General features: G+C 63.6%; 49 protein-coding genes and 1 riboswitch (2 of these 50 running past the window's edge). Of the genes, 28 read left to right on the forward strand and 21 right to left on the reverse strand.

Going from position 1 to position 57,090, the window contains the following annotated elements; genetic code table 11:
• Positions 1-164 carry the 5' portion of a hypothetical protein gene (locus ACNKU3_RS03925; RefSeq protein ID WP_418258110.1) on the reverse strand. The gene continues 13 nt to the left of window position 1, outside the view, so the window shows 164 of its 177 coding nt (coding positions 1-164); the start codon lies at positions 162-164; its stop codon lies beyond the left edge, outside the window.
• Positions 165-276: 112 nt separating this feature from the next.
• Between ACNKU3_RS03925 and ACNKU3_RS03930 the strand changes: the two genes are divergently transcribed.
• Positions 277-1,290: a DUF1214 domain-containing protein gene (locus ACNKU3_RS03930; protein ID WP_418258111.1), complete on the forward strand. Its 1,014-nt coding sequence runs from the start codon at positions 277-279 to the stop codon at positions 1,288-1,290.
• A 116-nt stretch (positions 1,291-1,406) separates the two neighbouring features.
• Complete coding sequence (locus tag ACNKU3_RS03935; protein ID WP_418258112.1) at positions 1,407-2,174, forward strand: hypothetical protein; 768 nt, start codon at positions 1,407-1,409, stop codon at positions 2,172-2,174.
• 40 nt (positions 2,175-2,214) lie between these two features.
• Here the strand turns inward: ACNKU3_RS03935 and ACNKU3_RS03940 are convergent, their stop codons facing one another.
• Positions 2,215-2,427 (reverse strand): DUF3565 domain-containing protein, encoded by a 213-nt coding sequence (locus ACNKU3_RS03940; RefSeq protein ID WP_418258113.1) that lies wholly within the window; start codon positions 2,425-2,427, stop codon positions 2,215-2,217.
• A gap of 133 nt (positions 2,428-2,560) precedes the next feature.
• Here ACNKU3_RS03940 and ACNKU3_RS03945 point away from each other — a divergent pair, with 133 nt between their 5' ends.
• Together ACNKU3_RS03945 and ACNKU3_RS03950 are read left to right on the forward strand one after the other, a co-directional pair.
• Entirely contained in the window at positions 2,561-3,445 is an 885-nt protein-coding gene (locus ACNKU3_RS03945; protein ID WP_418258114.1) for a hypothetical protein, read from the forward strand.
• Between the two features lie 46 nt (positions 3,446-3,491).
• Positions 3,492-3,872, forward strand: coding sequence for a hypothetical protein (locus ACNKU3_RS03950; RefSeq protein ID WP_418258115.1), 381 nt, complete (start codon positions 3,492-3,494; stop codon positions 3,870-3,872).
• 28 nt (positions 3,873-3,900) lie between these two features.
• Here ACNKU3_RS03950 and ACNKU3_RS03955 read toward each other — a convergent pair whose 3' ends face one another.
• Positions 3,901-5,244, reverse strand: a complete 1,344-nt coding sequence (locus ACNKU3_RS03955; protein ID WP_418259017.1) for a class II fumarate hydratase — start codon at positions 5,242-5,244, stop codon at positions 3,901-3,903.
• A 127-nt stretch (positions 5,245-5,371) separates the two neighbouring features.
• Here ACNKU3_RS03955 and acnA point away from each other — a divergent pair, with 127 nt between their 5' ends.
• A complete protein-coding gene (gene acnA, locus ACNKU3_RS03960; protein WP_418258116.1) occupies positions 5,372-8,101 on the forward strand; it encodes an aconitate hydratase AcnA in 2,730 nt (909 codons plus the stop codon).
• 472 nt (positions 8,102-8,573) lie between these two features.
• On the opposite strand, the gene ACNKU3_RS03965 is transcribed toward acnA, so the two are convergent.
• Entirely contained in the window at positions 8,574-9,278 is a 705-nt protein-coding gene (locus tag ACNKU3_RS03965; RefSeq protein ID WP_418258117.1) for an anti-sigma factor family protein, read from the reverse strand.
• Positions 9,275-9,742, reverse strand: a complete 468-nt coding sequence (locus ACNKU3_RS03970) for an RNA polymerase sigma factor (protein ID WP_418258118.1) — start codon at positions 9,740-9,742, stop codon at positions 9,275-9,277. The genes ACNKU3_RS03965 and ACNKU3_RS03970 overlap by 4 nt, the downstream gene beginning before the upstream one ends.
• Before the next feature lie 194 nt (positions 9,743-9,936).
• Between ACNKU3_RS03970 and ACNKU3_RS03975 the strand changes: the two genes are divergently transcribed.
• Complete coding sequence (locus ACNKU3_RS03975; RefSeq protein ID WP_418258119.1) at positions 9,937-11,721, forward strand: S8 family serine peptidase; 1,785 nt, start codon at positions 9,937-9,939, stop codon at positions 11,719-11,721.
• A 59-nt stretch (positions 11,722-11,780) separates the two neighbouring features.
• Here the strand turns inward: ACNKU3_RS03975 and ACNKU3_RS03980 are convergent, their stop codons facing one another.
• Positions 11,781-12,629 (reverse strand): hypothetical protein, encoded by an 849-nt coding sequence (locus ACNKU3_RS03980; RefSeq protein ID WP_418258120.1) that lies wholly within the window; start codon positions 12,627-12,629, stop codon positions 11,781-11,783.
• A gap of 229 nt (positions 12,630-12,858) precedes the next feature.
• Here ACNKU3_RS03980 and ACNKU3_RS03985 point away from each other — a divergent pair, with 229 nt between their 5' ends.
• Positions 12,859-13,128 (forward strand): DUF3144 domain-containing protein, encoded by a 270-nt coding sequence (locus ACNKU3_RS03985; RefSeq protein WP_418258121.1) that lies wholly within the window; start codon positions 12,859-12,861, stop codon positions 13,126-13,128.
• A gap of 12 nt (positions 13,129-13,140) precedes the next feature.
• Here ACNKU3_RS03985 and ACNKU3_RS03990 read toward each other — a convergent pair whose 3' ends face one another.
• The 7 genes from ACNKU3_RS03990 to ACNKU3_RS04020 form a co-directional block, all read right to left on the reverse strand.
• Positions 13,141-14,601 (reverse strand): FMN-binding glutamate synthase family protein, encoded by a 1,461-nt coding sequence (locus tag ACNKU3_RS03990; protein ID WP_418259018.1) that lies wholly within the window; start codon positions 14,599-14,601, stop codon positions 13,141-13,143.
• A 121-nt stretch (positions 14,602-14,722) separates the two neighbouring features.
• Positions 14,723-15,805, reverse strand: a complete 1,083-nt coding sequence (locus ACNKU3_RS03995) for a phosphotransferase (protein ID WP_418258122.1) — start codon at positions 15,803-15,805, stop codon at positions 14,723-14,725.
• A gap of 34 nt (positions 15,806-15,839) precedes the next feature.
• The gene (locus ACNKU3_RS04000; RefSeq protein ID WP_418258123.1) at positions 15,840-16,679 is read right to left on the reverse strand and encodes an SDR family NAD(P)-dependent oxidoreductase; all 840 of its coding nucleotides are present in this window, start codon (positions 16,677-16,679) and stop codon (positions 15,840-15,842) included.
• Between the two features lie 180 nt (positions 16,680-16,859).
• Entirely contained in the window at positions 16,860-17,936 is a 1,077-nt protein-coding gene (locus ACNKU3_RS04005; protein ID WP_418258124.1) for an AraC family transcriptional regulator ligand-binding domain-containing protein, read from the reverse strand.
• 121 nt (positions 17,937-18,057) lie between these two features.
• Positions 18,058-18,882: a phytanoyl-CoA dioxygenase family protein gene (locus ACNKU3_RS04010; protein ID WP_418258125.1), complete on the reverse strand. Its 825-nt coding sequence runs from the start codon at positions 18,880-18,882 to the stop codon at positions 18,058-18,060.
• Between the two features lie 14 nt (positions 18,883-18,896).
• Positions 18,897-20,147 (reverse strand): aromatic ring-hydroxylating oxygenase subunit alpha, encoded by a 1,251-nt coding sequence (locus ACNKU3_RS04015; protein WP_418258126.1) that lies wholly within the window; start codon positions 20,145-20,147, stop codon positions 18,897-18,899.
• 16 nt (positions 20,148-20,163) lie between these two features.
• On the reverse strand, positions 20,164-20,517 hold the full coding sequence (locus tag ACNKU3_RS04020; RefSeq protein WP_418258127.1) for a hypothetical protein: 354 nt from the start codon (positions 20,515-20,517) through the stop codon (positions 20,164-20,166).
• Positions 20,518-21,084: 567 nt separating this feature from the next.
• Here ACNKU3_RS04020 and ACNKU3_RS04025 point away from each other — a divergent pair.
• Both ACNKU3_RS04025 and ACNKU3_RS04030 read left to right on the forward strand, forming a co-directional pair.
• On the forward strand, positions 21,085-22,395 hold the full coding sequence (locus ACNKU3_RS04025) for a cytochrome P450 (protein ID WP_418258128.1): 1,311 nt from the start codon (positions 21,085-21,087) through the stop codon (positions 22,393-22,395).
• A gap of 56 nt (positions 22,396-22,451) precedes the next feature.
• Positions 22,452-24,848: a TonB-dependent receptor gene (locus tag ACNKU3_RS04030; protein ID WP_418258129.1), complete on the forward strand. Its 2,397-nt coding sequence runs from the start codon at positions 22,452-22,454 to the stop codon at positions 24,846-24,848.
• Between the two features lie 73 nt (positions 24,849-24,921).
• Here ACNKU3_RS04030 and ACNKU3_RS04035 read toward each other — a convergent pair whose 3' ends face one another.
• The gene (locus ACNKU3_RS04035) at positions 24,922-26,139 is read right to left on the reverse strand and encodes a cytochrome P450 (protein WP_418258130.1); all 1,218 of its coding nucleotides are present in this window, start codon (positions 26,137-26,139) and stop codon (positions 24,922-24,924) included.
• Between the two features lie 211 nt (positions 26,140-26,350).
• Here ACNKU3_RS04035 and ACNKU3_RS04040 point away from each other — a divergent pair, with 211 nt between their 5' ends.
• Entirely contained in the window at positions 26,351-26,896 is a 546-nt protein-coding gene (locus tag ACNKU3_RS04040) for a nuclear transport factor 2 family protein (RefSeq protein WP_418258131.1), read from the forward strand.
• A gap of 13 nt (positions 26,897-26,909) precedes the next feature.
• Here ACNKU3_RS04040 and ACNKU3_RS04045 read toward each other — a convergent pair whose 3' ends face one another.
• The 4 genes from ACNKU3_RS04045 to ACNKU3_RS04060 form a co-directional block, all read right to left on the reverse strand.
• The gene (locus tag ACNKU3_RS04045; protein ID WP_418258132.1) at positions 26,910-29,180 is read right to left on the reverse strand and encodes a molybdopterin cofactor-binding domain-containing protein; all 2,271 of its coding nucleotides are present in this window, start codon (positions 29,178-29,180) and stop codon (positions 26,910-26,912) included.
• Positions 29,177-29,650 (reverse strand): (2Fe-2S)-binding protein, encoded by a 474-nt coding sequence (locus ACNKU3_RS04050; RefSeq protein WP_418258133.1) that lies wholly within the window; start codon positions 29,648-29,650, stop codon positions 29,177-29,179. Before ACNKU3_RS04050 ends, ACNKU3_RS04045 begins: the two co-directional genes overlap by 4 nt.
• A gap of 21 nt (positions 29,651-29,671) precedes the next feature.
• Positions 29,672-32,212 (reverse strand): PQQ-dependent dehydrogenase, methanol/ethanol family, encoded by a 2,541-nt coding sequence (locus ACNKU3_RS04055; protein ID WP_418258134.1) that lies wholly within the window; start codon positions 32,210-32,212, stop codon positions 29,672-29,674.
• 87 nt (positions 32,213-32,299) lie between these two features.
• Positions 32,300-33,592, reverse strand: a complete 1,293-nt coding sequence (locus ACNKU3_RS04060; protein WP_418258135.1) for an amidohydrolase family protein — start codon at positions 33,590-33,592, stop codon at positions 32,300-32,302.
• A gap of 174 nt (positions 33,593-33,766) precedes the next feature.
• Between ACNKU3_RS04060 and ACNKU3_RS04065 the strand changes: the two genes are divergently transcribed.
• The 8 genes from ACNKU3_RS04065 (at position 33,767) to ACNKU3_RS04100 (ending at position 43,060) form a co-directional block, all read left to right on the forward strand.
• Entirely contained in the window at positions 33,767-34,627 is an 861-nt protein-coding gene (locus ACNKU3_RS04065; protein ID WP_418258136.1) for an alpha/beta fold hydrolase, read from the forward strand.
• An 87-nt stretch (positions 34,628-34,714) separates the two neighbouring features.
• Complete coding sequence (locus tag ACNKU3_RS04070; protein ID WP_418258137.1) at positions 34,715-35,254, forward strand: VOC family protein; 540 nt, start codon at positions 34,715-34,717, stop codon at positions 35,252-35,254.
• Between the two features lie 54 nt (positions 35,255-35,308).
• The gene (locus ACNKU3_RS04075; RefSeq protein ID WP_418258138.1) at positions 35,309-36,925 is read left to right on the forward strand and encodes a class I adenylate-forming enzyme family protein; all 1,617 of its coding nucleotides are present in this window, start codon (positions 35,309-35,311) and stop codon (positions 36,923-36,925) included.
• A gap of 58 nt (positions 36,926-36,983) precedes the next feature.
• Positions 36,984-38,039: an enoyl-CoA hydratase/isomerase family protein gene (locus ACNKU3_RS04080; protein ID WP_418258139.1), complete on the forward strand. Its 1,056-nt coding sequence runs from the start codon at positions 36,984-36,986 to the stop codon at positions 38,037-38,039.
• A gap of 19 nt (positions 38,040-38,058) precedes the next feature.
• Positions 38,059-39,051 carry a YhdH/YhfP family quinone oxidoreductase gene (locus tag ACNKU3_RS04085; protein WP_418259019.1) on the forward strand — a complete coding sequence of 331 codons (993 nt, stop codon included), beginning with the start codon at positions 38,059-38,061 and terminating at the stop codon, positions 39,049-39,051.
• A 3-nt stretch (positions 39,052-39,054) separates the two neighbouring features.
• Positions 39,055-39,810: an SDR family NAD(P)-dependent oxidoreductase gene (locus ACNKU3_RS04090; protein ID WP_418258140.1), complete on the forward strand. Its 756-nt coding sequence runs from the start codon at positions 39,055-39,057 to the stop codon at positions 39,808-39,810.
• A 68-nt stretch (positions 39,811-39,878) separates the two neighbouring features.
• Positions 39,879-40,553: a TetR/AcrR family transcriptional regulator gene (locus ACNKU3_RS04095; RefSeq protein WP_418258141.1), complete on the forward strand. Its 675-nt coding sequence runs from the start codon at positions 39,879-39,881 to the stop codon at positions 40,551-40,553.
• Positions 40,554-40,663: 110 nt separating this feature from the next.
• Entirely contained in the window at positions 40,664-43,060 is a 2,397-nt protein-coding gene (locus ACNKU3_RS04100; RefSeq protein WP_418258142.1) for a sulfatase-like hydrolase/transferase, read from the forward strand.
• Between the two features lie 77 nt (positions 43,061-43,137).
• Here ACNKU3_RS04100 and ACNKU3_RS04105 read toward each other — a convergent pair whose 3' ends face one another.
• Positions 43,138-45,030 (reverse strand): S8 family serine peptidase, encoded by a 1,893-nt coding sequence (locus tag ACNKU3_RS04105; protein WP_418258143.1) that lies wholly within the window; start codon positions 45,028-45,030, stop codon positions 43,138-43,140.
• A gap of 102 nt (positions 45,031-45,132) precedes the next feature.
• Positions 45,133-45,348 carry a hypothetical protein gene (locus ACNKU3_RS04110; RefSeq protein ID WP_418258144.1) on the reverse strand — a complete coding sequence of 72 codons (216 nt, stop codon included), beginning with the start codon at positions 45,346-45,348 and terminating at the stop codon, positions 45,133-45,135.
• A gap of 94 nt (positions 45,349-45,442) precedes the next feature.
• Between ACNKU3_RS04110 and ACNKU3_RS04115 the strand changes: the two genes are divergently transcribed.
• Positions 45,443-47,860 (forward strand): hypothetical protein, encoded by a 2,418-nt coding sequence (locus ACNKU3_RS04115; RefSeq protein WP_418258145.1) that lies wholly within the window; start codon positions 45,443-45,445, stop codon positions 47,858-47,860.
• Between the two features lie 38 nt (positions 47,861-47,898).
• Entirely contained in the window at positions 47,899-48,813 is a 915-nt protein-coding gene (locus ACNKU3_RS04120) for a hypothetical protein (RefSeq protein ID WP_418258146.1), read from the forward strand.
• 51 nt (positions 48,814-48,864) lie between these two features.
• Here ACNKU3_RS04120 and ACNKU3_RS04125 read toward each other — a convergent pair whose 3' ends face one another.
• Complete coding sequence (locus tag ACNKU3_RS04125; RefSeq protein ID WP_418258147.1) at positions 48,865-49,008, reverse strand: hypothetical protein; 144 nt, start codon at positions 49,006-49,008, stop codon at positions 48,865-48,867.
• 194 nt (positions 49,009-49,202) lie between these two features.
• Positions 49,203-49,297: riboswitch (TPP riboswitch) on the forward strand.
• 100 nt (positions 49,298-49,397) lie between these two features.
• Here ACNKU3_RS04125 and thiC point away from each other — a divergent pair.
• The 8 genes from thiC to ACNKU3_RS04165 all read left to right on the forward strand — a co-directional run.
• Entirely contained in the window at positions 49,398-51,350 is a 1,953-nt protein-coding gene (thiC, locus tag ACNKU3_RS04130) for a phosphomethylpyrimidine synthase ThiC (protein WP_418258148.1), read from the forward strand.
• Positions 51,347-52,456 carry an FAD-dependent oxidoreductase gene (locus ACNKU3_RS04135; protein ID WP_418258149.1) on the forward strand — a complete coding sequence of 370 codons (1,110 nt, stop codon included), beginning with the start codon at positions 51,347-51,349 and terminating at the stop codon, positions 52,454-52,456. The genes thiC and ACNKU3_RS04135 overlap by 4 nt, the downstream gene beginning before the upstream one ends.
• Entirely contained in the window at positions 52,453-53,238 is a 786-nt protein-coding gene (locus ACNKU3_RS04140; RefSeq protein ID WP_418258150.1) for a thiazole synthase, read from the forward strand. The genes ACNKU3_RS04135 and ACNKU3_RS04140 overlap by 4 nt, the downstream gene beginning before the upstream one ends.
• Positions 53,239-53,246: 8 nt before the next feature.
• A complete protein-coding gene (thiE, locus tag ACNKU3_RS04145) occupies positions 53,247-54,755 on the forward strand; it encodes a thiamine phosphate synthase (protein ID WP_418258151.1) in 1,509 nt (502 codons plus the stop codon).
• Positions 54,756-54,774: 19 nt separating this feature from the next.
• Entirely contained in the window at positions 54,775-54,972 is a 198-nt protein-coding gene (gene thiS / locus ACNKU3_RS04150) for a sulfur carrier protein ThiS (protein ID WP_418258152.1), read from the forward strand.
• Between the two features lie 6 nt (positions 54,973-54,978).
• Positions 54,979-55,965, forward strand: coding sequence for a ThiF family adenylyltransferase (locus ACNKU3_RS04155; protein WP_418258153.1), 987 nt, complete (start codon positions 54,979-54,981; stop codon positions 55,963-55,965).
• 134 nt (positions 55,966-56,099) lie between these two features.
• A complete protein-coding gene (locus ACNKU3_RS04160; RefSeq protein WP_418258154.1) occupies positions 56,100-56,492 on the forward strand; it encodes a hypothetical protein in 393 nt (130 codons plus the stop codon).
• 32 nt (positions 56,493-56,524) lie between these two features.
• A protein-coding gene (locus tag ACNKU3_RS04165; protein WP_418258155.1) for a PQQ-dependent sugar dehydrogenase crosses the window boundary here: on the forward strand, positions 56,525-57,090 show its 5' portion. Its footprint extends 619 nt past the window's final position; the window shows 566 of its 1,185 coding nt (coding positions 1-566); the start codon lies at positions 56,525-56,527; the stop codon falls past the right edge of the window.

The raw sequence follows: 57,090 nt of genomic DNA on the forward strand, positions 1-57,090 counted from the left end.
CCGGCTTTCTCCAGCGAGGTGGAAGCGGTGGCAGCCAGCTCAAACATTTTGACCCCATCCAGTTGACCGCTATCGTTTTTGTGCGGATGAATCAATTGTGTGGAGGACATTAATTGATCGATATCAAGAGAAGGCGAAAACCAGGAAAAATAATTTACCGGCATGGACTATGCTGTTTTCTCCAACTTCCCGTTTTTGATGGCTTGTCTGGCATGTGGTGATAACGGGCCTTTGGCAATTATCGTTTGATCGAGCATTTAATGGGAAGCCAAAACTATGAAGAATATTTTTCTTGCTCTGACCGCGGTGCTCTCTCTGCTGCCATTTTCCACCCATGCCCAGACTGTCCCTGTCACTATGGAGAATTACGTCCGTGCAGAGAGTGATTTTCAATTCAAGGAGTACGCTGCCAAAGCGGGCGGGGTAGGTAAAATGCTCCATTTGCGAGAGGTCTACCCGGTAGAAAACCAGACCACGATCCGGGGAAATCGCGACACTCTGTATTCAATGGGTGTGTTTGACCTTATTTCTCCGGTCACCATTACCAAGCCGGATTCCGGAAAGCGTTTCCAGTCCTTGCTGGTTATTGACCAGGACAACTACAACCCGGTCCTGAAGAATGGCCCGGGTGAAGTCACGCTGACCCTGGATAATGTCGGAACCCGATACGCGATAGTCCTGTTTCGAACTTTTGTGAATCCCGACAGTTCGGAAGACATGCAGGCAGCCCACGACCTGCAGGACGCCATCAAGGTAACGCAGGCCTCTCCTGGTACACTGGTGTTGCCCGATTGGGACTTGGATTCGTTGAAGAAAACCCGAAATGCCATCAACGCTCTCGCCATTCAATCAAGCGATTTCTCTGCTGGTTTCGGCAAGCGGGGTGAAGTCGACCCGATTAGCCACCTGGGGGCGACCGCCCTGGGTTGGGGCGGAAACCCGTCGCGGGGAGCGACATACGTCAACGTTGTACCCGAGCAGAACGATGGCAAGACTCCCTACGTTCTCACGATGCCAAAAGATGTGCCAGTACAGGCTTTCTGGTCGGTTTCCGTTTATGACAAAGAGGGCTTCTTTGCGCCCAACAAATACAACGCTTACTCGCTGAACAATATCACGGGTAAAGCTAACAGGGACGGCAGTATCACGATCCACTTCGGAGGAGACCCCAAGCAGCCGAACTACCTGCCGATCACTGAGGGCTGGAACTACATTGTGCGGCTCTATCTTCCCGGCTGGGAGATTCTCGAGGGTAACTGGAACCCGCCTGCCGTCAAGCCCGCCAAGTGAAGTTGCTCGTCTCGCCGCTCTTCATATGCATGAGCCGCGATTGTTGTTTCGCTAGGACAGTTTGCCTGATTGAATTCCGGGAAATCTCGTAAACTGTCACCGCCAGGTCCCGGTAGGTGGATTGCGGAGGGCTTCCCTTGATCCAGGCATATCGTAAGAACACCTCCCTGCTTGCCGTGGTCCTGCTCGTCGCAGCCTGTGCGAGCAAACAACCCGAACCCCCCGGATTACCCTACGGGACGTTCTCATCCATTTCCCTGATCAGCCAGACTGACCTCATCGACATAGTCACGCCGGAAACAAAGACCGACCGGGCCAAGGAGGGATTCGGCAAGGGGGCAACGACCGGTGGCGTCAGCGGGATGGCCGCAGGCGCGGTCTGCGGGCCTTACTGGGGACTGTGCGCGGGCGGTTTTGGCTTGATCGGCTGGCTGGGCGGTGGTGTGGCCGGCGCCATGTACGGGTTTAGCGGGGTATCGGCGGAGGATTCCGCGGCACTGGAGCAAAAACTCCACGATCTGCAGCTCAACCGGGATTTCCAGTCGATACTGGTCGCCGAAGTAAAACGGCAGCTGCCCGATGGCATGCTCGCCCCGCCGGAGTCCGCCGAAATCCAGGCCATCCTGGTGCTCGAATCGATGGAGTTCGTGAACCGGGACCAGAAGATCTTCCTGAGAACCCACGCCAGGCTCACCTTTACGCTGGATGATTCCACCAGTGAACCCGCCATTGGCTCAAAAGTATTCAAGGCCCGCTCCGGTGCGTCCGACCTGGACAAGTGGTTGGCCGACGATTCGAGCGAAATGCAGGCGGCGGTCAGGGAATGCCTTGATCTGATTTCCGGGCGGGTCGCCGCGGCGCTGAACCAGCGTTGGGCGCCCTGACAATACCCCTGGCGCGAGCCCCGGGGTAGCTGGGCAAACCTCACGCGTGGTCCCAGTCCCGCGGCGCATGCTCGTCGCACTTGCGGCACTCCAGCAGGTGACCGAGCATTTTCCGCCTGCCCGCGGAAGCCACTACCCACGGGCGCATTACCCAGGGCGGGTTGTGCCGCACATGCTGGCAGTGGCCGCAGGCCAGTTCCGCGACCCAGTGCTGCTCCTCGTCGCGATGGTATCCCACGATCGCCTGCTGCATGGATTGTCTCTCCCGCTGCTGCCAGTGGCGTAATCGCGCTACACTGCTAGCGCAACTGGCCAAAAATGGAGGATAGCGTATGTGGCCCCGATGGACCCGCGTACTGCTGGCAGCCTGCCTTGGATTGGCAGTAATGACACCGGCTTTTGCCGCGCAGCAAGGGGAGGGGAATCCACCCGCCGGGCTGGTGGAATTGCGCGCGGTGGGAATGCAGTTCCAGGGGCCGGCTGAAATCGCCTCTGGCTGGACCACCTTTCGCTTCGTCAATGCATCGCCGATGACACACTTCGCGCTTATCGATAAACCCCCCGCGGGGGTGACCGCCGGGCAGTTTTCCACTGAACTGGCGGCCCCCTTCCAGGTGCTGATGGACGCCCTGAACGCCGGCGACGACGCCGCGGCGACGGCGGTAATGGAGACCTTCCCGTCCTGGCTCGCCGATCTGGCGCGGATGGGCGGCCCCGGCCTGCTGAGCGCGGGCCGCACCGGCGAGACCACGGTCTACCTCGCGCCGGGAGACTACATCATCGAGTGCTACGTCAAGAAAGACGGAATTTTCCATACCACCAGCCCGGGCGACGGGCAGCTGGGCATGCTGTTGCCGCTGCATGTCAGCGAGCAGGACAACGGCGCCGCAGAGCCTGGGTCCAACGTTACGCTGGCGGTGCGCAACAGCGGTTTCGAACTGGATGCCGGCAAGCTGGTCGCCGGCCGCAACACGATCAGGGTCGATTTCGTCGAGCAGCAGGCCCTGCCGTCGTTTGTCGGCAACGATGTGCACCTGATTCGCGTGGCCAGCGCGGTGGACACGGCGCTGGCCGATGCCTGGATGGACTGGCGCACGCAGGACGGGCTGCAGGACCCGGCCCCGGTGGAGTTCCTCGGGGGGCTGCAGGACCTGCCCGCGGGCAGCCACGGTTATTTCACTGTGGACCTGGCGCCTGGCAGGTACGCGTTTATCGCCGAGATGCCCGCACCCCTGGCGGCGGGCTTCGTGCTGCCATTCAGCGTCGAGTGATGGCGGAATCGGTACGGTGAACAGGAAGGCGGGAGACCGGAGTGCCATGGGCGAGAACAGCTGGCTCGATGACAGTACCTACATCAGCTTTTCGACATTGAAGAGGACCGGGGAGTGGGTGGATACCCCGGTCTGGTTCGCGCCCGGCGCGGATTGTTTCTATATCTTCAGCGCGGGCGGCGCCGGCAAGGTGAAGCGCCTGCGCAACTTTTCCGCCTGCCGCGTCGCCCCCTGTACCTTCAGTGGCACACTGCTCGACGAATACCGCACGGGCAGCGCCTGGCTGATCGACGACCCCGCGGGCCAACAGTTCGCCCTGCAGGCCCTGCGGCGCAAGTATGGCCCGCAGATGTGGGCGGCGGACATCGGCGCGAAACTCAGCGGCCGTTTCTCCCGCCGCCAGTACATCGGGTTTCGACTGGACTGAGCGGGAGACTCCCCGCGTCGCGACCCGCTCAGTTCATTGAATTGGTCAGGCGGCGCGGGTCCAGCAGTTCTGCGAGTTCCTCGCGCGGCAGCCCGGTTTCCTCCTCGGCGACATCGAGCACCGGGCGCTTTTCCGCATAGGCGCGCTTGGCGATCACCGCCGCCTGTTCATAGCCGATGCGCGCATTCAGCGCGGTAACCAGTATCGGATTGGACGCGAGATTGGCCTCTATCCGTTCCCGGTTGACCTGGAATCCGCTGGTGCTGCGCGCGCTGGCGGCGCAGGCCCAGGTCAGGCCCTCGATACTGCCCAGCAGTTTTTCCGCGATCAGCGGCAGCATCACGTTGAGCTGGAAACTACCCGATTGCGCGGCGATGGTGACGCTGCTGTCGTTGCCGATAACCTCGGCGGCGACCATCAGTACGGCTTCCGGCAGCACCGGGTTGACCTTGCCGGGCATGATCGAGGAGCCCGGTTGCAGGGCTTCGAGGGTGATCTCGGCGAGACCGGAGAGGGGCCCGGAGGACATCCAGCGCAAATCGTTGTTGATCTTGGTCAGCACGACGGCCAGCGCGCGCAGGGCGGCGGACAATTCCAGGGCCACGTCCTGGCCCGCCATGCGGGAAAAGGGGCTGGGCGCCACGCTGAAGTGCAGGCCGCACAGTGTCGAGAGTTCCGCGGCGGCTGCGGTGGGGTAAAGCGCAGGGACGTTGACCCCGGTGCCCACCGCGGAACCGCCCAGGGGCAAACTGCCGAGGCGCGGCTGCAGCTCGCCCAGGCGCTGCTGGCAGTCCTGCAACTGGGCCGACCAGCCACCCAGTTCCTGGCCAAAGGTGAGCGGCATGGCATCCATCAGGTGGGTGCGGCCGGTCTTGGTGACGGTGGCGAGTTCGAGCGCCTTGCTGTCGACAGCACTTACCAGCGCCGCCAGCGCGGGTTCCAGTTGCCTGGCCAGCGCTTCCAGTGCCGCGACCTGGATGGCCGTGGGCACCACGTCGTTGCTGCTCTGGCTGCAGTTGGCGTGGTCGTTGGGGTGGATGGCGAGGCCGCTGCCGGTGCTGGCGAGGTGGGCGATCACCTCGTTCATGTTCATGTTGCTGCTGGTGCCGGAGCCGGTCTGGAACACGGATACCGGGAACTGGTCGGCGTAGTCGCCGCGGGCGACCTGCAGGGCCGCGTTTTCCAGCGCCTCGCTGACAGCTGGTTGCAGCGCGCCGCACAGCGCGTTGGCCCGGGCCGCCGCGCACTTGACCAGTGCCAGGGCGCGGATGAAACCGGCGGGCATGCGGCGCCGGGACAGGCCGAAGTTGTCAACCGCCCGCTGGGTCTGCGCGCCGTAAAGGGCATCCGCGGGCACCAGTACCTCACCCATGCTGTCGTGTTCGCTGCGCTGTTTCACACCGCTCTCTCCTGCGCCATGCCGTTCTCCCCTGCTATAGTTAGTGCGGAATGCCCCTACAGCATAGCGCGCCCAGGCCGCGGCGGGCCAATCAGGAGGAATGGTTATGAGCAGTCGGTACTCCCGGGAATCCAGCCTGAACGTCGGTGGTGAGAACTTCACCATCTATCCCTTCGACGGACTGGGCGAGGTCGGGGATGTAACCCGGCTGCCATTTTCCCTGAAAATCCTGCTCGAAAACCTGCTGCGCCACGGCCACGAGGATTATGTCACCGACGACGATATCGAGGCGCTGGTCAAATGGGACCCGCAGGCGACGCCCGACCAGGAAATCGCCTTTGTCCCGGCCCGCGTCCTGCTGCAGGATTTTACCGGCGTGCCGGCCATCGTGGACCTCGCGGCGATGCGCGACGCCATGGTCGAGCTCGGCGGCGAGCCGGCGAAGATCAATCCGCTGTCGCCGGTGGAGCTGGTGATCGACCACTCGGTGATGGTTGATTATTTCGGCAGCGAGGATTCGCTCGACCGGAACACCGCGGTGGAGATCGAGCGCAACCTGGAGCGCTACCGCTTCCTGCGCTGGGGCCAGCAGGCCTTCGACAATTTCCGCGTGGTGCCGCCGGGCACCGGCATCGTCCACCAGGTCAACCTGGAATACCTCGCCCGCGGGGTGTTCACCGCGGAGCAGGGCGGCCGCCGGCTCGCCTATCCGGATACGCTGGTGGGCACCGACTCCCACACCACCATGATCAACGGCCTCGGCGTGCTCGGCTGGGGCGTCGGCGGCATCGAGGCGGAGGCCGCCATGCTCGGCCAGCCGGTCACCATGCTGATTCCCCAGGTCGTCGGGTTCCGGCTGAGCGGCAAAATGCCCGAGGGGGCGACGGCGACCGACCTGGTGCTGATGGTGACGGAGCTCTTGCGCAAGCACGGTGTGGTCGGCAAGTTCGTCGAATTCTTCGGCCCGGGTCTCGCCAGCCTGACCCTGGCGGATCGCGCCACCATCGCCAACATGGCGCCGGAGTACGGGGCCACCTGCGGTATCTTCCCGGTGGACGAGAAAACCATCGAGTACCTGCGCCTGACCGGGCGCGACGAGCAGCAGCTGGCGCTGATCGAAAGCTACATGAAGACCATGGGCATGTGGCACGATGACAGCAGCCCGGACGCCCACTACAGCTCCGGGCTCAGCCTCGACCTGGCCACTGTCGAGCCGTCCCTCGCCGGGCCCAAGCGCCCCCAGGACCGCATCGCCCTGGGCGCGGCGAAGCGCAGTTTCCAGCAGGTGCTGCAGGAGTTCCACGACCTCCACGTCACCCCGGTGGAGGAGTCGTCCTGGGCCGGGGAGGGCGGCAGCCCGCCCGCCAGTATCGAGGCGGTGAAGGGTGTCCAGGTCAACCGCGACGGGGATGCATTTCACCTGCAGCACGGCGCGGTGGTGATCGCCGCGATCACCAGTTGCACCAATACCTCCAACCCGGCGGTACTGGTAGCGGCCGGGCTGGTGGCGCGCAAGGCCCGTGAGCTGGGCCTGGCGGTCAAGCCCTGGGTGAAGACCAGCCTGGCGCCGGGTTCCAAGGTGGTTACCGAGTACCTGGAAAAGACCGGCCTGCTGGCCGATCTCGAAGCCCTCGGGTTTTACCTGGTGGGTTACGGCTGCACCACCTGTATCGGCAATTCCGGGCCGCTGCCCGACGACATCACCGCGGCGATCCACAGCGGGGACCTGCTGGTGACCTCGGTGCTTTCCGGCAACCGCAACTTCGAGGGGCGCATCCACCCGGACGTACGCGCCAATTACCTGGCCTCGCCGCCGCTGGTGGTGGCCTACGCGCTGGCGGGCAATATGGGCCTCGATCTCGCCACTGACGGCGTGGGCAGCGACGCCAATGGCAATGTCATCAAACTGGCGGACATCTGGCCGACCTCCGACGAGATCAACGCGCTGGTCGCGGCCAATGTCGACCCGCAGATGTTCAAGGAACGCTACGCCGACGTCTATACCGGCAACCAGGTGTGGAACGACCTGCCGGTGGCGGCGAGCGAGCGTTTCGACTGGCCGGAATCCACCTACGTGCGCAAACCCACCTTCTTCGACGGGATGCCGGCGCAGCCGCGCCCGCTGGAGGCGATCGTCGGGGCGCGCTGCCTGGTCAAGGTGGGGGACAGCGTGACCACCGACCATATCTCGCCCGCGGGGGCCATCGCGACGGACAGCCCGGCCGGCAAGTACCTGGTGGAGCACGGCGTGGCGCAGAAGGATTTCAATTCCTACGGTTCCCGGCGCGGCAACCACGAGGTGATGATGCGCGGCACCTTCGCCAATGTCCGCCTGCGCAACGAACTGGCGCCGGGTACCGAGGGCAGCTGGACCACCTGCTTCGTCGACGGTCACCAGACCTCCATTTTCGACGCCGCGGAGCGCTACCGGGAGGCGGACGAGCCCCTGGTGGTGATCGCCGGCAAGGAATACGGCACGGGCTCCTCCCGCGACTGGGCCGCCAAGGGGCCGTCACTGCTGGGGGTGCGCGCGGTCATCGCCGAGAGCTACGAACGGATCCACCGCTCCAACCTCGTGGGCATGGGGATACTACCCCTGCAGTTCCTGCCCGGGGAGAGCGCCGCCAGCCTCGGTCTCAACGGCGAGGAGCACTTCGATATCCCGGTGGTCGAGCCCGGCCAGGGCCGGATCGAGGTGATCGCCCGGGAAAACGGCGGCGAACCGGTGATTTTCGAGGCGGTGGTGCGTATCGATACGCCCAACGAGTTCAGCTATTACCGGCACGGCGGTATCCTGCACTATGTCCTGCGCCGCCTGGCCGGGGAATAATTCAAAATTTTTTCACTATCGGTGGAATAAATCCCCTGGCCCACCCGTCAACCCTGTGAGTGGAGTGAAACACCACACCAGAGGTAACGGGTGAACGGCCAATTGGGTACGCATCGCAAGGCCCCAGAGCCACCACAGAATGCGTGGCCGTCACTGCAGACCTCACTTATTCCCGCGGGCCGCCGGAGAGGATCCGGCCGGCCTGCGTGTTCAGTCTCTCAGAGCGGGGACCGCTAGCCCTCCGCCCTGGTCTCCAGGGCCTGTCGTCTACATGGGGCGACAGGCCCTGTCTCGCTTTCCCCCTCTATCCAAGCCATTCGACCGATTGCCGCCCGCTGTGGCGCCGGGTCTCGCGTAGTTGCCTGGCGGTATCAGCAGCGGGGCGCTACTCGGGCTTAACTGCGGGCAAAAAAAAGGCCGCAGCGTCAGCAAGCGGCCAGCAAAAATGTGCCCGTAAGGCAGGAAAGAAGACTCAGTCGGCCTTCCAGTCGCCGGCGATAAGCGCGGATTCCTCGCCCGCGGACAGGGCGATGCCATCGGCGCGACGGGCGGTGTAATCGGCCACCGCGTCGACATCGAAGGAGGAGGCCGGGCGGAACATCTCGGGCCCGCCGTCGGGCAGCTCGGCGGCTACTGCGATGCGGGTTTCCCACTTGCCCTGGTCGCGGCAGGCCACGCCCCGCGAGCCCTTGCCCTGGTTGTCCAGCAGGAATTCGCGGCACCAGGCGCCGTCCACGTCACGGAAGGTGAGGATCGGCCGGATGCGGCGATCGCCGGCCAGCGGCTGCCAGCCGGTAGCCATGGAAGGGGTGATTTCCAGTACGTCGGCCACTGTCGGGCCGCTGGGTTTGCCGGTTTGCAGCTGTACGGCGAGCAGGGCGCCGGCTGCGGCGACCAGGGATGCGGCGACCGCGTAGTGCCACTGCCGGTTTTTGCGGAAGGCCGCTGCCGGGGCCGCCGGGCGCAGCAGTGCCGCCACGTGCGCGGGTACGTCACCGCGGCCGGCAAGGCTGAGCTGGATGTTCTGGTCGAGTGCCGCCAGTTGGTTCAGCGTCGCGCGCAAAGCCGGTTCTGCCTGCAGGCGCTGGGCAATGCGGCGCGTGGACAGCTCGTCCAGTTCCCCGTCGAGGTACTGGGATAGCAGTTCAAAATCGCTGTCGTTGATCTCTGGTTTCATTGCTCTGTAGTCCCCGAATTCAGGGTTTGTAATAACTGCTTTCTTGCTCTGGCGATCCGGCTCATGATGGTGCCGGTCGGTACATTCAATATTGCCGCCGCTTCCGCGTAGGTCTTGCCGTCGATCGTGACCAGGGTCAGGGCCAGTCGCTGTTCCTCGGGCAGTTGCGCCAGCGCCGCGGAAACCGCGGCCACCTCGCGCTCGCTCTCGGCTATCGCCTCGGTGGCGAGGGAGGCTTCCGACTCGTCCACCGTTTCCGGGTAACGGGCCCGGACTTCCCGCGAGCGAAGCTCGTCAATCCAGACATTGCGGCAAACCCGGTAACTCCACTTCATCGGGTTGGCGTCACCAGGCATGCCTTTCTGGAGAATCCGTTCCACCGTCGCCTGCAGCAAATCGTCCGCATCGGCGTTGTTGCCGGTGAGCGAGTAGCAGAACCTGCGCAGGCCGCTCAACTCGGCCATCAGATTCTCGCGCTGTGAATTACTGAGCGCTGCCATATCTTTCCTGTTAAAATGAGGACGTCCCAGCGTCCAATTTTATTCCCTGGCTGGAATATTTATCACGCCCGGAACGTCTTATTTACAGCTGTCCAAGTCCACTAACAACGGTAGATACTACCATGTTTAGTCGCAAATCATTGAAAAACAAAGAGAACATGGGCTGTAAGTGGGTATCACCCCTCGCCGTACTGGCCTTTGCCTCCGCCCTGTCGATGACCCCGGTTGCCCCGCTGCACGCGCAGGTCCCCGGCGCGCTTACCGGTTCGAACGACCAGATCGAGGAGCAACTCGAGAACGAAGTCGAAGAGCAGGTGCAGGAGGAAGTCCAGGAAGAGGTGGCCGATGCCACGGAACAGGTGGTCGAAGAGGAAATCGACCGGCTGACCCTCGGTGTCGACCCGGCCCTGGAAGCCATTATCGAAGCCCAGCTCGAAGAAGAGGTGGCGAATAGCGTCGAAGAGGAAGTCGAGGAGTCGACCGAGGAGATCGTCGAAGAGACGGTGGACGACGCGATCGGGGACGCGGTAGAGGAACAGATCGCCAACACGGTTACCGAAGAACTCGAGGAAAACGTCGAGGAAACCGTCGAAAATTCCGTGGAGAACACCGTTGCCTCACAGGTAGAGGAAGCTGTCACCGCCGAGGTCGAGGCTTCCGTCGAGGAGAGCGTCGCCCAGAGTGTCGAGGAAAGCGTGGACGCCGGAATCGCCGACCAGGTTGAGGAAAGTGTGGCCGGTGCCGTGGAAGAGACAGTCGAGTCCCAGCTGACTGACGCTATCGCCATGGTGACCGAAAGCCGTGCCGAGGACGTTGTCGATGAGCGCCTCGACACCCAGATCGACAATATTCTCGATGACCTGGAAACCAACCTCGAGGCCGACGAGGAGCGCATCCACAGTGACCAGTGGCTGGTCATGGCAGAACCCCTGGTGTTCGAGGAACTGGCCGAACAGGGCTATCTCTTCGATACCGTCACCGACCTTCCCGCCCTGGGCATGCGCCTGGCGGAGGTGGCCGGTCCGTCCAGCTTCGACATCACGGCGGTGCGCCGCGGGGTGCTCGACGTGGTGGGCAAGGACCGGGCAGAAGTCGACCTCAACCACATCTATACCGCAGGGGCCGAAACCGAGGTGGCGGCATCCGGCCTGACCCCGCGCGCGGCGGCGCAATTGCCGGCGGCGGTGGCATCCGAGCAGATGGCGCCGCGCATCGGTATGATTGACAGCCTGGTCGATACCAGCCATCCCGCACTTGCGCAGGCGCACATCAACAGCCGCAGTTTCGTCGCCGACGGCGCCACCATGCCGCGCTATCACGGCACCGCCATCGCCTCGATCCTGGTAGCCAATTCCAGTGATTATGTGGGCCTCGATCCCTACGCGGAAATCTATGCCGCCGCAGTGTTCCAGCAGGATGAAAAACGCGGCGAGATCGCGTCGACCGTAAGCCTGTTGCGGGCGCTCGACTGGCTGATGGCCAGTGATGTCGACGTCATCAATATCAGCCTGGCAGGGCCGCCCAACCGCCTGCTGGAAACCGCGCTGAAGCGGGTGCATGAACGCAATATCCTGGTGCTGGCCGCTGCCGGGAATGGCGGGCCGGTGTCCTCGCCGATGTATCCGGCGGCCTACGATACCGTGGTCGCGGTGACGGCGGTGGATGAGTCGCACCGGGTATTCCGCCTGGCCAACCGCGGCACCTACCTCGACATCGCTGCCCCCGGCGTGGGCCTCCTGCACGCCAAGGCGGGCGGTGGCTACGCGGCGTCGTCGGGCACGTCCTTCGCGGTGCCTTTCGCCGCCAGTGCCGCCGCTGCGCTGCGCCGGCAGAATCCCGGCGTCGACGTCATGGGCCAGTTGTACCGCTCAGCCGAGGACCTCGGCCCGCCGGGAAGGGACGACATCTACGGCTACGGCCTGCTGCGCTTCCAGGGCTCCTGATCCAGCCGGGGCCCCCGCTGGGGTCCCTCCCGATTACAGGCTCCCGGTGCCCAGCCTGCTTACCAACTGTAGGACACCCGTGTGCCGATGACGTACTGGTCGTAATCGGCGCTCGGGTAGTTCGAGGCGTAGTCGGCGTAGCCGCCGTAGAGTTCCAGGCTGGCGCGAGGGGTGACATCGTAGGCGAGGTCGAATTTCCAGCGCTGCCGCCGGTCCCAGCGCTCGGTCATGATGCTCGGGGTAATCGAACTGTAATTCCGGTATTCGTAGCGCCAGGCCAGTTCCAGCTTGAGGGCGCGTTCGTAAACATCCCAGCGATGGATATAACGCAGCTTGGCTTCGTTGGACGCATAGTCATACTGGTCTGCGTCGGCGTCTTCCCGCTTGTACTTGTATCCCGCATTGAAATAACTGCGCAGGCCGCGACGGAAAAAATACACGTCGAGTTCGCCCGAGTTGCTCAGGGCATCGCGCCCGGGGTTCTGTTCGATCCGCTTGTCGGCGTAGACGTAGGCGCCGCGCAGGAACCACTTCTTGGCCAGGAAGCCCGAGACATAGGGCGACGCCCGGTAGTATTCCAGGAAGGCGTTGCCGTCGAGGCGGGCGTTGATGTAGTACAGGCTGCCGCCGGCGCTTGCCGGTCCGAGGTCCGTGGCGAAGTTGCCGCCCAGCAGGTGGGTCTGGCGATCCAGGTTGGAAAACTCGTGGTACGAGGTATCGCTGAAATTGTAGGTGAAGGACAGGTCCGTAGCGGAGCTGAACTGGTGGTCCGCCTGTAGCCTGGCGTCCAGGGTCAGCGCGTAGTCACCCTGGCTGCTGCTGGCATCCAGTTCGTCGATCGACACGTTACTGTCGTATTCCCCCCCGATGCCGACTTCCGCGGAAAATTCGGTTGCCTTGGTCGCCATTGCCGGCTGGCACAGCAGGAGCAGCGCGAGTGCACAAAGACATCCAACCGAATTGACGGGCTGATCCATAGGGTATTCTGGGGGTGCTTTAACATTATTGCTGTGGGCGGGTGGCATCCATGATAGCAAAGTTTCGCGACAATCGAGTCTCTTGCGAGGCGGGAGATTGCGGAAAGTGCTAGAATCGCGCGCCTTGCAGCCAGCCCTGACGAATACAGAGGAAACCGACATGGCCAAATCCGACGCGGAACTCCACCACGAGTGTGTCAACCGCATTATCGCGCTCGCCAACACCATGAAAGACGAGGGTGCCAGTACGGCCATCGTATCTGCGGCGCTGATGTCAGCGTCCGCCGTCTATGCAACCTACGTGGCCGCCGGCAATAGCGGCGCGCTGGCACCCAGCGGGGTCGACAAGGTGGTGGATGCCTATCGCGGCCAGCTGGTGCGGGTACAGGAGAAGCGCAAGGCTGAAATCGACGCTGCGCAGTCCTCCTGAGCGGCAGCAGCGTCAGCGATACTCCGCGGCGGTCTCGACTTCGGGGTAGCGCTCGCTCATCGGCTCCGGGTAGCCCCGGGCATCGATGATACAGGCGTGGGAGCGGTTGAACTGCCGCGGATGATTGACCCCGCAGGAGTGGGCGATGATCTCCACTTCGTGGCGCATGTTGCGGGCGAAATTCGCCACGCGCACGGCCTTGTCCGTGGGGTCCAGCCCCTTCTGTAAATCCGTATCGTGGGTGGTGACGCCGGTGGGGCAGGTATTGCGATTGCATTGCATGGCCTGGATACAGCCCAGCGAAAACATGAAACCGCGCGCCGTATTGACGCTGTCCGCGCCCAGGCACAGGGCGGTGGCCACATCGACCGGGTTGATCAGCTTGCCCGAGGCGATGATCCGCACCCGGTCACGCAGCCCGTAATAGGTCAGTTTGTCCGCCAGCAGCGGCAGGCTGCGGCGAATCGGCAGGCCCATATTGTCGATCAGGCTTTGCGGTGCGGCGCCACTGCCACCGTCTCCGCTGTCCACCGTGAAAAAGTCCGGGGCATACTGCAGCCCGCGCTGCCGTATGCGCTGGCACATGTCATCCAGCCAGGCGGAATGCCCGATGACCGCCTTGATGCCGGTCGGCTTGCCGCTCACCTCGCGCACGTGGTGAATCATGTCCAGCAGGTCGTCCACCGAGTTGATCTCGGGATGGCGGTTGGGACTGATGGAATCCTGGCCCGCGGGAATGCCGCGGGTGGTGGCGATCAGGTCGGTCACCTTGATGCCGGGGAGTATGCCGCCCTTGCCGGGCTTCGCACCCTGGGAGAGCTTGATCTCGAACATGCGAACCTGCTCGATGGCCGCGATCTCGGCCAGCTTCTCGTCACTGAGCCCGCCGTGTTCATCGCGCACGCCGTACTTGGCAGTACCGATCTGGAACACGATGTCGCAGCCGCCCTGCAGGTGATAGGGCGACAGCCCGCCCTCGCCGGTATTCAGCCACACCCCCGATTGTCCCGCCCCGTGTGACAACGCGGTGATCGCCGGGGCGGAGAGGGCGCCGAAACTCATCGCCGAGATGTTGAAGAACGAGTTGCTGAGGTAGGGTATACGGGCATAGCCCTGGCCGAACCAGAGTTCGTCGCCCCCGTGTATTTCCCCCTCCAGCGGCGCCAGCAGGGTGTTGAGGAAAATTACCTGGCCGGGCTGGTTCATCGGCTGCGTGGAGCCGAAGGCCACCGTGGAGTCGAGGTTCTTGGCGGCCCGGTAGACCCAGGTGCGCTGGGCGCGGTTGAAGGGCAGTTCCTCCCGGTCGAGGGCGAAGAAATACTGGCGAAAGAATTCCCCGAGGTGCTCGAAGAGATAGCGGAAGCGCCCGAGCACCGGGTAGTTGCGGCGAACCGCGTGTTTGGTCTGGGTGACATCGGCGATGTACATCCAGGCCAGCCAGACCAGGAAACCCAGTATGGCCAGCACCACCATCAGCGAACTGATCTCGATAAAATCGATGGTGAAGTTACGCAGGGTGCTCGACTGGATATCCACGTGGTCGCCTCATCGGTTTGCAGTGGGGCACCAGTCTAGCGGTTGCGGCAGTGATCGCCTAGATGTTCGCCAGCAGGCGATCGATATCGTGCTCCAGCATGGCGTTGTTCACCCGGGCGATATTGGCGGTATTCACCGATTCGGTCTGGTATTCGGACTCGGTGGTCATCCAGATGAAGTGGCCGTAGACGAGGAATACGCCGTACTGGTGCATGGCCTCGTCAAAGCCCGGCGCGTCCACGCCGTTGTCCCGCAGCGCGTCCAGGTAGTGCTGTACCAGGGCCCCTTCCCAGCGCGGCCGGTCGGCGCTGTCGACGGACGCGGAGATATGGTAGGAGACCTCGATCATGCCCGGGCCGCGGCTGGCGAGGGTGTCGAAGAAACCGGGGGTGCCGTCTGCCGCGATGAACAGGTTGCCCAGGTGAATGTCGCCGTGCAGTACGCTGTAGGGCAGTTGCTTGGCAAAAACCTTCATTTTCTGCCAGGCGTCCAGCATCCAGTCGCGGTCCTGGAAGCGTACCGAACAGGCCACACCGCGGGGGGATGCAATAAACCGCTGCCAGGTCGCCGGTGCGGTTTTCAGGGCGAAGAAATTGTCGACGGTGTCGAGGAAGTCGACCAGGTCTTCCCACTCGCCGCCGGCTTTTACCGAGGGACTGTCCCAGGTGCTGGCGTGGAATTTCGCCAGTACTTCCAGGCGCCTTGCCACCTGCTCGAAAGCCTGGGGTCGGGTGGCGTGGCAGAAGGTCGCGCCGCTGGCGACGAGGTCTTCCATGATGATGATGCCCTGCTTGCCCTGGGCGTCGAAGTCGGCGAAGTAGCAGGCCGGGGCCGGCAGGGGAATGCGGGTGAGCACATCGCGATACCCGCGAACCTCGCGCTCGTGCATGTAGCCGAAATCGCGGCTGTGCGGTTCGAAGCCGCCTTTCAGGATCACCAGTTCCGGGATGCCGGCCTGTTTGCCCGCCTCGTCGAGGTCCAGCCGCAGGCGAATCTTCGAGCTGGTGCCGCGGATGGCGTCGACAAACTCGAAACCCCTCACCGTTACTTCCGGTGCGCGCTGGCGCAGCGCCGCGGTCAGCCAGTCGGCGGAAATTTGCTCTTCAGTGACAGGCAGCGGAAAGTAAGCGGCTTGGGTCATGTTTTCACTCCGTTATTGTTTTACTGGTGGTGGTTTACATCTGCATGGCCCGGGTCTGGGCGTCGAGAATCTGCTGGACGTGGTTGACGCTGTCGCCGACGGAAACCCCGCCGTCCACCGGGATGACGATACCGGTGACCTGTTGCGAACGGTCACTGCCGAGGTAGAGCGCAGCTTCCGCCACGTCTTCCGCGCGGCCTTCACGCTTGATCGGCTGGTCGGCGAAGTTGATCTCGTCGAGGTCGCGCTGCAGCTGATTGAAACCGGCCTCGCTCATGCCGCCGGCGGACCAGCTGGACATGGTGGTGCGGATATGGCCCGGATTGATGATGTTCACGCGCACGTTGTGCTGGGCGAGGTCGATCGCCGCGCACTTGCTGAAATGCAGTACCGCGGCCTTGGACGCGCGGTAGGTGACCACGCCGAAACCGGCGACACTGCCGCCGATGGACGCCGTGTTGATAATCGAGCCGCCGCCGTGTTTCGCCATGTGGCGGGCGGCGCGCTGGGTGCCCAGCATCACGCCGAGCAGGTTGACGTCCATGACCTTGCGGAAATCCGTGAGGTCGTCGTCGAGGAAACTGGGGAAGAGCCGGTTGGACACTGCGGCGTTGTTGAACATGATATGCAGGCCGCCGAAGGTCTCCACGGCAAAATCCACCACGCCCTGGACGTCCGCCTCGCTGGAGACATCGGTGCGGCGATAGCGAACCCGCTCGCCGAGCGCTTCCGCCAGCTGTGGGCCGCGCTCGTCGTCGACGTCAGCGATGACGACGCTGGCGCCTTCGCGGGCAAACAGTTCCACACTGGCGCGGCCGATGCCGCTGGCGCCGCCGGTTACGATGGCGACCTTTCCTGCCAGTTCCTCTCTCATGGTGTACTCCTGATCTTGCAGTTGTGGCTGTGCGCCGCGCCGGCCTGGTGGCCGCGGGCGGGTGTCCACAGTGGTGAATGGTAGTGCTTGCTACGAGTGTTCAGCTCGATATGTCACGCACAAGTTTATACACCAGAACCCCGCTGCGTTACTGGCAATAAAACTTTACCCAGCGCGCACTCAAAAGCCGGCGGCGGGCTGGCCTGCGGGGCGCTCGCTGAGGCGGAAGGATTTGGGGGTGAGGCCGGTGGCCCGCTTGAAGGCGCGGCCGAAGCTGGTCTGTTCGGCATAGCCGAGCTGGAAGGCGATTTCGTCGAGGGAGCAATCGCTCCACAACAGTGCGTGCTTGGCCAGCTTGATGCGCTCGTTCTGCACGATCTCGGAGAACTTGATGCCCATGCGGGTCAGGCGTTTCTGCAGTGTGCGGGTCGAGGTGCCGAGGTTATCCGCGCAGTTATCCAGCGAACACTGCCCGGCGGAGAGCGCACGGCGCACGCTGGATTCCACCTGTTCCACGAAATCCACCCGGGTGTTGTTGCGCAATTGTTCCATGCAGCCGCCGAGCAGGGCGAACAGCATGCGGTTGGCCGAGGGCAGGGGGCGGTCGAGGAACTCGCTGGAGAAGGCAATGGCGTTGGCCTGTGCCCGTCCGTGCACGCGGCAGCCGAGGCGCTCCTGCAGCCGCAGGCTGTCGCCGCGGGCGACGTTGCAGGTCAGGCTGGCGTAGCTCGGGCGGAAGTTCGCACCGTCGAGCTTCTGCAGGATTTTCAGGATCAGCAGGATGCCGTGATAGTGGATCTGGGTGCGTTCGCCGACCCCGATGTGGGTATTCCAGCGCAGTTCGGCGACATCCTTGCCGGTGACCAGGTCCATTGCGCATTCCGGGGATACGGACACCTGCACATAGTCGATCAGGCAGTTCAGTGCTTCGCGCACATTGGGCGCGGCGCGGGCGAATACCAGCGCGCAGCCGTAGACGTCCGGATCCTGCAGTTCCGCGAGGTGCATGCCGAAGAGCGGGTCCTGGAGGCGGTTGGCGCAGTGCTCGAGCAGGTTGACCGCGGTAATGCACTCGATGTCCCGGTCCGGGTCGTCGAAGACCAGGGGGTCGATGTCGTGGAATTCGAGGATGCGGCGCGGGTCTTCGCCGAGCCGGCTGACCAGCCCGGTGAGGCCGCTGAGGTACCCCACCCGGATGCGCCCCTGGGGCGGGAGAGCTATCTCCGGTGCGGTAAAATTGGGGACGAACGGTTGCACGTAAATCCTCCCAGCCCCAGCGCGGGTGCAGTGACCACCGGCCATTGCCCGCGTGCAGCCTGGCTATTTTCTATTGTTATGTGGCGTTAGCTTATCCCCAGTACAGCGACTGTGCAACTGCTCAGTCACTGCCCCGGGCCAGGGTGGGAAAGCGGTCTTCGTCCAGTAGCTGGTAGGGTTTCAGGTGCGACGGGTCGAAGGCCTCGGGCGGGGCACCGTTCCAGTGGGCATCCGCCGGGAGCATGGAGGTGATCAGCGCCCAGCGCGGCGTATCCGACAGGTTGGCGCCGGCGCCGTGCACTGTCAGGTGGTTGTGGACCGTGACATCGCCCAGTTCATAGGTCATCGGCTCCGAGACCTCGAGGTCCAGCAGTTCCGGCCAGACTTCGGTTATGTCGCGACCCTCGTAGGCGGTGTAGTTACCGAGAACACCCATCTTGTGGGAGCCGTTGATAAAGGACATGGTGCCTTTCTCCGGCCCACAGGGCTGCAGGGGAATCCAGAACTGCATGCCGCCGGAACGGTCCATGGCAAAGGTGATGAAGTCCTGGTGGAAACTGGTGGGGCCATTGCCGCCGCGCGCCGATGCCTTGCCCGCCGGCAGCTTGGGTACGAAGGTGTCGAAGAAATAGCGGACGCCGGTGCCGCACTTGCGATTCATCAGCAACTTCGCGTTTTCCGCAACCGCGATCAGCAGTGCCTTCAGTTCGGGCACGTCCAGGCCGCCACAGGGAAAGGGGTTGAAGTAGGGTTGGCGGATACCGAAATCCTCGTTGCTGGCACCGTCCTCGCCCATCAGCATGATGCCGCGATCGAGCAGCGCCTGGACGATGGCCGGGCGCAGGAAACCCCTGAGTTTCACCCAGCCGTGCTCGTCGTAGAAAGCGATTTCTTCCGCGCTGACCGTGCGGCAGGGACTCGGGGTTTGGCTAAGCGTTGTAGTCATGGCTTCTTCTTCGTTTATTCTGGCTGGTCAGGGAATGACTGTTCGCGCTCCCAGGCGGCGACGGCGTCGCAGGCGACCTGGTGGTTGTGGCGCAGTGCAAGTTCATGGTCGTGGTAGTGAAACTGGTGGATCTGGCCGTTGTCCAGGGCCCGCTGGATGTGCTCCAGGGTGCTGAGGTCCTCCATCACCACATCGCGGAATTCCACCATGGTGTTTTCCTGCCCGAAGCGCTCGGCGGCATTGCGCGCCGGGCGCACGAAGACCCGTTGCTGGTAGAGGCAGCGGTTGTGGGCCAGCGGCCAGACCTGGTGCGCGGTGTACATGCCGGCGGACACGGTGAAGGCGAGGCCGGGGAAAAACATCACCAGGTCGACGCTCCAGTTGCGGTCGCGGGTGCGGTTGATGCCCGGTGGCATCGCGTAGTCGAGCGTTTCCTGCACCACGTTCTGGGCGGCCGCCGCATGGTCGTAGGCGAGTTTCTGCACCGGCCGCGGCACCGCCTGCACGCTGTAGTGGGAATTGGTGCGGTGCGGGCCGAGCAGGGTCACGTCGAGCAAGCGGCCAAAGGGGTTGCCCGATGCCATCATGGTAGGGGCTGCCGAGTTCGGGTGCAGTATCGGGATGTGGTACACCTCCGCCGGTGAGTCGACAGCGAGTTTCCAGTTACAGGCGATTTCGGTTTCAAACTGGTAGCTCTGGGTACAGGCGCCCCAGGGGTAGCCGGCGAGGTCCTCGCCCTGCTGGCCGAGGTAGTCTTCGAGAGTCTGGAAGGGTTGGTCGGTGGGGGCGACAAAGATGAAACCTTCCCAGATGCCCATAGGGACAGGTTTCAGTCCCAACTGGCTTTTGTCCAGGTCGAAAAAGCCCTCGCTGTCGCGCACATTGGCCAGGTTACCCTTGAGGTCAAAGGACCAGCCGTGGAAGCGGCACATGAACACCCCGCGGCATTTCCCGGCGCCGCGGTGTGCAACCACGTTGCCCCGGTGCGGGCACACATTGTGGAAGGCGTTGATCCCACCGTCGCGGTCGCGACAGATCAACAGCGACTGGTGGAAGGTGGGCAACTGGAAGACAAAGTAGTCGCCGGGTTCGGGGATCTGTTCGACCCGGCCGATCATGTACCAGCTGCGTTTGAAAATGGCCTCGATTTCCTTGCGGTAAATCGCCGGGTCCCGGTAGGCGTCGGTCGGCACTGGCCCGGTGCCGAGCTCCGGGTACTTCGCGGTCAGCCCGATGGGCGGAACGGGTATGGTTTCGGGCTTCATCTGTTTTACCTGTATTTCAGGCCTGCGCGGCCAGGTCGGGAATCTGGCGCAGGTAATGAATACGGTTCACCGGATACCCGTTGGCGACCTCGGGGCTGCCGTACCACTCCACCGCCGGGGCGATTTCCGCCAGCGAGAGCATCAGGCCGAGGAGGTTTTCCGCCTCCGGGGGCAGTTCCCCGAGTTGCAACTGGCTGAGGTAGGCCAGGGCGCTGTCACCGAGTGGGGTCATGGCGTCGTAGAAGGACTGGATAGCTTCCATGGGCGCAGACTGGCGCTGCTGCATCCTGGCGCTGGCGTCGGGCAAAACCCAGGTGGTCACGAAGGGTGCAAGGCTGTCGAAGCCGTCGGGCAGGCAAGCAGGGTTCACAGGCTGTGTTCCGTGTTTTTCACAGCGTTTAATCTAGCAGCCGTCAACGCAACTCGCTCAACATCTGGCGTACATTTATCTGCAATCACCGTCGCGCGTTACCTTGCAGCACAGCTGGACGGGGAGCTGGCTTCGCTATCGACAGCCTGGCTTCGCTATCGACAGCGAGGCAGGTTCGGTAGAGAAGCGTCCAGCGGAGAGTTATAGGCTTCTACCCACAATAAAGGAGCCGGGTTCCCGCGGGATTGCCGGTCTGGGGAAAGGTTGGGGCGATGGGTAAGCAAACTTTGGCATCGGCTCTGGACGCCGTGAATTCCACGGGTGCCGCTGAAAACGGCACACGGGTTATCAGTCCTTGAGAGAAAAAAATAGAAGATTTCGGGTCGGCTTCGCTGTCGTTGCGCGCGTTGAGGAGAACGGCGCGGGCAACGAGAAGCCGTCCGCTTTTTTCTCCTTCGTGTAACACAATACGCCGAAAAACCGGCGCAATTTATCGGGAAGCGCTTGTCTGGCCTGTGCTTCACTGTCCGCTATAGCCAAACGTTTCAATTTCGGTACTGAATGCTGATGAACGATTCGAACAATAACCAGCAGTGCCCGGTCCGCGGCGAGCGCATGACCCTCACGGGGCAGGAATCCCGGCTGGACCCGTTGATCCGCAACAATCCCTTTCCGTTCTACCAGGCGCTGCGCGAGCAGAGCCCGGTCTACTACGATCCGCAGCTTGACCTGTATCTCGTTACCCGCTACGACGATGCAGTGACCGTCCTGCGCGATCCGGTCACCTATTCCCAGGAGCACGGCTACCAGGACCGCTATGCCAATGGCATGGTGGATGAGCTGGCGGAAATCATGAACCGCGACGGCGGTGGTTTCATTCGCGATATCATCGCCTGTGACCCGCCGGAGCACACCCGGCTGCGACGCTTGCTGGAGAATGCCTTTACCGCCCACCGGGTAAAAAGCCTCGAGCCGCGCATTCGCCAGATCGTTGTCGATCTGCTCGAACCGCTCGCGCAGCGCGGGTTCGCCGACGGCATGAAGGATATCGGTGCACCCCTTACCGCGCAGATCATCTGCGAACAGCTCGGGCTCGATTTTGCCGAGGTAGGTACCGAAAAAATAGCCCGCTGGACCACGGCATTGCTGGCGCAAATAGGGCGCATGCAGACCCGCGAGGAACTGGAAGCCAACGCCCGCGAGATGTGCGACCTGCAGAATTACATCATCCCGCGCATTCGCGAGCGCGAGGAACAGCCCCGCGAGGACATGATTTCCGATCTCGTGCACGCCCGCCTGGACGACGATGAACGACCGCGGCTCAGTTTCCAGGAACAGGTTTCCTGTGTGCGCGCGCTGCTCATCGCGGGGAACGATACGACCGCGGCGGCGATTACCAATCTGCTGCTGGTCCTGGCCAGTGACCCGGAGCTGGCCGACAGGCTTTACCGCTCGGTGGACGACGAGCGCCTGATGGCGCGTTTCGTCGAGGAGGTACTGCGCCTGCAGCCGCCGGTGCACGGCCTGTTCCGCACCGCCATGCAGGATGTCGAGCTCGGCGGAACGAAAATTCCCGCGCTCTCGCAAATCTGCATCATGTTTGCCTCCGCCAATGACGACGAGGCGCGTTTCCCCGAGGGGCGTTGCCTCAAGCTGGATCGGGCCAACGCGGGCAAACACCTCACCTTTGGCGCGGGGATACACCTGTGCATTGGCGCCGCGCTCGCGCGCATGGAAATCAAGGTCGCTGCCCAGGAAATCATCCGCCGCCTCGACCACATCCGCCTGGCGATGCCGCCGGCCGACATTTCCTACCTGCCGACGCTGGCGACCCAGACTATCGAGAAGTTACCGCTGACCTTCATTCGGCGCGAATAGCGACACGGCTCAAGCGGTTCATTCCACGTATTTTAATAAAAGTAAGGAGACTGGAAGTGCGTCATTGCAAGCGACTGGTATCTGCTGCGGTTGCCGCAGCCGTATTCGCCCCATTGCCCGTCTGGGCGCAACTGGAGGAGGTCATCGTCACCGCGCGCAAGCGGGAGGAATCCATCCTCAAGGTTCCGGTGGTCGCAACCGTACTCGGTGGCGCGGCGCTGGAACAGTATGAATCCGGCGACCTGTACAATATTACCGAGCGCGTGCCCGGCCTCAATTTCAGCGCCGGTACCCTGTCCTTTGGCGCCCAGGTTTCCCTGCGCGGTGTGGGCACCTCGGTGCTCAACGCGACCCTCGACCAGTCCATTGCGCTCAACATCGACGGCATGCAGATGACCCAGGGGCTGTCCTACGCCATCGGCATGTTCGACTCCTCCCAGGTTGAAGTCCTGAAGGGCCCACAGGCGCTGTTCTACGGCAAGGCCGCGCCCGGTGGTGTAATCGCCATTACCACCGAAGATCCCGGCGATGAACTGGAACTGATTGCCCGCTACGGCTACGAAGTCGAGGCGGAGGAAGACCGTATCGACCTGATCGTCTCCGGACCGATCACCGATACCCTGGGGGTTCGCCTGTCCGGGCGCATGAGCGAACTCGAGGGCTTTCGCAAGAACAAGGGCTTCGCCCCCGACGATCCGGCGCTGGCTTTCGGCGGTGTCGATCCCGCCGAAAAGAATTTTGCGCCGAAGGAAGATGTGATGTTTCGCGCGACCGCCAAGTGGGAGCCGACGGAAAGGTTCGCGGCGCGGGTGAAATTCAACTATATGAAATCCGAACTGAACGGGGACGCCTACGCGACCGATTTCTACTCCTGCCCCGACGGCATAGTCGGCCCTTTTGGTTTCCAGTTCATCAACCCCAACGATAACTGCAAGTACGACAAGAAAATCTATATCGTCGACGTCGACCCGGATGTGTTCGTCGGGGTGCGGAACAACGGCACGCCATTCAACGACATGAACCAGAAGTTCACGACGGTCGATCTCAGTTACGAGCTCACCGACAACTGGACCATCGATTCGGTGACCGGCTATTTCGACCTCAACCAGGATTCGATGATCAACGGCCACTCCTCGGGTTACCTCGGTCCCACCATCGTCGCCGATCCCGGCTTCCGGCGCGAGGACTGGACCCAGGAACTGCGCCTCACCTCCAACTACAGCGGAGCGTGGAACTTCATGTTCGGCGCGTTCTACCAGGATTCGGATATCGAGTACGTCAACAACCTGCTCGGCAACCCCTCGCTGGGCCTGCCGCTGCAGCTGAACGAGGGATACCAGCCGATCGGTATCGAGTCGACCTCGCTGTTCGGCCAGGTACTCTGGGACGTACTGCCCAATCTCGAACTGGCCGCCGGTGTGCGCTGGACCGATGAGGAGCGCACCCACGAGGTCGTCAGCACCATCAGCGGCAGTCCGGTGATAGTACCGACGGCGACGCCGAAGCTGGCCACCGACGATTATTCACCGGAACTCACCGCCACCTGGACACCTACCGACACCTTTACCGTGTTTGCGTCCTACAAGGAGGCCTTCAAGGCCGGTTCCTTCGATACGGTGACCATTCCCGCGCCGGGTGACGAGAAATCCTTCGACGATGAAAAGGTCAAGGGCTATGAAGTCGGCTTCAAGAGCGAGCTGATGGACCGGCAGCTCGCCTTCAACGCGGCGCTCTATTACTACGAGTTCAGCGACATGCAGGTGGGTTCCAATATCAACTCACCGGAAGGCGCGATCATCATCACCACCAACAACGCCGCCAGTTCCGAGATCACCGGTGTCGACCTTGACTTCACCTATGCCCCCGCCAATGTCGACGGCCTCACGGTCTACGGCGCACTCAACTACAACCAGGCGGAATACGATAAATTCGACACCGCGCCCTGCTGGGGCGGCCAGTTGATCCAGGATGGCTGCAACCTGCTGTTCGACGAAACCACCGGCGATTACTCAGCGCAGGATTTGTCCGGCGAGCAATTGCTGCGAGCACCGGAACTGACCGGGGTGATCGGCGTCGATTACGCCTTCCCGGTGGGCCAGGGCATGCAGGTATCCATGGGCTGGTACACCTCCTATTCCGACGAGTACTGGGTGAATACCGGTTATCGCCGCCCGGACATGCAGTGGGATTCCTACTGGACACACAACGCCAATATCGCCCTGCACGGGCCCGACGAGGCCTGGGAGATTGCGCTGATCGCCAACAACCTGGAAGACGAGCAGGTGGCAGGGCAGTGCTCGAACTCCAATTACCAGAACGGTGTGGTGTTCGGTGGTGTGAATACCGGCTCCTCGGAGCCCGGTGTGGCGGGGATCGAGGAATTGACCTGCGACGTGATCAACCGTCGCTCACTGTGGATTCGCTTCAGTATGGATTTCGCCCAGTTCTTCTGAGTTCAACCGGTGCACGCCCGGGGAAGGGCAAAAAAAACCGCGGCTTGCCGCGGTTTTTTCTTTGCTGAAGCAGTCAGGCGGCCGCGTCGAAGGCGATGGGCAGGCCTTTCAAGCCACTGACGCCGTAGAAGGGCCGGTAATGGACCTCGCCAGTGCGCCGCGGATTGTGCAACTGCTGCGCGATCAGGTGCAGTCCCTCGGTGATCTGTGCCCGGGCGATGAACTGGCCCAGGCAGATATGCATGCCGCGGCCGAAGGCCGCGTGGCGCGCCTTGCGCTGCTGTTCCGGGGCGAACTCGTCGGCATCATCGAAATAGCGCGGGTCGTGTCCGGATATATTGACGGCAAAAAACAGCATGGTGCCTGCGGGCAGCAGCACTCCGCGGTATTCGATGTCCTTTGCCACCTTGCGGAAGATCATCGAGGGGTTGCGCAGGCGGATGGCCTCCTCGACCACCCGGGCACAGTAGTTCACGTCCTCGGCGCAGCGGGCATAGCACTCGGGTTTGTCCAGCAACATGTGCATGGTCAGGGTCATCACGTTCTTGGAGGTGTCGTAGCCGGCCACGAACATGAAAATCAGCAGGTCGTAGATTTCCCGGTCGGAAAGTTTTCCCGCCGTGCCGGCGAACAGCAGGTCATCGAGCAGGTCCTGGGGTTCGGCGTGCGGTTCCTCGGCGCGGCGATTGGCGACCAGGTTCTGCACGAACTCGTCGAGCACGCCGATCGCCTCCTGCAGCTGGGGCAGCAGGGTAGGGTCCATGGCGAAGCCCAGGCCCATGGTTTCCAGGGATTTGCGCAGGCGCGGTATTTCGCCGCGCGGTGCGCCGACCATGGCGCAAAGCACTGAAATCGGGAAGTAGGAAATGAATTCCTCGAAATCGAATTCGCCCCGTGGCAGCCATTCGTCGAGGAGCTCCTGCATGGTCGCGCGCATCAGCGGCCGGTTGCGGTTGGCTGCCGCCGGGGTGAACATCGGCGCGAGGATGTCGCGCATGCGCTTGTGTGATTCACCGGTATGCGCGAGCAGCTGGATCGAGGTAAAGCGCCCCCAGGGCGTGTCTTCCGCGCCCATGGTTTCGATGATGTTATCGAAGCTCGGGCACATATGCTCATCCATGCGCAGCAGGTCTTCAATGGCGCCGTGCTCGTGCACCACGTAACCGAAGGCGCAGCGGGCGATCCAGGGTTGCTGTACCCGCGCCGCGGCGAATGCGGAGCAGGCGTCAGCGGCGAAGCCCTCCTGTTCCATGGCGAGATAGGGAAGGTCCAGGTCGTTTAGCGCTTGCATGATCGGTTTCCTCAGCCTTTGCAGCCGGCGGCGTTATTTGCCCCGAGGGTAGCACCGTGAAATTCGCGGTGCTCGACAGTTTGCGCCCCTTTTCGGGTGTTGGTTGCGCGCCCATTGAGGCCAAAGGCTGGGGGGAGGGCAGGAACTATCGAGACGGGTCACAGGGTCTGTGGCTTACTCCGGTAATGAAAAGCTGGCCGAGGACTTGCCGATGGACCCGCGATTACAGGAAATGCTCGATCATCACGAGATAACCCGCACGGTCAAGGAGTACTGCCACGGTTGCGATCGCTGTGACGAAGCGCTCATGGGCAGCGTCTATACCCGCGACAGCTGGGACGACCACGGGGCTGTCAGCCTGCCCGGTGGCGAATTTGCCCACGTGATGACCGGCATGATCCTCGACACCACGGAATCGCTCTCGCACCTGCTGGGGCAGTCGCTGATCGACGTGCGCGGTGACGAGGCGGGCGCGGAAACCTACTTTCTCGCGGTGTCCCACAGCCCGCGGGAGGACGGCGTCCGGATGTGCAACCAGCTCGGCGGGCGTTTCGTGGATACCCTGGTACGCGAGGACGATGGCCGCTGGCGCATCCGCCACCGTGTCGTGCTGCGCGACTGGTCGGTCAGCCTGCCGGTGGAGGCGGACTGGACCGATGACGCAGGACTGCGCGACGGCGCCCGCTCCGGGGAGGACCCGGCCTGTGCAGTGCTCGGCCGGGTACACGGTGGCAACAGCTACGGCGCTGCTCCCTGAGGGCGGCGCCGTATCAGCTCCAGCTCAGGTCCTGCTTGCGAAAAGGCGTCGAGCGCAGGCGTTTACCCGTCGCCTGGTAGATCGCGTTGCCGATGGCCGGGCCGATCGGGCCGACCGGCGCTTCGCCGATGATACTGAAGCGCTCCTGGCCGGAGAGCGCCTCGAAGTGCACGTTGATCGGCGGCAGGTGGTCACCCATCCGCAGCATCGGGTAGCGGTCGAAGTTGCTCTCCAGCGGCACGCCGCCGGCGATATGCAGTTCTTCGTTGAGCGTCATGTTCATACCGAATAGCGTGCCGCCCTCGATCTGGGAGCGCACCGCGTCGGCGTTGGCGACCTTGCCGGTATCAAAAGCCACGTCTACCTGCATGACGCGCAACTCCCCTGCTGGGCTGACCGCAACCCGTGCCACTGTACACAGCACGGTGCCGGCGTCGCGCACGCCGCCCGCGGGCCAGTTGGAGATGGCGATGCCCATGCCTTCGCCGCGCGGCAGGGGTTTGCCCCAGCCGGCTTTTTCCGCCGCGATGCGCAGACAGTCGGACCAGGACGTGCTCCACTGCGACATCAGGTGCAGGCGGTATTCCAGCGGGTCGATACCGGCGGCAACGGCGCAGTCATCGATAAAGGTTTCCACGGTAAACACGTGGGAGTTGTAGCAGGGGCCGCGATAGGCGCCGTTCATGATATTGACCGGCTGGTTGGTCGACGACAGCCGCAAGTGGGGGATGATACCGCTGGTGAAGTAGGGCATGTCGTCGTAGCCCAGGGTCAGCTGGTAGAGCGGGTGGGTGCCGGTGAAACAGACCCGTGAAGTCACCGCACGGGGATAGCCATCGTCGCCCAGTACCGCCCGGAAGCGCGTGTTGACCGGCGTGCGGTAGCGTCCCTGGGCAAAGCATTCCTCCCGCGACCAGATGGTCTTGACCGGCACCCCGGGGTACTCCCTCGCTACCGCCACGGCCACCCGCACATCGTCCGCCTGGGTGCCGCGGCCAAAGCGCCCGCCGACCAGGGTCTGGTGCATGCGTACCTGCTCCGGCGCCATGCCGGTCTCGTCGATGACGACCCAGTAAGCCTGCACCATGTCCTGGGTGGGACACCAGACCTCGGCGCTGCCCCCGGTGACCAGCGCGGTGCCGCTCAGGGGTTCGATCATGGCGTTCTCGGCGTAGGGAGTCGTGTAATCGTGCTCGACCACCTGGCCCTCGGTAACACTGTCGACGTCGCCGGACTCGCGCAGGATTTTGGCGTCGTCCGCGTGGTGCAGCGCTGCGGTGGCCGCGTAGATGTCAGCGGAGCTGTCCCAGGCCTTGCCGGCCGGGGCAGCCCACTCGCAGGGCAGGGCCTCCAGGGCTTTTTTGGCCTGCCAGTAGTGATCGGCGATGACCGCGACGCCGCTCTGCAACTGGTTGGTGGAAAAGCCCCAGGTGGATTTCTGTTCCAGCTGTGTGCCGCGGGTGTTCGCCGGGTCGATCACCACCACCGCGCGCACGCCGGGCATCCCGAGCACCGCCTTCGGGTCGTGGTTTTTCAGTGTGCCGCCGTGAACCGGGGATTGCCGCAGCGCCGCGTGCACCATGCCCGGCACCTGCACGTCGATACCGAAGACCGCCTCGCCGCGGGTCACCGCCGGGATGTGCAGCCTGGATGGCGTCGCCTTGCCGAGGAAGGTCCAGTCCTTTTGCGGTTTCAGCGCGGGCTCCTGTGCCAGGCTGATGGCGGCAGCGGCTTCGGCGACCGCGCCGTAGCTGAGGCTGCGATCCGACCTGGTATGCCGCAGCGTGCTGTTGGCCGCGGTGATTTCGCTCACCGGGACCTGCCAGTGGTTCGCCGCGGCCTGGCGCAGGCGTTCCCGGGCGCTGGCACCCAGTTGCATTGCGTAGCCCATACGCACGTCGTCGGTGCCGTGGCCGCCGAACCAGGGCAGGAAGCCGCGGGTATAGACACCGCCTTCCACGTAGTCGCGATTGATCGAGCTGAACTCCACCCGCACCTTGCTCCAGTCACAGGCCAGTTCCTCGGTCACGTTCATCGCCACCTGGGTCATGGCGCCGTTGCCGATTTCCGGCGTGGGGACGCGAATGATGACAGTGTCGTCCGGGGTGATCTCGAGCCAGGGCGACAATTCGTGCGGGGCAGGCTCGTCGGGGCTCCAGGGGCCGTCCGCACCGGCGCGGGCAAGTTCGCCCATGCCCAGCAGCATGCCCCCGGCCAGCGCCGAGGTGGTGACCAGGAAGCGGCGGCGGCCGAGGTCCACGGCGGCGTTGTGCAACGGCTTCATGCCCCCACCTCCGCACGCATTGCGGCCGCGGCGCGGTGGATCGCCGCGCGGATTCGCGGATAGGTGCCACAGCGGCAGATATTGGTAATGGCGGCGTCGATGTCCGCGTCGCTGGGTGAGCTGTTGCGCTGCAGCAGGTCGGCGGCAGCCATCAGGACGCCCGACTGGCAATAGCCGCACTGGGGGACATTGAGCTCGGACCACAGTAGTTGCAGCGGATGATCGCCGGCTGCCGACAGGCCTTCGATGGTGACCACCTCCAGCCCTTCCACGCTGGCAGCGGGAATGATACAGGAACGGGTCGCGGCACCGTTGATATGCACCGTGCAGGCGCCGCACTGGGCGATGCCGCAACCGAACTTGGTGCCGGTCATGCCGAGGTGGTCGCGCAGCACCCAGAGCAGGGGGGTGCCCGGGTCCACCTCGAGCTTTTCGGCTTTGCCGTTGACGGTGAAAGTGATGGCGGTCATTACCTTGTCTCCAGTGCGGTTCTAGGCGTCAATCTGCAGCAGCGAGGGATTGAAGTACTCGCGGATCAGCACCAGTTTGTCGCCGCGGAAGCGGAACACGGCGATGTACTCGTTGGCATAGGTGCCGGCATTGCCTTTCTGTACAGCCCGGCTGCTGAACTCGGCGATCATGACCTCGCCATCCGCTCCCGGGTACCAGGCCTTGGGTATGAATTCCATATACTCCCAGAACGCCGGGAGGGTCTTTTTGAACTGGTCGAGAATGGCCGTCTTGCCCTCGAACTGGTTGTCGCCGGGCAGGTAGGGAAAGTGCATGACAGCGTCTTCCGCCACGTGCACGCCCGCCTGGTCGATTTCCAGGGCGCCGAGCTTGTTGAGAAAGTCGCTGACGATGGCTTTTTGTTGTTCCATGGACATGGATAGCTTCTCCCCGTTGTCCTTGTTGTCGGTGGTATTGGCGGGCGCATCGAGTGCCTGGCCCAGGCTGCGCAGGTACTGGCGAATGGACTCGGCCTGTGACTCATCGAGGTTGTCGAATTGCGGCATGCCATTGGGCACCAGGGCGCCGCCCCGGACTACGCGATGGAAGATGTCGCGGCTGCGTACGATCGGTGAAATACGCAGGTCGGGCGCCGTGCCGCCGGGCACTGCGTTGCTGCCGTGGCACACCATGCACCCCGCCATCATGTATTGTACCGCGCCCTGCTGCTCCAGTGTCGGATCGGATTGGTAATCCGGGTCCTCGGGGGCGACCAGTGCCGGCATCGGCGGGTTAGGCGGCAACTGGGCGGTTCCGGTCAGTGAAAATACCAGGACCCGCCGCGGCATCCGGTAGTCGGTGCGGAAGTTTTCGATGCCATCCGAGAACAGGCCGCCGCCGGAGGTGCCGTTGCCGGTCAGCACGGCGATGTACTGTTTGCCGTCGACCGCGTAGCTGACAGGTGGCGCTACCACGGGTACACCGACATTGAAACTCCAGTCGACCTCGCCGGTCGCCGCGTCGTAGGCGATGAAGCGCCCGTCGATAGTGCCCTGGAACACCAGGTCGCCGGCGGTGGCCAGGGTGCCGCCGGGCCAGTCGCCGGGTGTCTGCACAGACCAGCGCGCCTCCTGTTTTACCGGGTCCCAGGCCTTGAGGAAGCTGGTGCGTGCGCCCGGGATGGCGAGGTTCATATCGCCGTGGATGCCCATGCTCACTTCCTGCGCCGGGGTGTCCGGACCGGGGTGGTGGATCATCGAGGCGCGCCGCAGTTCGGGGATATAAACCAGCCCGGTGCGCGGGCTGAAAGACTGCGGCTGCCAGGAGTGGGCGCCGGTCACACCGGGCCAGAGTTCAAAGGGCTGCTTGTCGGTCTCGCGGAAGCCAGGGGCTTCGATGGGGCGGCCGCTGGCCAGGTCGACGCCGGTCGCCCAGGTGACTTTGGAAAAGGGTTCGGCCGAGATCAGCTTGCCGTTGGTGCGGTCGATCACGTAGAAAAAGCCGTTTTTCGGCGCCTGCATCAGCACCTTGCGCGGTTCGCCGTCGATCTCCAGAGTGGCCAGGGTCATGTCCATGGCCGAGTTGTAGTCGGTCTGTTCCGCCGGCGAGTTCTGGTAGTGCCAGCGGTACTCGCCGGTATCGGCGTCGACCGCCACCACCGAGGTAAGGAACAGGTTGTCGCCCTCGCTGTCGCTGCGCAGGCGGTGGCTGTAGGGGAAACCATTGCCGGTGCCGAGGTAGAACTGTTTCAGTTCAGGGTCGTAGCTGATGGCGTTCCAGACGGTGCCGCCACCGCCGTGGTTCCACCAGTCGCCGCCCCAGGTTTTGGCCGCCATGGCCATCGCCGGTTGTTCGAAGCCCTGCGCAGGGTCGCCGGGGATGGTGTAGAAACGCCAGAGCTTCTCTCCGCTCATGGCGTCGAAACAGTCGACGTAGCCGCGCACCGGTGCGGTGTCCGCGCCGCCGTGGCCGATCACCAGCTTGCCGTCGAAGACCCGCGGCGCGCCGTTGACGTAGCGTCCGTCGGGGGCCTCGGGCAGGGTGCGGGCCTCCCACAGGGGTTTGCCGGTGTTGGCGTCCAGCGCGATCACCCGGCCCTCGTGGGTGACGATGAATATGCGCTGGTTCCAGTAGGCCAGGCCCTTGGCGCCATAGCCAAAGCGCAGGCGGGGGCCGGACAGTTCCCGGGATTTCGAATCGTACTCCCAGAGCAGTCTGCCGCTGGTGGCGTCCAGGGCGCGGATGTAGGAGTGGCCGCTGGTCACGAACAGTTTGCCATCGGCCATCACCGGCGCGGTCATGGTGTTGCCGGGCGGCAGGTCGAAATACCAGTCGGGGGCCAGCGCCGCGACGTTCTCGCGGTTGACCTGGGCCAGCGGGCTGTAGTGGGTTTCCGCGCCGGTGCGGCCCCAGGAGGGCCAGTCGGTCGGCGTATCCGCTGCGATCGCGGGGAGCGCAGGCGTCTCCACGATGGCCGTAGCCGTTGCGGGTCCGGTGCCTGTTTCCCTGCTGCATCCTCCCAGCGCCAGGCTAATGGCAAGCAGCGCGAAGGCGGGGAGAGTGTGATGAATCCTGTTGTGCATAGTCAATCTCGGTATTCGGACTGGGTGCGGGGTATAGCGCGAGTTGCCCCAGAGGGAAAAAACGCGCGTTTTATCGCCGGAAATACCTCACGCCGGCTGGCTCCGCCCCGCCAGCCTGTCGAGCACCAGCCGGCCGTCGCGCATCACCGCTTTCAGTGAGGCTTCCGGGCGCGACAGCAGGCCGAGGTCCGCTACCGGGTCGCCCTCGACGAGGATGATGTCGGCCATCGCGCCCGCCTCGACCACCCCGACCTTGCCGGGGGCGTCGTCGAGCAGTTCGCCCGCCGTGGCGGTGCCCCAGGCCAGCACATCTTCCGCGGAGATGCCTTCGAGGGCAGCGTAGTATTCGAATTCCCGGGCGTAACGGCCCACCTCGTGGTCCAGCGGGTCCTCGTCCATCACATCGCGGAACACGCCGCTGTAGTCATCGCCAATGAGAATCTTCACCCCGGCGGCCTGGGCCACGGGCAGCATCCGGCGCACGTTGTCGTAGTACACCTGGGTGGAACCGTCGGGGTCGCCCCAGCCCATCTGCAGCAGCAGTCTGGGGTAGATCAGGCTCGGTACCCAGTAGGTGCCGTGCTTGAGCATCGCCTCGATGACTTCCTCGTCCACAGCGTCGCCGTGGTCGAGGATGTCCACGCCGAGCTCGATGCACTCCATGATCATGGCCTTGTCGGACACGTGGGTGCGCACCTTCGCGCCGCGCTCGTGGGCGCTGTTGACCAGCGCGGCGATCTCGTCGCGGGACATGTTGCGTACGGTGCGCCCGGGAAAACCGTGGCCGGCGCTGGCGAAGAACTTGATGGTCTGGACGCCGCGGCGGATCTCCTCGCGCACCAGTTTGCGGATTTCATCGGGGCCGTCGCCGAACAGGTCGATGCCCGGGGTCTGCGGTGTCTGCCACCACTTCGCGCTGTCGTTGAGGTCGGCGGTGGTGCCGATGTGATGGCCGCAGGCGCGCAACCGCGGCCCGTCGATAATGCCCTCGGCAATGGCGATTTTCAGCTGGGCGTCGATATCGTGGGCGCAGGCGGCGCCGACATAGCCGGTGAAGCCGCTTTCCAGCAGTACCCGGCAGGTGCGTACGCCAATAGCCATCAGTACACCCGGCGGCAGTTCCTTGCCCAGCTTGGCGCCGGCCAGGCCCTCCGCCAGGGAGAAGCGGTAGAAATCCGGGTGCAGGTGGCAGGTGATCATGCCGGGCATCAGGGTGAGCCCGCTGGCATCGATGCGCCGGCTGCCATCCGCCGGCAGGGCGGCACCCACGGCGGCGATGCGACCGCCGGCGATGGCGACATCCTGCGTTTCGGGGAGCAGCTTGCGGCCATCGAAAACCCGGGCATTGGTGAAGATAATATTATTGTCAGTGGCAGGCATCGGCCCTTCCTCCAGCTTTGCCACAGTATCGCATGCGTATCCGCCGGGGTTTTCGATAGTTTGCGACCCGTCGTATAGAGATTGCGCCGAGAGCCCGGCGTCCGCAGCGCGGCGATTGACCCGGCCCGCACATAGCGACACACTCACAGCCCTCGCCGAAGCGGATAACCAACAATGATTGAGCGCTGCGCCCCGATTGCCGTCGACCCGGAAACCTTCATCGCCGATCTCGAGGCGCGCGGCCGGCGCTTTGCGACCAGTTGTGGCGAGGGCGTGCTGGTCTGGCGTTGCTGGGGCAGCGGGCCGCCCCTGCTGCTGGCCCACGGCGCTGGCGGGTCATGGCTGCACTGGGTCCATACCATCGATGCACTGGCGCAACACTATACCGTCTGGGCGGTGGACCTGCCGGGCTACGGCGAGTCGGACCTCCCGCCGGAACCGACCCAGAAAGCGATTTCCAGCGTCCTCGCCGAAGGCCTGGTCGAACTGACAGCCGCCGCCCTGCCGCTCGATGTCGTGGGGTTTTCCTTTGGCGGGGTCGCCTCGGCTTACCTGGCCCGCTACTTTCCCGAACTGGTGCGCCGGCTCGTGCTGGTGGATACCGGTGGCCTGGATACGCCGCGCGGCGAAGTGGACCTGCTTGGGGTACGGGGCCTGGATGCCGAGGGCCGGATTGCCGTCAACCGCCACAATCTCCTGCAACTGATGCTCCACGCCGAGGACAGCGTCGATGCGCTCGCGCTGTGCATCCAGGCCCTGGTCGGCACCCGGTCGCGCCTCAATCCGATACCCCTGGTACTGCCCGACCGCCTGCTGCAAGTGCTGCCGAAGCTGACCCTGCCGGTGGATTGCATCTGGGGCGAACTGGACCAGCCGCATCCGAATCCAACGGCCCAGGAAGAAGTGTTGCGGCGCTTTTTCCCGCAGATGCAGTTCCGGGTGATTGCCGGCGCCGGTCACTGGGTCATGTACGAGCGCCCCGCGGCGTTCAACGCGGCGCTGCTGGAGATCCTCGCGCCCGGCAAGTCGCCATAGTCGATAAATCGACATCTTCTGTAGAGACTGCCATGCGCCCTTCGGTGAGACTGCCGTGATACCTACTGGCTGACCGGAGACACACAGATGCAACTCATGCCTTTCCCTGACCGGAATTTCATGCAACTGGCATGGGTGGTCCCCGATCTCGATGCGGCCATCGAGCACTGGACCCGAAGCGCCGGGATCGGACCGTTTTTCGTCTTCGACAGCCTGGCCTACGACAACGCGATGTACCGGGGAGCGCCGGTATCCTCGACACCGTTCAACATCACCGCCGCGATTGGCCAGGCGGGGGATACCCAGATCGAGCTGATCTGCCAGCACGACGACGCCCCGTCGATGTTCCGCGACCTGGTGCCCGCCGGTAAGACTGGCTTTCACCATGTGGGTATCTACTGCGAAGACTACGACGCAGAACTGGAGGCCTACCAGTCCGCCGGGGCCGAAATCGCCTTCAGCGGCCTGATGATGGGTTTCCGCACCTGCTGGCTCGACCTCAGCAGCACGCTCGGCTTCATGGTGGAACTGGTCGATGCCAACCCCGTGGCGGACAGCATTTTCCAGCAGTTTCGCGACGCAGCCGAATCCTGGGATGGCAGCAATCCGGTGCGCACCCTGGGCTGAGCGCCCGGTAGCGGACCCTTCATAACAAGACGATACCAGCAGGATGCCCACAGCATGAGCACGACCCAGCAGCAGACCCTGCCAGCGCTGTTTGCCCGTAAAGTCGCGGAGCGCGGCGACCACCCGGCGGTAGCGATGGCCGGGGAGAGCGTCACCTATGCGGAACTGGAGCGGCGTTCCGCGCATTTTGCCCGGGCGCTGCTGCAGGCGGGCGCGGGGAAGGGCGCACGGATCGCGCTGCTGTCCGCCGACGGCATTTTCTGGCTGACCGCCTTTCTCGGGTGCATGCGTATCGGGGCGCTGGTCTCCCTGGTCAGTACCCTGTGCACCTCCCGCGAACTGGCGCACATCCTGCGCACCAGTGACACCCAGTTCCTGGTAGCCAACCGGCGCTTTCTCAATCACGACTACGGCGAAAAACTCGGCGAGGCCCTGCCCGGTCTCGCTAACGGCGAAGCCGGTGCGCTGCGCCTGGTAGACGCACCCTACCTGCGCGCGATCTGGCTCGACGACGCCGAGGGCATGGCCTGGGCAGAACCCGTGGACGCCCTGCTGGCACTGGCCGACAGTCCCGCTGCGCCCGGCGACGACTTGCTGGCGGCGTTGGAAAGGGAAGTCGCGGCCAGCGATGATGCGGTGATTGTCTATACCTCCGGCAGCACGTCTGCACCGAAGGCGGTGACCCACTGCCAGCGCACCCTGGCCTGTCATCCGCCGGCTGTGGCGGAGTATTTTCTGCTCAAGCCCGACGACCGCATGATGCCGACCCTGCCGGTATTCTGGCTGGGCGGGCTGGTGATGGCCCTGGAAGTACTGAGCGTGGGCGGCACCCTGGTCTATCCGCAATCCCCCAGTGTCGACGACATGGTCGAGGCCATCGCCACGCTGGCGGTCAACCGCGTCAACAGCTGGGGCGATATGATGGTCAAGCTGCGCGAGGGCGCGCGGGGCAGGGGCATCGACGTGGACAGCATCATCGGCCTCGGCGAGTTCCGCGAGGCCAGCGGCGAACTGATCCCGCCGCCGCTGCAGGCGAACCTGCTGGGGATGAGCGAAACCTTTGCCGTGCACAGCGCGGAACCGCTGGACGTGCGACTGCCCGCGGACAAGGCCGGCGCCTCCGGCCGCACGGTCAACGGCTACCAGCGGCGCATCGTCAACCCGGAGACCGGCGAGGCAGTGGCCACCGGCGAGCTCGGCGAATTGCAGCTGCGCGGTGGCGGCCTGATGACCGGTTTCTACAAGCGCGAGCGCGAGAGCGTATTTACCGCGGACGGCTTCTATCCCACCGGTGACCTGTGCCGCGAGGATGCAGACGGTTACCTGTACTTTGTCGCCCGTCGCGGCGACATGATCAAGACCCGCTCGGCCAACGTTTCCCGGCTGGAAGTGGAAGCCGCCCTGCGCGAAGTGCCCGGAGTGGCGATCCCGGTGGTCGCCGGTATCGACGATCCGGAGTACGGCCAGCGGGTGGTCGCCGCCGTGGTGCCTGCCGAGGGCGTCGACCTGAGCGAGGAGTCACTGCGCGACGCGCTGCGGGAATTGCTGTCCAGTTACAAGGTGCCGCGCAATATCGTGTTTATCAGCGAGTCCGATATTCCCCGGACAAGCACCGGCAAAATCAGGCTGGCCGAGATCGGGGCGATGATCGCCAGCCGGATTTCGGCCTGAAACGCGGCGGCCTGCCCGCCGCCTGTACACCCCATTCCAGTACCAGGAGTAGACCATCATGAGCGACAACCTGAACCGCCCGCCGCCCGAGGAAATCATCCTCTACGAAAAAGACCCCAAAACCAAGATCGCCACGATCACCCTGAATCGCCCCGGGCACCTCAACGCGCCGACCATCGCCGCGCGCCAGCGTTACGCGAAACTGGTCCAGCAGGCCAACGTGGACGACGAAGTAAAGGTGCTGGTGATTCGCGGTGTCGGCGACAACTTCGGCAGTGGCGGCGACCTTCCCGAACAGTCAGAGCTGTTTTCCAGCAACCAGGATTCCTCGCTGCTGCACGAATTCGAGATTCCCGAGGAGGCGGATGTCAAATACCCGCCGAAGGATTCCTATCGCTATCTCTCCACACTGGTGCATCACTACGCGACCACCGCCTCGGGCATGCGCAGCCTGCAGGAGTTCAAGAAGATCAGCATCGTCGAAGCCAAGGGCTACTGCTATGGCTGGCACTTCTACCAGGCCGCGGATGCCGATCTCGTGGTCTGTTCCGACGAAACCCTGTTCGGCCACTCGGCCTGGCGCTACGCCGGCTGGGCGGCGCGCATGTGGCAGTGGGCCCTGATGATGGGGCTGCGCAAGTTCCAGGAAATGGTATTCACCGGGCGCCCCTTTACGGCGAAGGAAATGTACGAGTGCCACTTCGTCAACAGCGTGGTGCCCCGCGACCAACTGGAGGCGGAAACCCACAAGTACGCGCTGGCCTGTTCCCGCAGCCGGCCCACCGACACAGTCATGATGCAGAAGACCTTTTTCGAAGTGTTCAAGCAGAACCAGGGCGAGTACATGGGCAGCGTGCTGGCCGCGTGGCTGGAATCCCTGCTGCCGATGGTGAAGTCCGACGGCGAACTGGAGTTGGGCGACGATACCTTCGACAAGGGGCTCAACAACGCGGTTAAGGACAACGACGAGCTGTTCCCCGAGGACTGGCGCCTGAGCAAGCGGAGCCGCAAGACGGTACCCGACCCCGAAGCCGAGGAAATTACCCAGTTGCGCAGCCAGCTCGCGGCCATGCAGGAACAGCTGAAAGCACTCGAGGCCAGACTGGGTTCCTGATGGCGGTGATCGCGTGACGATGGTGGAACCCTTCAGGACACTGCGGGTCGACGGCCCGGGCGAGGGCAGGGCGCGGCTGGAACGATTGTCCCTCGATGATCTCACCCCCGGCGATGTCGTCGTTCGCGTGGAATACTCGGACATCAATTACAAGGACGCCCTCGCGGTGAGCGGGAGGGGCAAGATCATCCGCAATTTTCCGCTGGTGGCCGGCATCGACCTCGCCGGTGAAGTCGTCAGCTCCACCGACCCGGCGTATACCGCCGGCGACAAGGTGCTGGTGATGGGCTGCGGGCTCAGCGAGACCCACGATGGCGGATACGCCGAATACGCCCGGGTCCGCGGCGAGTGGATCGTGCCGCTGCCGGCGGGCATGGACACGCGCGAGGCGATGATTCTCGGTACCGCCGGGTTCACCGCCGCCTTCGCGGTGCACCGGCTCGAACAGAACCGCCAGCGGCCGGAACTGGGGGAAATCCTGGTTACCGGAGCCACCGGAGGCGTCGGCAGCATCGCTGTGATGATGCTGGCGGGGCGCGGCTACGACGTGGTCGCACTGACCGGCAAGGCGGAGGCGACGGATTACCTGAAGTCCCTGGGCGCCAAACGGGTCGTCCTGCGCGGTGAGCTGGACATGGGCACCCGGCCGCTGGAGACGGCGCTGTGGGCCGGTGCGGTGGATAATCTCGGCGGGGATGTGCTCGGCTGGCTGACCCGCACGGTCGCCACCTGGGGCAATATCGCCAGCATCGGCCTGGCCAGCGCATCCCATCTCGACACCACGGTGATGCCCTTCATCTTGCGCGGGGTCAGCCTGATCGGTATCAATGCGGGGCTCAATCCGCGGGAGGAACGCCTGGAGATCTGGCAGCGCATGGGCGCGGACCTGAAACCGCAGCACCTCGAGCGTATCGTCACCCGCTGTGTAGGGCTGGAGAACATCATTCCCGTGTGTGCCGGTTACCTGGAAGGCAGCGTCACCGGTCGCACACTGGTCAACATCGGAGGATAAGTATTGAGCGATAACACTACACGGCCCGTGGCCTTTGTGACCGGCGCCTGTTCCGGCATCGGCAAGGCCACCGCCAGACTGTTTCTCGAAGCGGGCTACGCCGTGGCCCTGGCGGACATCAACGCCCGGGCCGGTGCCGACACCGAGGCGGAGTTCGCCTCGATCGGCCCCTGCAAATACCTGGCCTGCGACGTCAGCGACGATGCCAGTGTCGCCGCGGCGGTGCAGGCCTGTGTGGAATCCCTGGGGCCGTTTTCGGCGGTCTTCAACGCCGCCGGCATCGACGGTGAACACGGCAAGGCGACGGCCGACACCAGTGCCGAGAACTGGCACCGGGTGATCGGTATCGACCTCACCGGCATGTGGCATTGCCTGCGCCACCAGATACCGGTGATGCTGGCGAACGGCGGTGGCGCCATCGTCAACTGCGCCTCGGTTGCGGGCGTGGTCGGTGCCCCGTTCCTCTCGCCCTACGTGGCGGCCAAGCACGGGGTGGTAGGCCTGACCCGCTGCGCCGCGCTGGAATACGCCCGCCAGGGCATCCGCGTCAATGCCGTCTGCCCGGGGATGATCGATACCCCCATGTCGCGCGCCTCGATGAATCCGGAATTGCACAAAATGCTGATCGAGCAGAGCGCGATCGGACGGCTGGGCAACCCCGAGGAGGTCGGTGCGGCGGTGCTCTGGCTGTGCAGTGCGGGTGCCAGCTTCGTCACCGGGCAGATCCTGCCGGTGGACGGTGCCTGGACCGCCGCCTGACACACGGCGGTTTACCCCCGCGCGGAAATCCAGTTCAATGGGCTTGTTTACGGCAGGAGCCCGGGGCAATGGAAGGAAAAACGCACAGCGCGCCATCGGAGGCAGTGGAAAGTCGGGTGGATAACCGCCGTACCGGCTCAGCCGACGCCATCCTGGACGCGGCCGAAAGCCTGTTCGGCCGCCACGGCACCGAGGGCGTGTCCCTGCGCCAGATCGCGGTAGCTGCCGGCTCCGCCAACCATTCCGCGGTGCAGTATTACTTCTCCAGCAAAGAGGGGCTGATGCGCGGTATCTTCGAGCGGCGCCTCAAGTCCCTCGAACGCGCGCGGACCCGCTTGCTGGACCAGGCCACGGAGCGGGGAGAGGAGGGCGACCTGCGGGTCCTGCTGACCGCCCTGTTGCGGCCGATCGCCGAGGAGCGGGATTCCGAGGGCCGCTGCTCCTTCGCCGCCTTCCTGCTCGGTATGCGCCTGTTCGCCGATATCAAAGTCTGGAGCCGCTACTCCGAGGGCGCCACCGTCACCCGCAAAATCAACGACCTCATGAACGCCCGCCTCGAGGCCCTGGCCCTGGCAGACCCGCATACCCGCATACACTGCGCGGTGGTGGTATTCCTGGTGGCGGTCATCGACTGGGATCGGGGTATCACCGGGGGCGAGGATCGCTCCAGTAGTGCCCGCGACCGCTACCTGGAACGGGTGCTGGATTTCGCCGCGTCAGGGCTGCAGAGCACGATCGCTTGACTTGCTAAGACGCCCGTCTTAACCTTCGGCCCCAGTTTTCCTGCCCCGCGGGCGCCTGCCTGCACCCGCGGGATCAGTACACGCGTTCCGAACACAAGGCGGAGGCCAATATGAAAATAAGCTCACTCATCGCGCCGGTCGCGGCGGCGGTCATGGTCGCCATCAGCGGCCCGGCGGCAGCGCAGACCACGGCGGAAAGAATGGCGCTGCCCATTCCCCCGAAACCCTATGAAGGTAAGCTGGAACCCACCGCCAAGGCGTCCACCATGCAGTTGCCGGGCAAGGTGAGTGCACCGGAGGGCGCGCCGAATATCCTGCTGGTGATGACTGACGACGTCGGTTTCGCCTCCGTGAGCACCTTTGGCGGCCCGGCGCCCACGCCGAACCTGGATGAGCTTGCCCGGAACGGCCTGCGCTACAACCAGTTCCACACCACGGCGATCTGTTCCCCGACCCGCGCGGCACTGCTGACCGGGCGCAACCATCACGCGGTGGGCCTGGGTACCCTGTCGGACATTCCCACGCCGTACCCGGGCTACACCGGGCGCATTACGCCCGCGGCGGCGACCGTGGCGCGCATCCTGCGCGATAACGGCTATTCCACTGCCATGTTCGGCAAGGACCACAACATTCCGCAGGAGGAGCGTTCGATTGCCGGCCCCTTCGACCAGTGGCCCACCGGGCGCGGTTTCGACTATTTCTACGGCTTCATCGCCGGCGACTCGGACCAGTTCACCCCGGCCCTGTATGAAAACATCAGCCCCGTGGATGACGCGGACCGTCCCGCCAACTACCTGCTGGACGAGGAGCTGGCGGACAAGGCGATCAACTGGATTTACAACCAGAAGGGCGCCGCGCCGGACAAGCCGTTCTTCATCTATTACGCCAACGGCTCCGCCCATGCGCCCCACCAGGTGCCGCAGGAGTGGATCGCCCGCTTCCACGGCAAGTTCGACCAGGGTTGGGATGTGCTGCGTGAGCAGATCCTCGCCCGCCAGATCAAGATGGGCGTCGTGCCCAAAGGCACCAAACTCGCCGCACGGCCAGAGCAGGTTCCCGCCTGGGACAGCCTCAGCGACAAGCAGCGCAAGGTCTACGCGCGCTTCATGGAAGTCTACGCTGCCCAGCTGGCCTTCCAGGACGAGCAGTTCGGCCGCATCATGGACGAGCTGGAGCGCATGGGTCTCGCCGACAACACCCTGGTGGTATACGTTGAGGGCGACAACGGCTCCAGCGCCGAAGGCGGGGAGTGGGGCTCCATCAACGAAATGGCGGACCTGAGCACCGGCACCCACGGCCTTCCCCTGGACTACCTCGCCGAGCACCTCGACGAACTGGGTGGCCCGAACACCTACCAGGGCTACCAGTCCGGCTGGAGCCTGGCCACCGACACGCCGTTCCCCTGGTTCAAGCAGATAGCTTCGCATCTCGGCGGCACCCGCAACGGCCTGGTGGTTTCCTGGCCCGGCCACATGCAGGACACCGGTGAGGTGCGCAGCCAGTACCACCACGTGATCGACATCATGCCGACCCTGCTGGACGCCGCGGGGGTACCCGCGCCGAAGTATGTCGATGGTATCGAGCAGATGCCGGTGCACGGCAAGAGCATGCTGTACAGCTTTGCCGACGCCGACGCACCCTCGGTCCGCGATACCCAGTACTATGAAATCATGGGCCAGCGGGCGATCTACCACGACGGCTGGATGGCCAATACCACCCCGATCAACATGCCATGGAACATGCCGGTGACCAGGGGTGGCGATACTACTGCCTACGGCTGGGAGCTCTACAACCTGAGTGAGGACTTCAGCCAGTCACACAACCTGGCCGCGAAAAATCCGGAAAAGCTCGCCGAAATGCAGGCGCTGTTCGACCAGGAAGCGCGCAAGTACAACGTCTACCCGATCCAGGATGAAGGCGGCATGCAGCGCGGCATGGTCATGATGATGGCCACCAAGAAGCGTCCGCGCATGGAATACACCTACTGGGGTCCGGATGTACAGGTCCAGTTCGGCGTGGCGCCGATGATCTTCCACATGCCTTTCAGCATTGAAGCCGATGTGCGCATCCCCGAAGCGGGCGCGGAGGGTGTCGTGTTCGCCGCGGGCAGCAAGTTCGGCGGCTGGAGCTTCTACCTCGAGAATGGCAAGCCCACGGCCTATTCGTCGGTGTCCGGCCTGCCGCTGGAAGGTGCCCAGTCGAAGGTGTCCGCAAAGTCCGCCCTGAAACCGGGCGCCCACAAGCTGCGTTACGATTTCCAGATCACCGGCGACGACGGCCTGATGAGCATCAGCGTCGACGGCGAGAAAGTCGCCGAGGGCAAGATCGTACAGCGGCCGAAGATGCTCGCCGGCAACGGTGAAACCATGGATACCGGGCGCGACAGCAATGTGCCGGTGTCACCGGACTACCACAACGAAGGTGTCTTCACCGGCGCTATCGACAAGGTCACGGTAAATCTGCAGATGCCGGCGATGGCGGGCAAGAAACCGGCCCAGCAACACTAGGCCGGACATTGCAGTTCGAAATGAGGCCCCTCCTGCAGGGGCCTTTTTCGTTGTGGCGCAGTCCGCGCGGGTAACGCCTACGGCGCCTTGCGCTGCTCCAGCAGGGCAACCGACGCCTTCGGGTTGAGCAGCTTGATAGTGCGGGACTCGAGCTGCTTTTCATCCGCGCCGTCGAGGATAAGGCTGCGCACTTCCGCCACGCTCAGAGCCGGATCAAGGGCCCACAGCTTGGCCGCGAGGTTGAGCACCTGGGGTGAAGCCATCGAGGTGCCGCTGAACTTGATGCGGTCGCCGCCCGGTACATAGCTTTCCACTTCAAAGCCGTTGGCGTAGATATCGACCTTGCCGAGACTGGTGAAGCTGGTCTCGTCGCCGGCGCTGTCCACCGCGCCGACGCTGAGCAGGTTCGGGTATTCGTAGCTGCTGGGGTAGAACTCGTCGAATTTGACGTCGTTGTCGGAATTGCCGGCGCTGGTAATGAAGAGTATCTCCGGGGACCCGCCGATGGCCTCGCGCAGGCCGGCGTCACCGATATCGTAGATTTCGCGGGCCAGAGCCTTGCGTTCGTCAACGCTGGCGCCGACATTGTGTGCCTCGAGAGCCTCTTCGATACTGCGCAGGCTGCCGCCCCAGCTCATGTTCACGGCGCGGACCTTGTTGTTGCGGAAATAGGCGCCCACCTCGCGGAACATGGCGGCGTCGCGCTCGGCCTGTTCCAGGGTCGGTTCCAGCGGCATCTGGGTGTGGTTGTAGGTCATGCGCGCCACCAGCAGGCGGGCAAAGGGGTTGCCCTCCAGCGCGATGCCGGCGACATGGGTGCCGTGGGCGTAGCCACTGTAAAGATTGAGCGATTCCAGGAAGTCCTTGACCTCCGCCTGGGGCAGGGCGGCGATGTGCTTGCGCAGGGCCGCCGCCTCTTCGCTGTCCACGTTGGCCAGCATATCGCCGAGCCCCTTCGAGTATTGTTGCCAGTCCCGCGGCTGTACGCCGAAATCGCGCTGGATGGGGTGCAGCAACTCGGTCACCTTGTTGGATTCCAGGTCGTAGGCGACGCCGTGGATATCGTCGACGTAGCCGTCGCCGTCGTCATCGGCGCCGTCGCTTTGCTCCGCGGTGTTGGTCCACAGCTGGCCCTGGGGGCCGAAGATGGCGGTATCCACGCCTGAATCCCAGACTGAAATAACGGTGGGCGAGGCCGCAGCATCGGCTGCCAGGTCGACTGTACGCGCTGCCCAGATGTCTTCTTTGGCGACATCGTTAGCGGCGATATAGTCGCCCAGTACTTCGTTGATCGCCCCTGCGTTGGGAATGAAATAGTCGAGGGTAAAGGAGACCCCCACCAGTGCGGATGCCACGTCGTAGCTGATCTTGCCGCCGGTGTTGTCCAGCAGCGGCTGGAAAGTGGACTCCAGGTTGCCCAGCACCAGCGGGCGGGTGAGGAACTCGGTACGGCCCTTGGTGCTCTTCAGGTTGTCCTGCACGGTGGCGTAGGGCAGGGCCTCGACAGCCTTCAGCAGTTCCTCGCCAAACGCGTTGGCTGCATTCGCGGTGCCGGCCAGTTCTGTCCGCGCGATCACTTCACCGACCAGCCCCATGGTCAGCCGGTTGGCCTCCTTGGTCTCCAGCGCGCGGCGTTTCTCCAGCAGGTCCAGGTAATCCTGCCAGCGGGATTCCAGCAGGGCCACGGTGCCGAGGTCGGTATAAAAGTCCTGTACCGTGTTGTCGTCGCGAATGTCGTAGTTCGCGAGGTCGGACTGTGCGTCTGCGGCCACTGCGGCTGCCAGCTTCAGCAGCGCACTGCGATTGGCGGGCTCATAGAGGTCTACCACTTTTACATCGAGCTGGTATTCGTGCCGCGGCAGGTCGTCTTTCTTTTCGATCACTGGCTTGCTGTCGGCGGCCAGGGCCAGAGAGGGAGGGAGTGCCAGGATGAGTAGTGCGAGGAAACCAATGCGCATTTTTTGTGTCACGAGTGCTTCTCCATGGACGGTTTGATCGGTCGATTGCATAGCTGTCTGGTTGAATTGAAGGCGGAAGAAGCACGAAAGTAAAGTCAGACGATTGGGACTGTATTACTGCATGCCGGTGATGCGGTCGGGCAGCGATTGCGCAAATCCCACGGGAATGTGTTGCTGTAGGCCCGGATTGACGCCTGCAAATACCCTTAAGCTCAATAGCGCCAGCTCTGCCGAATTTCCGACAACGAAAGTCAGGAAAAAATTTCGTTGACGGTTTTTTTCATTTTTTTCCGGTAAAACAGCCCGTTTTTCGTTGACACGAACTTGCATCCCTAACAATACTCGAGCGCGACTTCTGGTTCGCTCGGGAATATAACGACGCGCCGGACCACTTCGGGACCATTACCTACGCGAGCTTATATACATGCGATTTGATGCCAAAACCTTCTCCATGATTCGAAAGCGCGGCAGTCAGATTGGTTTGCTCGCGTTGTCCTCACTGGTTCTGGTGAACTGCAGTTGTAAACAGGAACCGGGCAATGTCGACCTGAGCTGCGTGCCATCCAAATGCACACCCGGAGACGACAGCTGTTCGATTACAGTGGAGTTTCTCGACCACAGTGTAGCCCTCGCTCCCGATCCCTATTTTGAGGATAACGAATTCATCTCCATGTCCCCCATGGGCAAGGATAACTACACGAGCAAGACGAGCATCAAGAAGCACCCGGAATTTGAAAGTGAACATGCCTACTACCGTTATGTTTTCACCTTTGATCCCGCGGAAGCCGTCGACGGTGTTTACAAGTATGCCGCAAAAGTGAGGGGCAAGGTCACGCCACCCTATTCTGGATCAATCAAGGTCGAGACTTGCGCTGGAGAGATCACCCTGGGGGAGGCACTGGGTTCACTGCGCGTCGCGGTCGAATCGACGTCGGTTTCGGTCGAGCCTGAAACCGGCCCCGAACTGTTGCCGGACTATGTCGCCAGCGGTGCCTTTATCCCACCGGTGACGGCGACATGGACCAGCAGCAATCCCGACTGGGTGGTGTCCGAAGACAGCGCTACCGGCAAGCCGGCAATCGCCTATGTCGGTAACGCCGAAGTCGGAACATACAATGCTGATGTGTTAAAACTGACCGTTACCGCCACGATGAACGACGGGAGCGAGCAAACCGTCGTTATTCCTGTCTCTGGCTTCTATGGGTCGTTTTTTGCGCCGGGTTCCCGGGTAGTGGCCAACGTCCAGTACGCTCTCGCGGGCGATGAGGTTACCCTGTTCTATGAACCCACCTACGACAACCAATTGGAGTACTCGGAGGAAACCGCGACCTGGTCCCTGTCCTATACGTCCAGCGAAGGCGTCACCAGTGATATCATCGACGCGTTTAACGATGGCGCTGAAGAAAACGTCCGAACCTTTATCGCGCAAAACCCGGGCATCTACACTGCCAGCGTATTGAGAGAATACTATTACGTTTACAAAGGTGTCGGCGTCACGCCAGAGCTTGCTTCCCAAACCCTGAGCACTTCTGTTGAGACTCTCGCGCCAGCGGTGTACGTGACTTACCGCCCCATCGCGGAGACCATCAATATTGGTGAGCCGGTTGTCTTCGACGCCAGTGGTTCGACCTTGCCCCCCGGTTCGGAGATTGTCTGGGAAATACTGTCCCAGCCCGCCGGGGGCGCCGCGGTTATTCTCCCGGAGCCAGGTAACAGCCGGGTTGCTACCCTGACCCCGGATGTGGTCGAAGGTGAATACCAGGTGATGGCGGAGCTTCGTGTACCGTTCCGGGAGGCTACCTACAGCGAAGTGGTGACCTTCTCCTTTCTGTCCGCCCCCGTCGCCGGTCCTGCCACACAGCAGAGCAGTTTCACCGCCGGCGACACGGTGCCACTGGGCCTCGACGGTTCCACCTACCCCAGCGGTTCAACCTTCGAATACACGCTGGTTGCTGCACCCGAGGGAAGTGCCGCAGAAATTACAGCGTCCCCCAACGGGACCGGCTCACTGGTAACAGACCTCGAAGGGATGTACGAGGTGCGGCTGACGATTACCAACAACGAGGGTGAGGTCTCCGATTACACCACGCTCCTGACTGTTACCGCCGGCGCTGTTCCGGGCGCGCCTCCGGTGTTCACCGCGGCGTCGGTAGCTGTCAGTGTCGATGAAAACAGCATTAATACGGGCTATACCGCGGCTGCCAATGATGCCGACGGCGATGTACTCACTTACGCCATCAGTGGCGGTGCGGACCAGTCGAGCTTCTCACTGGAGGGTGGAGAACTCCTGTTCCTGGTCGCTCCCGACTATGAAGCGCCTGCGGACAGCAATGCTGACAATGTCTACGAGGTCGAGGTGACGGTCACCGACGACAGCGCAGACATGTTCAGCGCCAGCCAGCAGGTTCTGGTAACGGTGAATGACGTCGACGAGTCGCAGGCGGTGGCACTCGATGTGATGAGCGCGCTGCCGGTGGTGGACAATGACGGCAGCACCGATGAGGTTATCGTCATCGATATCGATACCAGTGAGCGCATGGTCGCGAATGCCGCGGTTTCGGGGGTGGGGCCAAACACAGCGCTGGTGCTCTACGGGAACTATACCGGTGGCGCCAATACCGCCAATGTCTACGACAGTAGCGGTAATCCCTTCGCGTTAGTGAACTTTGCCAACGGGGCGGTGCTCAATGCCAACAGCAGTCACAAGATCCAGCTGCAACGGGATGACGGTGATTACTACCAGGTCATCCTGAGCTTCCAGGCAAGCGGTGCTGTGGGGGACATGACGCTGGTTAATCTTTCCGGCCACAACTGTGGACCGGTGTTGAGTGATTGTCCGTAATGCAGCGGGACATGGGAATCAAGGGTGGCGTAAACCGTATGAACAAGACCAGACTGTTTGTTTCGATAGCTCTGCTGTGTCCCCTGTTGTGGGCCTGCAGCGATGGTTCCGACAATAATCGCAACACGGCAGGGGACGAGATAGTCGAACCTGAACCCCAGCCGCAAGCTGAGCCACAACCGGAGCCACAACCCGCGCCGGAGATCGAGGTCACCGATGTCGAACTGTCAGCGGCCGATATCGATGTGCTGTCCACAGTGGCAGGCGATCTCGCCCGTGGCGGGTATGGCGCCGCCGGCACCGGGCTTGTCACCCTGATGGAAAACTACCCTGAAAGCGAGCAGCTTCGCGGTCTTTACGGCGAAATGCTCACCCGCCAGGCGGGGCTTTCCCCGCGCCAGTTTGCCATTAGTGTCGGCGCGGAGCCGGTGGAGGTGGTCGACGAAAGCGGTGCAACGGTTGCGGAGACATCATCGATCTCACTGTATCAAAGCCTCAACGCGCTGGCCGATGTGCAGGACACCGACGAATACCGTGTGCGCTTCCTCAGCGGTCGGGCTGCCCTGGAGTGGCGGATGCGGGGCAAGACCCTTTCCGACCTGTCCTCCACGGAGCAGGCGGAGATCGGCGCTGTCGCGGCCGTGCATGCCACCCGCCTGGCCTACGCCGCGGTCGGAGGCGCGCAGAGCGCCGCGGGGATTTTCACCACCGAAGCCCTCGAGTCGGCTATTGAAGCCAACCTGCCGGCGGTGAGTGAGGAACTGGGTGAGACCCTGGCAATCGTATCCAGGACGTCCGCGGCGATCCAGCAGCACTACCCGATCGCGGAAATCAGCGAGATGCCGGTCTATGTGCCTCTAGCCCTGAATGCATTCGCCAATACCCGCATAGATGATGGCAGCCTCTCTGCCGAGGAGGCACTTGCCTTCATCTATTTCGCGACGGGAATCTGATTTACAGCAGCGCTCGGGCAGCCTGCTGCCGGACGCACGCGTGGCGGGAAGTTAATCCAGGTAACGTTCTCCTTGTGGATTCAGCGTGCCGGAGATGGCAATAAAAGGCTGCGCCTGCGTACGCACCCGCAGGGTGAGTGAGGCGTAGTTCCTGGCACCCGCGTGCTGGTTCAGGCCCTTGCGGATTGCAGCCATTACCCTGACAGCCTCTTCCGCGGATTGCGCGGCACACCTTTCCCTGCGGGTTTGCAAAGTGGTATTCCGTTATTTTCTGCCCAGATTGTTGAGCTTTTTGTGACAGTGCTCACCAGTCGTCCTGGCGCTGGCGGGTAAGGTGCCACACTTGTCGAGTCTTGCATTGGCAACAGAGATTGATTAGTGTGGCGCCAACATTCTTGTCGGGGTGCCTGCTTGCCAGGCTGAGAGATCACCCGTGGAACCTGACCAGGCTAGTACCTGCGTAGGGAACAAGAGAGTCACTTCGTGCGTCGCCACCCGTCCCGGGTGGCGTGTACGCAGGCCGCTTTCCCACAGGCATCTTTCCAATCCACCCCGGCGTTGCACACGCCACGGAGGATATCGCCATGGGGCGCCAGCAGGACCTGAAAGTACTCAGCCGGGAAGCACAGGCGGATATGGATTCGCTACAGGGATTTCCCGCCTCGCGAAAGATTCACGTACAGGGTTCACGGCCCGACCTGCAGGTCGCGATGCGCGAGATCAGCCAGCTGCCGACGACCGTTGCGCTGGCTGGCGGCGCCACCGAACAGCGCGCCAACCCGTCAATCCGGGTCTACGACACTTCCGGTCCCTATACCGATCCCAGTGCCAGTATCGATATCCGCAAGGGCCTGCCCGCATTGCGGGAACACTGGATCGCGGAACGCGATGACAGTGAAATCCTGCCCGCGGGAAGTTCCGCCTTCGCCCGCGAACGCCTGGCTGACGTGGCACTGGACCACCTGCGGTTCGACCTGACGCGACCGGTGCGCCGCGCGCAAGGCGGGCGCAATGTCTCCCAGTTGCACTACGCGCGGAGGGGCATTATTACGCCGGAGATGGAGTACGTTGCCATCCGCGAGAATATGGGCCTGCAGCAGGCGCGCGAACTGGGGGACCTCGGGAAACAACACCCGGGCGAGGCCTTCGGCGCCGGGATTCCCGAGGCGATTACCGCTGAATTCGTGCGCAGTGAAATCGCCGCGGGCAGGGCGATCATCCCCGCCAATATCAACCACCCGGAAATCGAACCGATGATTATCGGCCGCAATTTCCTCGTCAAGATCAACGGCAACATCGGCAACTCGGCGCTGGGTTCCTCCATCGAGGAGGAAGTCGCCAAACTGACCTGGGGTATCCGCTGGGGCGCCGATACCATGATGGACCTGTCCACCGGGGCCAACATCCATGAAACCCGGGAATGGATCGTGCGCAATTCCCCGGTACCGGTGGGAACCGTGCCGATCTACCAGGCACTGGAAAAAGTCGACGGTGTGGCCGAGGACCTTACCTGGGAGATTTTCCGCGACACCCTGGTAGAGCAGGCGGAGCAGGGTGTCGATTACTTCACTATCCACGCGGGCGTACTGCTGCGCTACGTGCCCCTGACCGCGAAGCGGGTGACCGGGATCGTCTCCCGCGGCGGGTCCATCATGGCCAAGTGGTGCCTCGCCCACCACCGGGAAAATTTCCTCTACACCCACTTCGAGGAAATCTGCGAGATCATGAAAGCCTACGACGTGAGCTTCTCGCTGGGTGATGGCCTGCGCCCCGGTTCCCTGGCGGACGCCAACGACGAAGCCCAGTTCGGCGAACTGGAAACGCTGGGTGAACTGACACAAATCGCCTGGAAACACGATGTACAGGTAATGATCGAGGGTCCGGGTCATGTGCCGATGCACATGATCAAGGCCAATATGGACAAGCAGCTGGAGCACTGCCACGAGGCGCCTTTCTATACCCTCGGACCACTGACGACCGATATCGCGCCGGGCTACGACCACATCACCTCCGGCATCGGTGCGGCGATGATCGGCTGGTACGGCACCGCCATGCTCTGCTACGTCACACCCAAGGAGCACCTGGGGCTGCCGAACAAGGACGATGTGAAAACCGGGATCATCACCTACAAGCTCGCCGCCCACGCGGCGGACCTGGCCAAGGGACATCCCGGCGCGCAGCTGCGCGACAACGCCCTGTCACAGGCGCGTTTCGAATTCCGCTGGGAGGACCAGTTCAATCTCGCCCTGGACCCGGACACCGCACGCGCCTACCACGACGAAACCCTGCCCAAGGAGTCGGCCAAGGTCGCCCATTTCTGTTCGATGTGCGGCCCCAAATTCTGCTCGATGAAAATCACCCGGGAAGTGCGCGACTATGCGGCGGAAAATGGCTATGAGGTCGCCGGTGAAACCATTCGGATGGTCGACCTCGATACCGAAATGCAGCGCAAGTCCGCGGAATTCCGCGCCTCAGGTGGTGAACTGTACCGGGAAGCCGGGGAGGCTGCAGGCGTGCCGCCGGAGCGCGCGCAGTGAATATCGGTATCGCCGGCGCCGGACTCTGCGGGCGCCTGCTCGGCTGGCAGTTGCTGCGCGGCGGCCACGCGGTGACCTTGTTCGACCGCGATGCCAGTGGCGCACAGTCTGCGGGACACATTGCGGCGGCCATGCTGGCGCCCTACAGCGAGGCGGTTACCGTGGGGCCGGAAGTCCTGGAACCCGGTCTCGCGGCCCTGGAGCAATGGCCCCGGTGGCTGGAGCTGCTGGCCGAGCACAGTAGCCGCGAAGTCCCGCTGCGTATCGATGGCAGCCTGGTCGTTGCCCACAGCGGCGACCGGGCGGACCTGCACTGGTTTCATCGCCGCCTGCGCGGGCTGGAGACGGAAATACAGGGCGACAGCTGGTGGTTGCAGCGCGAGCAGGTCGCGCTGCTGGAACCGGCGCTGAAGGAATTCTCCGAGGCGCTGTTGCTGCCCCGGGAAGGCTGGGTGGATAACCGCGCCCTGTATCTGGCACTGGGTGATGCGATCGACGCACTGGGTGGTCGGTGGCAGGTGGGCCGGGAAATTCTCGTGGTTGCTGCGGGACAAATTCGCTGCGCCGGAGGTGAAGAACGCTTCGACCTGGTGCTCGATTGCCGCGGCTTTGGCGCCAGGCAGCAACTGGAAAATTTCCGCGGCGTACGCGGCGAATTACTGCGGGTTCGCGCGCCCGAGGTACGGCTGGGCCGGCCCGTACGCCTGATGCATCCGCGCTACCAGCTGTACGTGGTGCCGCGCCCGGCCGGTGTCTACATCATTGGCGCTACCGAAATCGAAAGCGAATCGATGGCGCCGGTGACCGTGCGCTCCAGTCTCGAGCTGCTCTCTGCGCTGTACACGCTGCACAGCGGGTTCGCCGAGGCGGAGGTGCTGGAAGCCAGCGCCCATTGTCGCCCGGCTTTCGCCGACAACCTGCCGCGAATTATCCAGCGCGAGGGACTGTTGCAGGTCAACGGGCTCTACCGGCACGGATTCCTGCTCGCCCCGGCCCTGGTGAGCAGCGTCCTCGCCGCCATCGAGGGCAGCGAAGTCTGCCCGCCGATACAACTTGAACACTACCGAGAGCCACCTGGCCAGGTGGCGAAGGAGCCCAACCGATGAACGACAGCTGGTCAGCCTACGGCGTCGAGATGCACAGCCGCCTGTTGCTCGGCACTGCCCTGTACCCCTCGCCCGAGGTCATGCAGCAGGCCGTGGCGGCGAGTGGCGCCGAGGTGGTTACCGTGGCGCTGCGCCGGCAGGCGCCGGCCAACGGCGGAGGCAATACCATCTGGGATTTTATTCGCAGGCTGGACCGGCGCCTGTTGCCGAACACCGCCGGGTGCCACTCGGCACGGGAAGCGGTCACCCTGGCGAAGATGTCCCGGGAAATATTCCATACCAACTGGATCAAGCTGGAAGTGATCGGCGACGACTACAACCTGCAGCCGGACCCCTTCCAACTGGTGGAAGCGGCTCGCGAACTCGTCGCCGACGGCTTTGCGGTATTTCCCTACTGCACCGACGACCTCGTGCTCTGCCAGCGCCTGCTCGACGCCGGCTGCGAGGTGCTGATGCCCTGGGGCGCGCCGATCGGCACCGGGCAGGGCCTCGTCAACCCCTATGCGCTGGAAACCCTGCGCGCCCGGCTGCCTGCAGTGCCGCTGATTGTCGACGCCGGACTCGGCGTGCCCTCGCACGCCGCAGCCGCGATGGAAATGGGCTGTACCGCAGTGCTGCTGAATACCGCCGTGGCGCGGGCCGCCGTCCCGGAAGCCATGGCGCGCGGTTTTCGTGCCGGTGTCGAGGCCGGTCGTACGGCCTGGCTGGCGGGCGCGATGCCCAAACGCCAGACGGCCGAACCCAGTACCCCGGTGCTCGGCACCCCGTTCTGGCAGCAGTGAGGCAGTCGATGGATACAGGAACAATGCAGCCAGTCGTCTACGCCATCGCCGGTTCCGATTGCAGTGGCGGGGCAGGGGTGGAGGCGGACCTCGCGACCTTTCGCGACCTCGGCGTATACGGCTGCAGCGTGATCACTGCGCTCACCGCGCAGAACCGCAATGGCGTCCAGCGAGTGACCGCCACGCCGCTGGAACAGGTGCGCGCCAGCCTGGCCTCCCTGCGCGAATGCTATCCCCCGGCCGCGGTAAAGCTGGGGATGCTCGCCAGTAGCGATATTCAGGCGCTGGTGGGCGAGTACCTGCAGCAGGTCGACGTCCCGGTGGTCTGCGATCCGGTACTGGCGGCCTCTGCCGGCGGTACTTTGCTGGATGATGACGGGATCGCAGGCTACCGGGAACTGTTGCCGCGGATCAGCCTGCTGACGCCCAACCGGGACGAGGCGGAGCGCCTGTGCGGCTTCGCCATCGACGGCCCGGGGCAGGTGGAGGCCGCGGCCCGGTACCTGTTGCGGCTCGGTTGCGGCGCAGTGCTGGTCACCGGCGGGCATCTCGACCTCGGTGACGGCTATTGTTACGACTATTTCTGCACTGCCGGAATGGCGTTCTGGTTGCGCGGGGAACGTATCCCGACGCCGCACAGCCACGGCACCGGTTGCACCCTGTCGTCGGCGATAGCCGCCGCCCTGGGCCGGGGTTACGCGCTGGAAGACGCCGTCGTACTGGGCAGGATGGTCGTCGGCCACGGCCTGCGCCATGCGCGGGCACTGGCTGGCGGCAGCGGCGCGGTGGACCACGGTAGCTGGACCGCGCAACTCGCGGACCTGCCGGGCCTGTGGTCCCGCTTTCCCGGCGACACACAATCCGTGGAGTTCCCCGCGATGGATACTGTGCCCATGGGGCTCTACCCGGTGGTCGATTCCGCCGAATGGGTGGAAAAACTGTTTGCCGAGGGCGTATCCACGGTACAGTTGCGCGTCAAGGATGCTGAAGAACACGCGCTGCGCGAGAGCATCCGCAGGGCGGTTGCCGCCCAGCGCAGATACGGCGCACAGCTGTTTATCAACGATTACTGGCAGCTGGCCATCGACTACCGGGCCTACGGCGTGCATCTCGGCCAGGAAGACATCGCCACCGCCGACCTGGCGGCTATCGCCGACGCCGGCCTGCGGCTGGGCCTCAGCAATCACGCCTGGCATGAACTGGCCAGGGCCCACGCCCTGAAACCTTCCTATATCGCCCTGGGCCCGATCTACAGCACCACCACCAAGGCTATGCGTTTTGCACCCCAGGGCCTCGCCCAGTTGCAACAATGGGTGGATACCCTCGGCGGGCATTATCCGCTGACGGCCATCGGGGGTATCGATGAAGCTCGCGCGGCGGCGGTGGCGGCCACCGGTGTCGGCAGTATCGCCGTGGTCCGGGCAATTACCGAGGCGGCGGATTACCGCCGGGCGGTGCGCAGGCTGGCGTCCAGCCTGCGCGCGACCGGGGGGTGGGAACCAATGTCGAACCCGTAAAGGACGAGGAATCAGCAGCATGAAAATACTGGTTAATGGTGAGTGGCGCCTCACCGGGTCGGAGACCCTCGAGGACCTGGTCCGCGAGTTGGATTTCAGCGAAGGCGAGGTTGCGACAGCAGTGGATGGCGTATTCGTCTCCCGCGGCGGGCGCGAACACACCCTGATCCACGAGGGCACTGTGGTGGAAATCGTCTCCCCGATGCAGGGTGGCTGAAGCGCAATGAGCGACACACAACGGTACTCCCGCCAGACCCGCCTGCCGGATATCGGCGAGGACGGGCAGCAGCGCCTGGGTGCTGCCCGGGTGCTGGTTGTGGGTGTCGGCGGCCTGGGGCTTCCGGCGGCGGCCTATCTTGCCGGTGCCGGAGTTGGGCATATCACCCTGGTCGATCACGACGTGGTGGAGCTGCACAACCTGCACCGGCAGGTCTTCTACCGCGAGGAGGATATCGGCGCGGCCAAGGTGGCCGCTGCGGCGCGTCACCTGCGCGGGCTGAATTCCGCAATCTCCATAACCGCCTGCCGGGAGCGGCTGCGCGATGCCAACGTGGCGACGCTGGTGGCGGAACACGACCTGGTCCTCGATACCGCGGACAATTTCACCGTGACCTACCTGCTGAGCGATAGCTGTCTGGCGGCGGGCAAACAGCTGGTCTACGCCGCACTGCTTGGCCAGCGCGGCCAGCTCGGCGTCTTTTGCGGCACAGCGCCCAGTTATCGGGCGGTGTTTCCCGAGGTGCCCGCGGCGGCGGGCAACTGCGAGAGCAATGGCGTACTGGGTACCGCAGTTGGCGCGCTGGGCGCGATGCAGGCACAGGAAGCTATCAAGCTGCTGGTCGCATCACGCAGTGCATTGACCGGCAAGCTGCTCACCGTGGATTTCTGGCACAACCGCTTTGCCACCCTGGATTTCCAGGGCGCAGCCGAGCCTGGAGCATGCACCCGCATTCCGCTACTGGCCAGCGTGGACCTGCGGTCGACGGACCAACTGGTGGATGTGCGTTCGGACCCGGAGCGCGCGACGGATGCCGTGGAAGGCGCACTGCACCTGCCCGGGTACCTTGGCGACCCTGCCTACCGGGAACTGCTCCCGCAAGCGGGGCGGCTGGTGTTTTTCTGTGCCAGTGGCGTCCGGGCACAGGTCGCGGCCCGGCGGTGCGCCGAGTTGCACCCCGGCGCGGAGGTCGCTGTCCTGCTGCGGGACTGAAGTGGCGGCGCAGGCCACGTTTTTGGCGCGCAGCGTCATGTGGGAAGTTGCGACCCGGGTCTAGCATGGAAGTGTCGGGGGCAGTGGATCACTGCCACGAGACGCAAGACCCTTAATGGCATCGGAGGCTTCCCATGTTGACAGAACTGCACCGTGACTGGATGTACACTTGCGCGTCTGCGAAGGCGATACAGGGCCTGCTCGACGAAGGTTTGATTTCCCAGCTTCGGGCACTGGAACTGAAGGCGGCGCTCAGCAACCCGCAGCGGATGGCGGCCAGTCTTGCTGCCCTGGAGATGGGGCGCGTGGAAAACGTCGCCATGGCCCTGGCCTGTGAGTGCGCCCTGTTGTACCAGGACGCGTCGCAGCAGGAAGATCCCGGCAAGGGCGATTACCTCAAACTGGCTGCCCGGGCGATGATGCTGGAAGACATGCCGGAACCCTTTATCCGGGTGAGCCTGTCGGCCCTGCTCGACGAAACCCGGACAGAGGATTTTCAGCCTGAATTGCAGGTGAAAGCCTGCTAGGATTGGGGCCCCAGTTTTTGATGTATTCGTGAATGCCAGCCCCGACCCGGATTCCACCTGAATCACTCGCCGCTTCCCACCATTCCCTTACTTTATTCGCCACCAGCCTGTTGCTTTCGCTGGTGGCAGCGCTCTCCCTCAGTGCCTGTGCGGCCGAAGCGCCGGACCATCCATTCGCGGTGACCGTCAAGGCTGACTTCGACCAGCCCTGGGCCATGACTTTCCTTCCCGATGGCCGCCTGCTGGTCACCGAGAAAGCGGGTACCCTGAAACTCTATGACGACGCCGGCGTGATCGGCGAGGTGGCCGGTGTGCCGGATGTGGCCTTCAGCGGCCAGGGTGGATTGGGCGATGTCGTCCTGCACCCGGACTTCGGCCGGAACTCCCTTGTTTACCTCAGTTATGCCGAGAAAGGCGCGGGTGGCTATGGCGCGGCTGTTGCGCGCGGTGTCCTGCAACTGGATTCGGCGGGCGGTGGCCAGCTGACCGAACTGCAGGTGATCTGGCGGCAGGTGCCGAAAGTTTCCGGCGCTGGTCACTATGGCCACCGCATCGCCTTCGGAGCAGACGGCAAGCTCTGGATCAGCTCCGGTGAACG

It is taken from the genome of Haliea sp. E17 (assembly GCF_048323675.1).
Taxonomy (GTDB): domain Bacteria; phylum Pseudomonadota; class Gammaproteobacteria; order Pseudomonadales; family Halieaceae; genus Mangrovimicrobium.

Excerpts from the sequence above, each read along its gene's own strand:
- ACNKU3_RS03930 (WP_418258111.1), top strand. The coding sequence starts at position 277 with ATGAAGAATATTTTTCTTGCTCTGACCGCGGTGCTCTCTCTGCTGCCA.
- ACNKU3_RS03940 (WP_418258113.1), bottom strand. The coding sequence starts at position 2,427 with ATGCAGCAGGCGATCGTGGGATACCATCGCGACGAGGAGCAGCACTGG.
- ACNKU3_RS03945 (WP_418258114.1), top strand. The coding sequence starts at position 2,561 with ATGACACCGGCTTTTGCCGCGCAGCAAGGGGAGGGGAATCCACCCGCC.
- ACNKU3_RS03950 (WP_418258115.1), top strand. The coding sequence starts at position 3,492 with ATGGGCGAGAACAGCTGGCTCGATGACAGTACCTACATCAGCTTTTCG.
- ACNKU3_RS03955 (WP_418259017.1), bottom strand. The coding sequence starts at position 5,244 with ATGGGTGAGGTACTGGTGCCCGCGGATGCCCTTTACGGCGCGCAGACC.
- acnA (WP_418258116.1), top strand. The coding sequence starts at position 5,372 with ATGGTTATGAGCAGTCGGTACTCCCGGGAATCCAGCCTGAACGTCGGT.
- ACNKU3_RS03965 (WP_418258117.1), bottom strand. The coding sequence starts at position 9,278 with ATGAAACCAGAGATCAACGACAGCGATTTTGAACTGCTATCCCAGTAC.
- ACNKU3_RS03970 (WP_418258118.1), bottom strand. The coding sequence starts at position 9,742 with ATGGCCGAGTTGAGCGGCCTGCGCAGGTTCTGCTACTCGCTCACCGGC.
- ACNKU3_RS03975 (WP_418258119.1), top strand. The coding sequence starts at position 9,937 with ATGGGCTGTAAGTGGGTATCACCCCTCGCCGTACTGGCCTTTGCCTCC.
- ACNKU3_RS03980 (WP_418258120.1), bottom strand. The coding sequence starts at position 12,629 with ATGGCGACCAAGGCAACCGAATTTTCCGCGGAAGTCGGCATCGGGGGG.
- ACNKU3_RS03985 (WP_418258121.1), top strand. The coding sequence starts at position 12,859 with ATGGCCAAATCCGACGCGGAACTCCACCACGAGTGTGTCAACCGCATT.
- ACNKU3_RS03990 (WP_418259018.1), bottom strand. The coding sequence starts at position 14,601 with ATGGTGGTGCTGGCCATACTGGGTTTCCTGGTCTGGCTGGCCTGGATG.
- ACNKU3_RS03995 (WP_418258122.1), bottom strand. The coding sequence starts at position 15,805 with ATGACCCAAGCCGCTTACTTTCCGCTGCCTGTCACTGAAGAGCAAATT.
- ACNKU3_RS04000 (WP_418258123.1), bottom strand. The coding sequence starts at position 16,679 with ATGAGAGAGGAACTGGCAGGAAAGGTCGCCATCGTAACCGGCGGCGCC.
- ACNKU3_RS04010 (WP_418258125.1), bottom strand. The coding sequence starts at position 18,882 with ATGACTACAACGCTTAGCCAAACCCCGAGTCCCTGCCGCACGGTCAGC.
- ACNKU3_RS04015 (WP_418258126.1), bottom strand. The coding sequence starts at position 20,147 with ATGAAGCCCGAAACCATACCCGTTCCGCCCATCGGGCTGACCGCGAAG.
- ACNKU3_RS04025 (WP_418258128.1), top strand. The coding sequence starts at position 21,085 with ATGAACGATTCGAACAATAACCAGCAGTGCCCGGTCCGCGGCGAGCGC.
- ACNKU3_RS04035 (WP_418258130.1), bottom strand. The coding sequence starts at position 26,139 with ATGCAAGCGCTAAACGACCTGGACCTTCCCTATCTCGCCATGGAACAG.
- ACNKU3_RS04040 (WP_418258131.1), top strand. The coding sequence starts at position 26,351 with ATGGACCCGCGATTACAGGAAATGCTCGATCATCACGAGATAACCCGC.
- ACNKU3_RS04045 (WP_418258132.1), bottom strand. The coding sequence starts at position 29,180 with ATGAAGCCGTTGCACAACGCCGCCGTGGACCTCGGCCGCCGCCGCTTC.
- ACNKU3_RS04050 (WP_418258133.1), bottom strand. The coding sequence starts at position 29,650 with ATGACCGCCATCACTTTCACCGTCAACGGCAAAGCCGAAAAGCTCGAG.
- ACNKU3_RS04055 (WP_418258134.1), bottom strand. The coding sequence starts at position 32,212 with ATGCACAACAGGATTCATCACACTCTCCCCGCCTTCGCGCTGCTTGCC.
- ACNKU3_RS04060 (WP_418258135.1), bottom strand. The coding sequence starts at position 33,592 with ATGCCTGCCACTGACAATAATATTATCTTCACCAATGCCCGGGTTTTC.
- ACNKU3_RS04065 (WP_418258136.1), top strand. The coding sequence starts at position 33,767 with ATGATTGAGCGCTGCGCCCCGATTGCCGTCGACCCGGAAACCTTCATC.
- ACNKU3_RS04070 (WP_418258137.1), top strand. The coding sequence starts at position 34,715 with ATGCAACTCATGCCTTTCCCTGACCGGAATTTCATGCAACTGGCATGG.
- ACNKU3_RS04075 (WP_418258138.1), top strand. The coding sequence starts at position 35,309 with ATGAGCACGACCCAGCAGCAGACCCTGCCAGCGCTGTTTGCCCGTAAA.
- ACNKU3_RS04080 (WP_418258139.1), top strand. The coding sequence starts at position 36,984 with ATGAGCGACAACCTGAACCGCCCGCCGCCCGAGGAAATCATCCTCTAC.
- ACNKU3_RS04085 (WP_418259019.1), top strand. The coding sequence starts at position 38,059 with ATGGTGGAACCCTTCAGGACACTGCGGGTCGACGGCCCGGGCGAGGGC.
- ACNKU3_RS04095 (WP_418258141.1), top strand. The coding sequence starts at position 39,879 with ATGGAAGGAAAAACGCACAGCGCGCCATCGGAGGCAGTGGAAAGTCGG.
- ACNKU3_RS04100 (WP_418258142.1), top strand. The coding sequence starts at position 40,664 with ATGAAAATAAGCTCACTCATCGCGCCGGTCGCGGCGGCGGTCATGGTC.
- ACNKU3_RS04110 (WP_418258144.1), bottom strand. The coding sequence starts at position 45,348 with ATGCAAGTTCGTGTCAACGAAAAACGGGCTGTTTTACCGGAAAAAAAT.
- ACNKU3_RS04115 (WP_418258145.1), top strand. The coding sequence starts at position 45,443 with ATGCGATTTGATGCCAAAACCTTCTCCATGATTCGAAAGCGCGGCAGT.
- ACNKU3_RS04120 (WP_418258146.1), top strand. The coding sequence starts at position 47,899 with ATGAACAAGACCAGACTGTTTGTTTCGATAGCTCTGCTGTGTCCCCTG.
- ACNKU3_RS04125 (WP_418258147.1), bottom strand. The coding sequence starts at position 49,008 with ATGGCTGCAATCCGCAAGGGCCTGAACCAGCACGCGGGTGCCAGGAAC.
- thiC (WP_418258148.1), top strand. The coding sequence starts at position 49,398 with ATGGGGCGCCAGCAGGACCTGAAAGTACTCAGCCGGGAAGCACAGGCG.
- ACNKU3_RS04140 (WP_418258150.1), top strand. The coding sequence starts at position 52,453 with ATGAACGACAGCTGGTCAGCCTACGGCGTCGAGATGCACAGCCGCCTG.
- thiE (WP_418258151.1), top strand. The coding sequence starts at position 53,247 with ATGGATACAGGAACAATGCAGCCAGTCGTCTACGCCATCGCCGGTTCC.
- thiS (WP_418258152.1), top strand. The coding sequence starts at position 54,775 with ATGAAAATACTGGTTAATGGTGAGTGGCGCCTCACCGGGTCGGAGACC.
- ACNKU3_RS04155 (WP_418258153.1), top strand. The coding sequence starts at position 54,979 with ATGAGCGACACACAACGGTACTCCCGCCAGACCCGCCTGCCGGATATC.
- ACNKU3_RS04160 (WP_418258154.1), top strand. The coding sequence starts at position 56,100 with ATGTTGACAGAACTGCACCGTGACTGGATGTACACTTGCGCGTCTGCG.